This is a genomic window from Caviibacterium pharyngocola (assembly GCF_002795405.1).
GTDB classification, from domain to species: domain Bacteria; phylum Pseudomonadota; class Gammaproteobacteria; order Enterobacterales; family Pasteurellaceae; genus Caviibacterium; species Caviibacterium pharyngocola.
Genome location: NZ_PHGZ01000013.1, coordinates 346,030 through 398,859, shown reverse-complemented (window position 1 = coordinate 398,859; position 52,830 = coordinate 346,030). Strand labels below are relative to the sequence as shown.

Here is a 52,830-nt window from a genome sequence, read left to right as displayed (position 1 = left end):
GTAGAACCGTCAGAGAAAGTCACTACGGTATTACCGTCAGTATCTTTTTCTTCTTTCGTGATAGTGATTGATTTACCGTCTGCTCCAGTATCACCTTTTGCACCTGTCGCACCAGTGTCACCTTTCGCGCCGGTTGCTCCAGTGTCACCTTTTGCACCTGCTGCACCGGTATCGCCTTTTTCGCCTTGGGCGCCTTTTTCAACCACAAAAGATTGACCGTCAGTAAAGGTGATTGTGGTATTACCATTTTTGTCGGTGACGATTGATTTAATGGTTACGCCGTCTTTACCATTTTCGCCATCTAAACCGGCTTTGGTGGAAATCGTAATATCGTTACCATTTTGATCAATGATGACGTTTTCACCGGCAATAAATTTCACTTTATAGCCCGGTTTGATTAATTCTTCCGAACTATTATTCGCCGTACCCTTACCGGATTCGGTTGTTAACCACCAGCCGCTTTGATTAATTGCTGTAACCAAATCACCCGCAGTAACGAATTTTGCGCTGTCCGCCGCGGAAGGATTTGCCAATTTACCGCCTGTGACGGAAAGCGTGGTATTAGCTACGTTATAAGCGATATTACCGCTTTCATCGACGCTCACTTTTGTATTTGTGCCATCAACAAAATTCACTTTACCCTTACTATTTGTCGCCGGTTTGCCGTTTACATTGACATAGTTATAAAGCTGATCGCCTGTTACGGCGTCGGAAGATCCCGCTACCACATTGCCGTTTTTAATATTAGTGACGGTTTGCGGATCAGAATCTTTCGGTTTAATAACTACTTCACCGCTATAAGGCGTTGCGTCATCTTTCAGTTTACCGTTCTCATCAAACTGATCTTTCGTATAATAATTATCGCCGACCTTCACCAAGGTTTCTTTATCCTTCGTTGCATATTCGAACGGCGAGTTGCTTAAATCCGTGCTATAAGTTACCGTGGTCACATTACCTACATTTTTAACGGACACATTGGTATTTTCGCCGGCGGCGAATACCACGTTATCGCTCGGTTTCACGGTAGATTTACGATTTCCGTCCATAGCGTCTTTTTCATAAATATTCCAACCGGATTGATTAATCGCCTTCGCTACATCGCCGACCGTCGCGATATTGCCGTTTGTCGTGCTGTTTGCAGAGGAAACGGAGCCGTTTGCGTTTTGCGTTAAGGAGCCCGTATCGATATCAAAAGTCACATTCGCACCGGCTCCCGCTTCGCTGATTTTTGCCAACGTGCCTTTACCGTTAACGAAATTCACTTGTTCGTTCGGTGAAATACGCGCCACTTTCGCCGCGTCATTATTTCCGACAATCCAACCCGCATTCACATAGTTATTTAATTGAGTAAGGGCTTCCGTCACGTTTGTCGCTGCTGTAGCAGGCGCAGTATAATTTGCCGAATTTGCTAAACCAGTCGTATTAACCGGTTGGCTGAAATCTTGAATATTTCCTGTCGCACCGTCTAATGTCGTCGTGCCGCCTAATGCATTTTTAATGCTGTTTGCCACATTATTTAACACTTGATTGGTGGCATATAATTGCGAACCGTTGATCGCGTCGGTAGAATTTACAGAAATCAAACCTGCAGCTACGCTTTGTAAACGACGTTCCTTCCCATCATCACCAATAGATACAATAGAAAACGGAGTACTTCCCGCAAAACCACTATAGGTTATATTACCAACGGTAGCATTATTAATCTCACTTGTTCCACCCGTTATATTACTACCCGTACCAGTAATTTTTGAAAACGCCCCCAAAGCCACAGAATTATCAATATTTGCGTTACTCTCTGTGCCCAAAGCCAAGGCATGATTCTTTGTTGCATTAGCGTCCATACCAACAGCAATGCTATTCGCTGCTGTTGCATTAGTATATAATCCTATACCAATGCTATGCGTCCCCGAAGCGCTAGATTGGCGACCTAATGCAAGCGCATTTTCTCCACTTGCATTCGCACTTTCACCCAATGCAGTGGAAAATGAACCTATTGCTTTAGAATCAAGACCGACTGCAGTTGATCCATTTGCAGTAGCTTTCGATTGAGATCCCACAGCAGTGGCACCAACTCCTGTTGCATTAGATTCGCTACCAAAAGCTTGAGCATTTTGTTGCGTAGCTTTGGAGTATGTACCAACAGCTGTTGAGTAAATACCAGTTGCTTCAGCATGTGAACCAAATGCTTGCGAACGGTGAGCAGTAGCTAGCGCGCTTTCACCGACTGCATGAGCAGACTGACCAACAGCACTAGACATATAGCCAATTGCCATTGCATCCATCTTATCTGTAGTATCCCCATAAGAAGCAGATGCCTTCTCACCTATAGAAATACCACGATTTGCTGTTGAATTAGCTTGTTTACCAATTGCAATCATACCTCCATTTTCGGAAGCACTATTTCCTGCAACTGCATCCAAACCAATAACCACGTGTCCTGTTGTTGTAGAAGCATTTAATCCCAAATTAGAGCTCAGCCCACTGACAATTTTAGCATTTGTACCGATAACGACAGAACCTACCAGACCAACAGCTTTTTTACCTATTACAATACTTCCTTCTCCTTTTGCCGTGGCAGTGTTACCAATCGCAATTGAATCGGCCAATGTTGTGTTTGCACGTGTTCCTATGGCGATAGAGTCATTACCACCTGAATAAGCATTATTACCAAATGCAATAGACCAATCACCAGCGCCATTGGCGGTACCGCTCCCACCACTAGCGGCCATAGAGCCAGAACCTCCTATACCGACAGTAACAGTAAAAGCAGCTTTAGAAAAGGGCGAACTTGCTAAAGTTGAACTTACTATAATAACTGACATAACCCTTCTGAGATTACGACCAACAGTCCTAGTTTTGGATTTTCCTCGCGCTTTACCTATTTCAGAAACAACTTGAAATATACCTAACGAGTGATTAAAAATAACCTTATAAATTTGATTCATGAACAAGTCACCTTACTAATTATTGAAGTTAATAGAATAATAAGCTAATTTGGGGTAGAAAAATGAGCTTATTACAAAATAAATCACTTTAATGAATTACCCAAGCCTGAAAATATATGACGCTTCAACTTAATTGATAAAATATAGATATACTAGACAAAAATATTTCATACTTAACTACAGCACTGCATTATTGTAATTTTTGATCTATATCTATATTCATCATGAGTAATTATATTCAAAGTAGAAAAAATCTAGCGGATTTTATATACATACAATAGAGATTACAATACATCAACAATATCTTTACATTTTTTTACTTTCTATATCAAATTTTACTCTCTATGAAATGTATACATTACTTATTAAACTAGGGCATGTTGACTTTTGAAATGAAGAAATAAGCAATATAGCATTCTGCTATACATAGTTGTAATAGTTCCGCATCTTTCATCGGCGTGAAGATTACCTTTCAGATTATTCAGATCCAACGTAGACAACTTAATCTGCGGCGAATCGTTTAACATTGTATTCAGCGCGCCGTCGCCCGCTTTCAACCAATCCGTTTCAGCCTTTTTGCGTATATCTTCCAACAGATCATGTAACGCTTTTGCATTTAAGTGATTGAATTGCAAGGCAAGATTACCGTTTCCGAAAGATACGCCTTGGTGAATCCAGTCACCGAATCCATATGCCACGGCAATATCCGCAAGACCCTGATCTTCTTTTTGCGATAAAGTTAAATCCATTTTTTTAATTTCGTTTTGCACTTTACCTTTGTCATCTTCGCCTTTAAACCTCAGGCTGTCGGCAATAAAATGTGTCCGTCCGTTGATTAAATGTTGAAATTCGCCCGACGGCATAATGTCCCAACTCACTTTTGCGTTATTGAGTAAAACTTCGCTATTTTTCACCGCACTTTTCGGTTCGGTATTCTGATCTTCGCCAGAAATATCGCGCAACATCGCCGTAGGAATGGCAACTTCCGCTTTACCATAGCCTTTTTCATCGGCTTCAAATCGACCGTTTAATATCCATTCGAACTTGTTATGTTCCGTTTGATGCGTTAAATCGGAACGAAAATCGCCTTTAAGACGTTGATCATAACCCATTGTTACCACGGCATTTAACAGATTGGATTTATCGTCTTTAAACCAATTTTGCGTTTGTGCGTTTTTTTTCCACGGACATTTCGGCGCTAAATAAAGCGAAAGAAAAATTATTGACAGTCAACGGGCCGTGATAAAGTTTGCCGACGAAAGACACCGTATAACGAACATTGTCCGGCGCGTGCGTCATCACTACGTCGTAGCGCACGTCAGAGCTGAAAATGCCGCGCGAAAAATTGACGTTTTCGATTTGCCCTTGTAATTTTCCGTCCGCACTTTGTAAAGTTAATTTTTGGTTGATGCGGTCGATTTTTTCATAAGTCGTCCTTAGTTAAATCCGATTAAATGATAAGAATATAAATAAGCCGCTAAATTAGCACAAATAGCGAACAATGCAAAAAGTTAAATTTTTTCTTTACTCCCTTGAATTTTAATTTTCCGTTCGCATTTATTGTGGCAAGAGAGAACGGCGGCAAAACTTCGCGGATTTTCACCGCACTTTTCAAGCAAATCGAACTTGAAATTCATCGAGGCAGCCCAATCTTAAACATACAAAACGAATTTAATGAGGAGAAAACATATTATGGGAAAAATTATCGGTATTGACTTAGGTACGACAAACTCTTGCGTAGCCGTAATGGACGGTGACAAACCGCGCGTAATCGAAAACGCGGAAGGCGATCGCACCACTCCGTCGATCATTGCTTATACTAATGACAATGAAACCCTAGTGGGTCAACCGGCAAAACGTCAAGCGGTGACCAATCCGAAAAATACTTTATTTGCAATCAAACGTTTAATCGGTCGTCGTTTTGAAGATCAAGAAGTACAACGCGACGTCAGCATTATGCCGTTCGAAATTACCAAAGCGGACAACGGCGATGCGTGGGTTTCCGTCAAAGGTGAAAAAATGGCACCGCCGCAAATTTCTGCCGAAGTGTTGAAAAAAATGAAAAAAACCGCGGAAGATTTCTTGGGCGAAACCGTGACCGAAGCGGTTATCACCGTGCCGGCATATTTTAACGATGCACAACGTCAAGCTACTAAAGACGCGGGTCGTATCGCGGGTCTTGAAGTTAAACGTATTATCAACGAACCGACTGCGGCGGCATTGGCTTACGGTTTGGATAAAGGCAAAGGCAACCACACCATCGCGGTTTACGACTTGGGCGGCGGTACGTTCGACTTGTCTATCATCGAAATCGACGAAGTGGGCGGCGAAAAAACCTTCGAAGTATTATCCACCAACGGGGATACCCATTTGGGCGGAGAAGACTTCGACAACCGTGTGATTAACTATTTGGTTGACGAGTTCAAGAAAGAACAAGGCGTGGATTTGCGCAACGATCCGTTAGCAATGCAACGTTTGAAAGAAGCGGGCGAAAAAGCAAAAATCGAACTTTCTTCCGCACAACAAACCGACGTGAATCTTCCGTATATTACGGCGGATGCAACCGGCCCGAAACACTTAAACATTAAGTTAACTCGTGCGAAATTAGAAGCTTTAGTGGAAGATTTGGTCGCACGTTCTATCGAACCGGTGAAAGTGGCATTGGCAGATGCGGGATTAAGCGTATCGCAAATCGACGATGTGATTTTAGTCGGCGGTCAAACGCGTATGCCGTTGGTACAACAAAAAGTGGCGGAATTCTTCGGTAAAGAACCGCGTAAAGACGTGAACCCTGACGAAGCCGTGGCAATCGGTGCGGCGGTACAAGGCGGTGTATTAGCCGGTGATGTGACCGACGTATTATTGTTAGACGTGACTCCGCTTTCATTGGGTATCGAAACAATGGGTGGCGTGATGACTACCTTGATTGAGAAAAACACCACGATTCCGACTAAGAAATCGCAAGTGTTCTCCACTGCGGAAGATAACCAAAGTGCGGTGACGATTCACGTTCTTCAAGGCGAACGTAAACAAGCGTCGGCGAATAAATCTTTAGGTCAATTCAACCTTGAAGGTATTAATCCGGCACCGCGCGGTATGCCGCAAATCGAAGTGACTTTCGACATTGATGCAGACGGTATTATCCACGTTTCGGCGAAAGATAAAGGCACGGGTAAAGAACAACAAATTACCATTAAAGCGTCTTCCGGTTTAAGCGATGAAGAAATTCAACAAATGGTACGCGACGCGGAAGCCAATGCGGAAGCGGATCGTAAGTTTGAAGAATTAGTTCAAGCGCGCAACCAAGCGGATCATTTGGTACACAGCACGCGTAAACAATTAAGCGAAGCGGGCGACAAATTATCTGCGGAAGATAAAGCACCGATCGAAGCGGCGGTGAATGAGCTTGAAACGGCGGCGAAAGGCGAAGATAAAGCGGCGATTGACGCGAAAGTTCAAGCCTTGATTCAAGTTTCCGAAAAATTGATTCAAGCCGGTCAACAACAAGCACAAGCCGACGCGGCAGCCCAACAAGGCGGCAAAGCGGGCGACGATGTTGTAGATGCCGAATTTGAAGAAGTGAAGGATAAATAATCCGTAGGGACACCGAGCGTGTTTCCTTGGACGCAAGCCACCGCGTCCTAACATCAAGGGCGTAGCGATACGCCCTTTTGGTGTATCTAATCGAATAAAACCGTGAGGACAGATCAACCGTTCTGTCTGAAAAAGTAGTAATAACATCAATATATTATGAGATTTAACAACGGATGGTTCTATCGTTCCATCCGGCATTGCGATCACATTATTTGAAAATAGCAAAACATTATGGCAAAACGAGACTACTATGAAGTCCTAGGCGTGCAAAAAGGTGCGGATGAAAAAGAAATCAAACGCGCCTATAAGCGCTTGGCGATGAAATATCATCCGGATAGAACCAAGGGTGATAAAGAAAGCGAAGAAAAATTCAAAGAAGTCAATGAAGCGTATGAAATTCTCGCCGACAAAGAAAAACGCGCCGCTTACGATCAATACGGTCATCAAGCCTTCGAACAAGGCGGCTTCGGCGGTGCGGGCGGATTTGGCGGCGGTTTCGGCGGCGCGGATTTCGGAGATATTTTCGGCGATATGTTCGGGGATATTTTCGGCGGCGGTCGCGGTCGTCAACGTGTCGTGCGCGGCGAAGATTTACGCTACGACATTGAAATTTCATTGGAAGAAGCCGTTCGCGGAACGAAAAAAGATATTCAAATCAACACATTAGTCGAATGTGATCATTGCCACGGATCTGGTGCGGAAAAAGATTCCAAAGTGGAAATTTGTCCGACTTGTCAAGGCGCGGGGCGCGTTCGCCGTCAACAAGGGTTCTTCGTCACCGAGCAAGTTTGTCCGACTTGTCACGGCAGCGGTAAAAAAATCGAAAAACCTTGTAAAAAATGTCACGGCGACGGTCGCGTGCAAAAACGCAAAAATCTTTCCGTCACCATTCCGGCGGGCGTGGACACCGGCAACCAATTACGCTTGGCGGGTGAAGGCGCCGCGGGCGAAAACGGCGCGCCGGCAGGCGATTTATATGTAGTGATTCACGTTAAAGATCACCATATTTTCGAACGTGACGGCAATAACCTATATTGCGAAGTGCCGATTAGCTTCACAATGGCGGCATTAGGCGGTGAAATCGAAGTGCCGACATTAGACGGTCGTTTGAAAGTGAAAATACCAGAAGAAACCCAAACCGGCAAATTATTACGCTTACGCGGCAAAGGCGTGACCTCCGCCAGAAGCGGCTATGCGGGCGATTTAATTTGTAAGATCGTGGTGGAAACGCCGGTGAAATTGAACGACGAACAAAAAGACTTATTAAGAAAATTGGAAGAAAGCTTGGAAGGCGGCAGCAAACGCCATAATCCGAAATCTTCCGGTTTCCTTGACGGGGTTAAAAAATTCTTCGACAATTTGGGTAAATAAGCAAAAATCCAAGTAAATACCGGAAAAGTGCGGTAAAATTGACCGCACTTTTTTCTTTCTTAGGTCGGCTCAATGTTTTCTCTTATCAAAAAAGCGCTGAATATTTTTCTTCGTCGCGGTATTAACGCACAAAATCAACGAAATTTGCAAAATCATTCGATGTCGGTGCTCGCCAGTAATTGCAACGGCGCCTTTATTTTGCACGATTTGCAAAGCCGATTTAATTCGCCCTTTGTGAATTTATATCTTACGCCGCAAGATTTTATTCGTTATTTACAGCAATTCGATTATTACCGCACGCATCCGTTACGTTTTGCCGAACAAGCGAGCAATTACCCTATCGGTTATTTAGACGACTTAACCGTTCATTTTATGCACTATCATTCTGCGCAAGAAGCGGAAGAAAAATGGCAAAGCCGTAGCGCAAGAATCGATCCCGATAATCTGTTTATCATAATGACGGATCGCGACGGTTGCACTTATCAGGATTTATTGGCATTTGATCAGCTGCCGTTTAAACATAAAGTGGTGTTCACTCATAAACCTTATCCGGAAATTGCGTCGGCATTTTATATTCAAGGTTTTGAAGATCAGGATTGTGTCGGGGATTTATTTGAATTTTCCGGTTGGTCGGGCAAAAAATATTATGATCAATTCGATTATGTCGGCTGGTTTAATCAAGGGCCGCATTAGAAAGACAGCATTATGCAAAAGTGCGGTGAAAAAATAAAAAGATTTTTCACCGCACTTTTTACTATTTCATTGATTTACAAAGTAATTTCATCAATCGGACGACCGAAACTCGGTACGAAAACGCGAATAAAATACGCCATTTCTTCGCTTTGCCATTCATCCATTAATGCTTGCAACCGCGCTTTCGCTTGGGCGAATTCTTGATTGCCGTTTTCCAATTCGAATTGCGCTTTAATATAAGCGCAAATTAAATCCGCTTGTTTCACGATATGTTTTTCTTGTGCGGAAAAATTTTCGCTGTCTAAATAAGGCAAAAAATCCGCCTGCAATTCGGTTGGCAATAAACTCACCAAATGCAATTCCGCCGCACTTTCGATTTGTTTATAAGCCTGAGTGATTTGCGGATTAAAATATTTAATCGGTGTCGGCAAATCGCCGGTAAAAATTTCTGAAGTATCGTGATACATCGCCATTACCGCAATGCGCTCCGGATTCACCGTACCGCCATAAAATTTATTCCGAATCAACGCCAAGGCGTGTGCAACGAATGCTACTTGCAGGCTATGTTCAGCAAGATTTTCTTTTTCAAGATTGCGCATTAGCGACCAGCGTTGAATCAATTTTAAACGATCCAAACAAGCGAAAAAATGGCTGGTTTTAATGATATTTTGCTGGCTCATCGTTAATTTACCGAATATTCTTCAATCGTCACCGGCAATACCAAGGTTTTACCCAAACGAGAAACCACTACGTTCATCACCGTATTCGGCTTGGTGTTACTGATTAAATTCATCATTTGCGCCGGCGAAACAGCTTCGGTTTCACCGAATTTTAGGATCACATCACCGGGCTGAATACCCGCTTTCGCCGCCGGACTGTTTTCCATTACGCTGGTAATGACAATACCTTTATCTGCGCTGTTATTTCCGTTATTAAACAACATATCGCTTTGCACACCGAAAAAGCCGCGGATTACGCGTCCGTCGCGAATAATTTTTTGCATTACATCACCGGCTAATTCGATCGGAATAGCAAAATTCAACCCTTCGGCGATTTCATTGGCGCTTTTACCGATGCTTAACGTGCTGATTCCGATAAGTTCACCGACGGAATTGATCAACGCACCGCCGGAATTGCCACGATTAATGGAAGCGTCGGTTTGAATAAAATTCTGCCGCCCGATAAAATCCCCCACGGCATTACGTCCTAAGGCGCTGATAATGCCTTGCGACACGCTTTGTCCTAAATTATACGGATTGCCGATAGCCAGCACGACATCGCCGACGTGCGCTTTGCGCGCGGGATTTTGCGGAATAGTGGATAGATTATCCGCTTTAATTTTAAGCACGGCGAGATCCGTTAAATTGTCGGATCCCACTAAACTCGCTTCAAAAATTTTGCCATTTTGTAAGGCAACCACGATTTGCTCGGCATTTTGAATAACGTGTTTATTGGTTAAAATATAGCCGTCTTTTGACATAATCACGCCGGAACCCAAATTGTTCACTTGGGATTGATAGTTGTTATTCGCCGAGGCAAAGGATTGATTATACACATTCACCACTGCCGGCGACGCGACGCGCACGGCATCTTTAAACGAAGCGACTCCTTGTTGACCGAGGGAGAATCCGTTGCGAAATAACGGCGCGGCAAAAAGAATAAGTGCGGCGGCGATAAGACCGGTAATCACCGCTTGAATAATTTTTTTTAACATTGCGACTCCATTACTGATTATGTTTAAGCGGGTGGTAAATCATTTTTATATCCGTATCAATTTGGCAAAAACGGTGAAATTTCCATAACGGCGCGTCGGCTAAACGAGTTAAATGCGGTAAATCGCACAAACCGCGCGCTTTATCACCCAATAATTTCGGCGCGATATAAAGAATAAGTTCGTCCGCCAACCCTTCTTCGATCAAGGCACCGGCAAGATTTTTTCCCGCTTCGACCCAAATCGAATTAATTTGACGCTTCGCCAATTCCGCCATCATCGATTGCAAATAGGTTTTGCCCGCCTCGGTTTGCACGCAAATCGCGCGACAAAACGCTGGAAATGCCGACAGATCCCGCTCGCGATCACCGACTAGCCACACTTCCGACGATTCTTGAAATAATTTATGTTCGGGACGAACAAGCTGACGGCGATCCAAAATAATGCGTATTGGCCGGCGCAAATTTTCAAGCGGATAATTTTGTTGAACCGACGCCGGAAGTTGCGTCCAGCGCACGGTTAACAAAGGATCATCGGCTAATACGGTTTGTGCCGTGGATAAAATTGCCGAGGCTTTGGCGCGCTCGCCTTGCACGTCACGGCGCGCCGCTTCGCCGGTAATCCATTGGCTTTCGCCGTTTTCCATTGCGGTTTTGCCGTCGAGACTCATCGCCATTTTCAAGCGAACGAAAGGCAACCCGCAGCGCATTCGTTTTAAAAAGCCTTGATTAAGTGACTCCGCTTTTTCTTGCAATAAACCGACCGCACTTTCCACGCCCGCCTCGGCGAGCATTTTCAATCCGTTACCTGCGACGGCGGGATTCGGATCTTGCATTGCGGCAATCACCTTCGTCACCCCCGCTGCAATCAATCCTTTAGCACAAGGCGGCGTTCTGCCGTAGTGCGAACAGGGTTCCAGAGTCACATAAGCCGTCGCACCGCGCGCATTTTCACCCGCCTCGCGCAACGCCATTACTTCCGCATGCAGCTCGCCGGCTTTAAAATGAAACCCGCGCCCGACAATCTGCCCGTTTTTCACCAACACACAGCCCACCGACGGATTCGGCGTTGTGGTAAACCGCCCTTTCTCCGCGAGGTCTAGCGCCGTTTGCATAAAATAATGATCTTGCTCGGAAAATTGCGACGACATAGTAATCCTTAAAGCGTGAATTCGATTGACTGAAAGTATATCGGATTTGCTTTGGTTAAACAAATAAAGGCAAAGCTCTATAACATATAAGTGCCATAGGATTCGAATAAAAATAGAAAATCCACGCGTTAGCAAATAACAATTTTAATTTGTCAACGCACGGATTCTTTTATAGTTAGTTATTTTGAACCGATTTCAAATACCGTTGAACTTAATTGAGAATGTACGGGAATAACACTTAAATTTATTTTCTGCTGAGCTTGCCACAAATCATAATCCGCTTGTTGATGCAGCCAACTTTCCGGACTTGGACTATTCTCCCCCAACCAAGTATGTAAACGAATAGCCATATCCGCACTAATTGCCGATTTACCGTTCAATAAACGCGATAATGTCACGCGATTAACACCTAACTGCTTTGCAGCTTCCGTTACACTTAAACCTAATTCGGGCAAAATATCTTCTCTAATAATCTCTGCTGGGTGCGGTTGGTTAAACATAAGCATTTTATCCTCCCTTAATGCTTCAACGTATCAAAAATCGTTTCCGCTAAGGCTTTGGAAATGCCCGGTACGGAGGCGATTTCATCCAAAGTGGCGTTTTTGACGCCTTGCATTCCCCCCAGATATTTTAGTAATGCTTGGCGGCGTTTGGCACCGACACCAACGATGGTTTCCAATCCGCTTTGAGTGAATGCTTTTTGGCGTTTTTTACGGTGTCCGCCGATTGCGTGATTGTGGCTTTCGTCGCGGATATGTTGAATTAAATGCAACGCTAAACTATCCGGCGGCAAGTGCAATTCTCTACCCTGCTTGCTGATAATTAAGGTTTCCAAACCTGCTTTGCGATCCACGCCTTTTGCCACGCCGATTAACAACGGTTTATTTTTATCCCAATTCACATTTAATTGCCGAAAAACCTGCAACGCGCGATTAAGCTGTCCTTTTCCGCCGTCGATAAAAATAATATCGGGAATTTTATCTTGCTCCAATGAGCGATCGTAACGTTTTAACAAGGCTTGTTCCATTGCCGCATAATCGTCACCGCCCGTAATGCCGCTGATATTAAAGCGGCGGTAATCGGATTTTAGCGGACCTTCGCGATTAAATACCACGCAAGAAGCAATCGTTTGTTCGCCCATTGTGTGGCTAATATCAAAACATTCCATTCTCTGAATCGGATTGACACCGAGCAGTTCTTCCAACTCGCGATAACGTTCGCGAATCAGTGCGGATTGTTTCAATTCCGTCACCACGGCGGCTTCGGCGTTCATTTGCGCAAGGCGTAAGTATTTGCTTTTATTGCCTTTTGCGTTGTCTTGAATAGAAACTTTGCGACCAGCTTGCTGCGCCAATAAAATTTCCAATTCGTTTTTTTCGTTAAGTTTGTGATCGACAATAATACTGTCGGGAATACTACGCCCTTGGCTGCCTTGCAAATAAAATTGCCCGACGAAAGTGGCGGTTAATTCGGATAAATCCGTATCCGATGGTACTTTCGGGAAATAGCTGCGGTTACCCAAAATTTTGCCTTGACGAATAAACAGCACTTGCACGCAAGCAATACCCGAACGATAAGCGATCGCAATAATATCGATATCGTCAAGGCGATCATTGGACACGAATTGTTTTTCCGTCACGGCGCGCACCGCTTGAATTTGATCGCGAAAACGCGCCGCCAGCTCAAAATTTAATTCTCGACTGGCTTGTTCCATTTTGGCGATCAAATGATCGAGCACTTGCTGATCTTTTCCTTGCAAAAACAAACGCGCAAACGCTACTTGCTGCGCATAATCTTCATCCGACACATAACCCGCCACGCAAGGCGCGGCGCAACGTCCGATTTGATATTGCAAACAAGGGCGCGAACGATTGGCGTAAACGGAATTTTCGCATTGGCGAATCGGAAATAATTTTTGCAGCAACGACAAAGTTTCACGCACGGCGCCGGCGTGAGGATAAGGCCCGAAATATTCACCTTGGATTTTTTTGCTACCGCGATAAGCGGTAATACGCGGATGTCTTTCCTGCGTTAATAAAATATAAGGATAGGATTTATCGTCGCGCAATAATACGTTATAGCGCGGTTGGAAGGTTTTGATGTAATTATGTTCCAGCAATAAAGCCTCTGTTTCCGACGAAGTAATAGTCGTTTCGATACGATAAATCGAGGCAACCAAGGCTTCGGTTTTTTTACTGCTTAAATTCGAACGGAAATAGCTGGATAAACGCTTTTTCAGATCTTTAGCTTTGCCCACATAGATCACCGTGTCTTTATCGTCATACATACGATAAACGCCCGGCTCGTGCGTTACATTTGCAAGAAAAGTTTTGGCATCAAACATAATTATCCTGAATTGATAAAACAAAAAGGCGCAAAAACGCCTTCTTAAATTATCCGTTTCAACCTACTTTATTTAAAGAAATTATTTAAAATCGCACCAATATCCTTTGCCAATTCGTCATTATTGCTCGGTGCGGCGGTTTGTGAGGTTTTTGTCGGTGTATTTAGCATTTGATTAAATATTTCACCGAACGGGTTATCTTGCGTTTGTTGGGCAGAAGAAGATGCTTTTTGCTCGGCAAAAATATTGCCCAATACGCCGCCGAGTAAATCGCCCAACCCGCCGGATTGTTGTGCCGATTGAGTCAGGCTGTCCGCCGATACGCCGCCCTCGCGTCCTTTCGGCGTAAGCATATCGATTAAATTCGGCAACACTTGCGAAATAATATCTTCCGTTTGATTCGTACTGATTTCCGTTTGTTGTGCGATATTATCAATGGTATCACGCCCGAAGGTTTCGCTGACTTGGCTGCGATCCAGTTGCTGATTTTTGCCCGTGCCAATCCAAGAATCCAAAATGCCGTCCAACCCGCCTTGTTGCAATTTACCGAAAATGCCTTCCACACCGCCTTGCGAACGCAATAATTCGCTTAATACTTGACCGGCGACGGAACCTTGCCCGCCCGCAGAATTCGCTCCGCCGTTTAAAACGGAATTTAATACCGAACCTAACACTTTATCTAACATAAACGTTCCTACATTTAAAAAATTAATAATGGCCTAAAATCGACCGCACTTTTTCCAGATCTTCCGGCGTATCGACACCGACCGCCGGCACTTCTTTCGCCAATTCGACGTGGATTTTCTCGCCGTTCCACAACACGCGTAATTGCTCCAAACTTTCGATTTGTTCAAGTGCGGTCGGTTTCCAACGAACATATTGTTTAATAAAACCGGCGCGATAGGCGTAAATGCCGATATGACGCAAATAACCTTCCGCCAAGCGCAAATCTTGCAAAGAAAATTCACCTTGTCGCCATTGCGCGAATTGATCGCGATCCCAAGGAATCACCGCACGCGAAAAATACAGCACATAGCCGTCTTTATCGGTCAAGACTTTCACTGCATTCGGATTAAATAATTCTTCGGCATCTTCGATCCGTACCGCAAGACTTGCCATATTAACGCGATATTTGGATAAATTTTCCGCTACTTGAGAAACGATTACCGGCGGAATCAGCGGTTCGTCGCCTTGAATATTAACAATAATTTCATCATCGGGAATCGCCAATTTTTCCACCACTTCCGCCAAACGTTCCGTACCTGAATTATGGCGTTCGTCAGTCATACAAACTTCCGCACCGAAGGCTTTCGCCGCGTTGGCGACCTCCGCGTTATCCGTCGCAACAATCACGCGATCCGCGCCGGACAATTTGGCTTTTTCCCAAACGTGGGCGATCATCGGTTTGCCCGCAATATCGGCAAGCGGCTTACCGGGTAAACGGCTGGAGGCATAACGCGCCGGAATAATCACGGTAAATTTAGTCATTTTTAGGCTCCTTTTCTTCTTCCGACAGCGCAACGGCCTGATCCGATAATAATACGGGAATCCCTTGATTAATCGGATAAGCCACCTGATCAAAGGTGCAAATCAAACGAGCTTGCGCCTTGTCATATTTCAATTTTCCCTGACAAATCGGGCAAGCCACAATTTCTAATAATTTAGCGTTCACCTTTTACCCCTTTTACAATTTTTCTGATTAATTCTTCGGCGGACTGCCCGCTAATTTCTGCATCCACCGGCACATACCACCAATTTCTTTGCGCAAACTCACCGCACTTTACTGCGTCTTTTTCGGTCATAAAGAGCGGTCGATTTTGCGTAAATTTTGCAAAAGACGCCGCATCAAAATGCTGATGATCCGAAAAGGCGTGCGTTTCTTGCGGATCAATATTTAAATCGCGCAACATTGTAAAAAATCGTTGCGGATTGCCGATTCCCGCCACCGCCGTCACCGCTTGACCGCGAAATTCGCTGAGTAAACGTTTTTCTCCGCTCAATAAATTAATCGCGTATTGCGGAATTAAGCGCATTACCGCCGAGGCATAGGGATGTTCTCGACCGTTGGCGATAATCAAATCGACGCAAGCCAAGCGCGATTTACCTTCGCGCAACGGGCCGGCAGGCAAAACAAAACCGTTACCTAAGCCGCGTTCCGCATCCATTACCACAATTTCCACATCGCGCTGTAGTTTGTAATGTTGCAAGCCGTCGTCGCTAATAATCACATCGCACGGATGGTGCGATAACAGGCATTCGACGGCTTCTCGACGATTCGGCGAAATACAAACGGGCGCGCCGGTTCGTTTTGCGATTAACAAAGGTTCGTCGCCCGATTGAATCGGATCATCTTGCGCCGAAACCAAACGCGGATAAACCTCGGAACGGCTGCCGTAGCCACGGGAAATTACGCCGACGTTTAATCCTTGTTGTTGTAATTGCCGAACCAACCAAACGACGACCGGCGTTTTGCCGTTGCCGCCGACGGATAAATTACCGACAATAACGACGGGAACCGGCGCACGATAGGAAGAAATGACGCCTTTTTGCAATAGCTGTCGGCGCAAAGCGGCAATCAAATAAAATAACAATGAAAAAGGCGATAATAACCATTTTAATAGAGTCGAAAATCCGTCCGACGAATACCAAAATTTCATTTCGCCTCCGTTGATTAATAGCTGAATTGCATTGTGTGCAGTTGTTTATAAGCGCCGTTTAACGCCAATAAACTTTGATGATCGCCGCGTTCTTTGATTTCACCGTGTTCAATCACCAAAATTTCATCCGCTTTTTCGATGGTGGATAAACGATGGGCAATCACTAAAACCGTGCGATCTTTTTGTAATTCTTCCAACGCCGCTTGAATGGCGCGTTCCGATTCCGTATCCAAGGCGGACGTCGCTTCGTCTAAAATCAAAACCGGCGAATCGCGTAGTAACGCGCGCGCAATGGCTAAGCGTTGACGTTGACCGCCGGATAAACTCGCTCCGTTTTCGCCGATCACCGTATCCAAGCCGTTTTCCAAATTTTCGATAAACTCCATTGCGTGCGCCGCCGTTGCCGCTTTAATAATCTCTTCGCGGCTGTATTTGTCCGCTGCGGCATACGCGATATTATTGGCGATCGTATCGTTAAACAAATGCACTTGTTGCGACACCACCGCGCAATTATCGCGCAAATTTTTCAAGGTATAATTCTGAATGTTGATGCCGTCTAGGGTGATTTCGCCTTGTTCGATGTCATAAAAACGCGTGACCAAATTGGCGATTGTGGATTTGCCGGAGCCGGAACGCCCCACCAACGCCACGGTTTTGCCCTGTGGAATGGTAAAAGACAAATGATTAAGCGCCACGGTATCTTTGCCTTCATAGCTGAAAGAAACGTCGTTAAAACGGATTTCGCCTTTTGCCCGCGGTGTTTCGTAAGTGCCTTTATCCTTTTCGGTTTCCAAATCCAAAATGGCGAATAAGGTTTGGCACGCCGCCATTCCTCGTTGGAATTGCGCATTAACGTTCGTCAAAGATTTCAACGGGCGCATCATCGCCAACATAGAAGAAAACACCACGGTAAATGAACCCGCCGTGAGGTTTTGGCTCATAATTTCCGGCAAGGTCGCCAGATACAGCACCGCAGCTAGCGCAAAAGAAGCGATGATTTGCACAATCGGATCGGAAATGGCATCCGCCGTCATCACTTTCATTCCTTTGCGGCGCATATCGTTGCTGACGTGATTGAAACGTTCTTCCTCTAATTTTTGCCCGCCGAAAGACAGCACCACTTTGTGCCCTTTGAGCATTTGTTCCGCGCTGGACGTAAGTTCGCCCATTGAGTTTTGCATATTTTTACCCAAGCGACGGAAAATTTTCGATACGATGCGAATTAACACCGCAATAATCGGCCCGATGATAAATAACACTAAGGAAAGTTGCCAACTAGTGTAAATCATCACGCCCAGTAAAGAAAAAATATAAGCGCCTTCGCGGACGATGGTCACTAACGAACCGGAGGAAGAATTGGCGACTTGTTCGCTGTCGTAAGTAATGCGCGACAATAATTTGCCCGCGGAATTATTATCGAAAAACGTCACCGGCATATACATCAAATGTTTAAACAAACGGCGGCGAATGGTCATCACCACTTTGCCGGAAACCCAAGCCAAGCAATAAGTGGACACGAAACTGGTGACGCCGCGCAAGATAATCAGCAAGACCACCACCACAGACATCATCCGTAAAAAAGAAACGTCGGCTTTGCCGAAACCGTCGTCCAATAAAGGTTTGAGCATTTGAATTAACGCCGCGTCGGTCAACGCGTTGAACACTAAGGTGACGCCGGCGACGATTAAACCGAGTTTAAACGGCGCGATAATCGGCCATAAGCGCTTAAAAGTTTGCGCGGTGGAAAGATCTTTATCTTGCATAAGTTATCTGATTGAAATTAAAAATATGCGTCATTGTACCTTTATTTTCACTTCAAGCCAATGTTTCGACACGTTGTGTGCCACCCGCCGTTGGCGAAATCAAATTCCGATAACGCCGCGATACCAAGGCGCGAAATCCGAACGAACGAATTTCACTTCCATTTTATCCGTATAAAAAATCACGTTAATTTGCCCGAAAACCGCCGTATTATACACCGCACTTTGCTGCGCTTTGAGTCGATTCACCACCTCGGAATGCGGAAAACGCCACGGATTCCAACGTCCGCTTGAAATCACGGCGATTTCCGGTTCGGTTTTCGTCACCAATCGACTGCCCGTGGAGGATTTACTACCGTGATGACCCACTTGTAACACGTCGATTTTATTCAATTCGGCGACAAATTGATTTTCCGTCATTACATCCGCATCGCCGGTCAGCAAAACCCGCCGCTTTCCGTCATCAATCAGTAACACGCAAGAATGCGGATTATCCGCGCGATCAACAATATTTTGCGGCGACAACACACGCATATGCAAATCGCCCCATTGCCATTGTTGCCCTTTATAACAAAAAGTGCGGTGACTTTCGCCGTAGTTTCGACGCGACGACGTAATCAACTCAACCTTCGAATAAGCACCCAAGATCTCGCGCGCACCGCCCGAATGATCATTATCGTCGTGGCTTAAAATCAATTTTTCCAAAGTCAATCCACGGCGACGTAAATACGGCAAAATCTCACTTTTCGCCATACTGCCGTTTTGCCAGCCCGCACCCGTGTCATATAAAATCGCGCGCTTGCCTTGCACAATCAAGGTTGCCAATCCTTGCCCGACATCCAAGGTTTCCATTCGCCAACGGACGGTATCAAAACTTTCGTTCGCCCAAGCGATAAAGCACACCGTCCCACCTGACAATGCGAAAATTCTGACTTTTTTCAACCAATTTTGTGCAGGTAAGGCTTGTGGATTTAACGACAGAAACGGCGGTTTGCTCAGTACGGATTGAAATTTCGACGAATCGGCGTGTTTACGCAATAATCCTTGCGCATAACCGGCTAATAACAGTAGGCAAAGTGCGGTGAATAAAAAACTTTGTTGCCAAGATAAATCCGTCCAATAACCTTGTAACCTCGCCAACAATGCATTAATAAAGCGCGCAAAATAATCCGCCGCCGTCCAAGAATAACAGGCACCGTCGGTTATCACAGCGAACAAAATCACCGGCACGAGCAAAAAGCTAAAAAACGGCACGGCAAGTAAATTGGCGATAAACCCGTTCAAAGACGTACCGTTAAAGAAAAACAGCTGAGCGGGAGTAAATAATAAAATTAAGCCGAATTGCAAATGAAACAAGCCGAAAACATACCGCACTTTTGCTTGAAAGCGTTGTTCCAACGACTTGCCACGCCATAGAAACAGCGATAAGGGCATTAATCGATACCATAAAATTAAACAGGCTACCGCACCGACCGATAACCAAAAACTAGCGGACAGCAACATCATCGGATCGAGAATTAATAATAGCGTCACTACATAACACAACAGACGCCAAACGGAATAATAACGTCGGTTGAAACGAAAAAACGCCACCATTATCAGCGCAGTGATCGCGCGAAACGTCGGGATACTAAAACCGGCTAACAACGCATAAAACCAAGCAAAAAACACTGCGCCGCAAAGAGGCAATAACGGCGAAATCAGGCGGGTCGGTAATAAAAATTGCACCATTCGACATAACCCGAAACCGATCAACATTGCCAAACCGATATGCAAACCGGAAATCGCGATTAAATGGGCGGTATTGGTTTGCCGGTAGCCTTCCCATATATCGTTATCCAGCCACGCACGTTCGCCGAAACCCAGCGCGAGCAACAACCCGCGCGACGCCAAATGTTCAGTATCTTTTAACGCACGGTTCAATTTGCTTTGCCGAAAAGAAAAATCTTGCTTAATTTTCACCGCACTTTTTATATTGGCATAGGCTGTAATATGTTTAGCAAAATACCATTTTTGCCGATCAAAACCGCCTTCGTTTAACAAAGAAGAAATCGATCGCAACTGCAATTCGCCACGCCAATATTCGCCTGCTTTCACCGGCTCGGCGGACGTCCAACGGGCATAGGCTCGCTGCGCGGTAAAGTGCGGTGCGAATTTTGCCGAAATCACTAAGGTTTGATAATCGGCTTGGCGCAAAATTTCTTCAATATAAAATTCCGTCGTGACCTTTTTCGGTAGCGCAGACACTTGTTCCGCTTGCTGCAATAAAGATAATGCCTGAGAATGAAAATAAGCCGACCAACCGATCGTCCAAATTATTATGAACATTCCGTTCACCGTGCGATAACGCCCGAAGGCAAATGCCGCGATGCCGATAACGCCGCAAACGCCCGCCGCTGCAAAAGCATACCGCCATTCCAATAAGCCCGCTTTCGGCACCCACAATAAACTTAATGCAGAAAAAATCACCGACGCAATTAGGCAATCTCGGTTCGCTTCAATTCTTTTCATCGTTCGTATTCTTTTTTTATCGCAATGATGAAAAGATTCGTCGCACAATGCCAAATATTTCGCCATTTTTTGCGATCCGGTACGCAAAAAAGAAATTTATATCGGCAAAAATCTCTATATATCTGCTGAATTAATTAGGCTTTTTGTCCGACAGCGACCATAGGTCGCAATCGGTTAATTATAAGTTGGTGGCTTTGCCAGCATAAAATAAGCGGCAAAGCCGCTTACTTATGATTAACCTAGTACGACTTTGTCGTGCTAGGATAAAAAAGTAGCGTTTTTGATTAAATATCAAACTCATAAGCTCAACAAGTTCTTTACGCAGACAAACAGTTTTTTATTTCGATTCGCGCTATAAATCATCGGCGAAATAACCGTAAAATATTTCAATTTTGCCAAGCGGATCGCAAAATTAAGATTTATTTTTGTAAAAACTGTCATCTTAAGTAAATTCATTTGCTAATTATATCAACTTCTGCTATTTATAACGCCTTTAAAAAAGCCCTGTCCGTTTAATGGGATTTTCGTGTCGGCAACCGGTTTGCTTACCGCTAAAAATAGGGTTTGGAACCAGTTAAATGGATGAATTTTTATTAGGAGATACAAATGACCAACGCTTCTTTAAGTTTATTAGCCTTAGCGGGTGTAGAGCCGTACCAACCGAAAGAAGGCGAAGAATATATGAATGAAGAACAAGTGCTTCATTTCAGAAAAATCCTGCAAGCTTGGCACGATCAAATTCGTGAAGAAACATCACGAACTGTCGCACATATGCAAGACGAGGCTTCAAACTTTCCGGATCCCGCTGATCGTGCGACGCAAGAGGAAGAATTCAGCTTGGAATTACGCACTCGTGATCGCGAACGTAAATTAATGAAAAAAATCGAGCATACCTTGAAAAAATTAGACACGGAAGATTTCGGTTACTGCGAATCTTGCGGTGTGGAAATCGGTATTCGCCGCTTAGAAGCGCGTCCGACCGCCGATTTATGTATCGATTGCAAAACCTTAGCCGAAATTCGCGAAAAACAAATGGTCGGCTAATCCGGCGATTCGATTATCGTTTGATCGGTTCTGCGAACTTATTTTATAATAAGTCGTATCCATTGTTTATTTTAAAAAAGTGCGGTCATTTTTACCGCACTTTTAACTTACATAAGCATTAAATTTTTAGAGGTTCACCATTTTAAAATTAATCACGAATCTGTTTAAAAAGAAAACCTCCGCCGCAGCGGAAGAAAAAAAACATAAAACGGATTTTAGCAAAACACAGCTCTCTCATCCGATGCCGGAACGTAACGAACCGACATTCGTTCAGCCGTCCGCCACAACAAAACCCGCCGCACCGCTCCGTTTCGATAAACATTGCATTAAAGCTTCGCAATACGGCATTAGTGCACGAATGTTCAGCAAAAACGCTTTAAGCGTGGTGGAAAAACTGCACCGCCAAGGATTTGAAGCCTATATCGTCGGCGGCTGTTTGCGCGATTTATTATTAGGCAAACATCCGAAAGATTTCGATGTGGCAACCAACGCCCGTCCGGAACAAATTCAAGGGATTTTTCAACGCCAATGCCGTCTGGTGGGGCGGCGTTTTCGTTTGGCGCACGTTATGTTCGGACGCGATATTATTGAAGTGGCGACCTTTCGCGCCAATCACAGCGATATGCACAATGAAAAACAAGCGAAACAAAGCGAAGAAGGAATGTTGCTGCGCGATAATGTGTACGGTACGTTGGAACAAGATGCGGCGCGGCGCGATTTTACCGTTAATGCACTTTATTACAATCCGCAAGACAACACCTTGCGCGATTATTTCAACGGTTTAGAAGATCTGAAAAACGGCAAACTTCGTTTGATCGGCGATCCGGTGACGCGTTATCAGGAAGATCCTGTGCGAATGTTGCGTTCCGTTCGTTTTATGGCGAAATTGGATATGTTTTTGGATAAACCGAGCGAAACGCCGATTAAACAGTTGGCACATTTACTGAAAAATATTCCGCCGGCACGTTTGTTTGACGAAAGTTTAAAATTATTACAAGCCGGATACGGCGTAAAAACCTATCGATTATTGCGCGATTACGGCTTGTTCGAACAGCTGTTTCCCGCATTAATGCCTTATTTCACCGAAAAAGCCGACAGCTTTGCCGAGCGAATGATTATCGCCGCGTTAACTTCCACGGACGAACGTGTTGCCGATAAATTGCGTATTAATCCGGCATTTTTATTCGCCGCCTTTTTCTGGTATCCGCTACGCGAAAAAGTAGAGATTCTTAAAAATGAAGGCGGACTCAATAATCACGATGCACACGCCCTAGCCGGCAACGATATTTTGGACGCATTTTGCACCGCACTTGCTGCACCGCGTCGACATACCGCAACCATTCGGGATATTTGGTTTTTGCAGTTGCAATTATTAAAACGCACGGGCAATGCGCCGTTAAGAACAATGGGACATCCGAAATTCCGCGCAGCGTTCGATTTATTGGTAATGCGCGCGCAAATCGAGGGCGGCGATTGCATTGAACTTGCCGCGTGGTGGCACGAATATCAATTAAGCAACGGCGACCAACGTTCCGATTTAATCAAAGAACAACAGCGTTTACATCCGAAACCGAAGAAAAAATTCTATCGTTCGAGAAAACGCACCAAACCGAAACCGATACAACAATGAAAACCGTTTATATCGCCCTAGGCAGCAATTTAAATACGCCGATCGAGCAGTTGAACCAAGCGCTTGTCGCACTGACGCAACTGCCCGATTCAACGCTAAGTGCGGTCAGTTCTTTTTATCAAAGCCGCCCGTTAGGCCCGCAAGATCAACCGGATTATGTGAATGCGGTCGCCTGTTTGCAAACCGAATTAGCACCTTTGGCGCTACTGGATGCGCTACAGCACATTGAAAACACGCAAGGGCGCGTTCGCCTACGCCGTTGGGGCGAACGCACTTTAGATTTGGATATTTTGCTGTATGATGAATTGATATTACAAAGCGAGCGCTTAACCCTGCCGCATTATGATATGAAAAATCGCGAATTCGTGATCGTGCCGTTATATGAAATTGCGCCGCAACTTGTTTTACCCGACGGCGAAAAATTAACGGATTTAGCCGCTCGCTTTGCCGATCATCAAATGAAAATCCTGAAAAAATAACCGCACTTTTGCGGTTATTTACTATCATATTCCAAACCGGAACGAATACGCGGTTCGAAGAAATCGTAGTCCACCAAAAACGCATCGTGTCCGTAATCGGACGGAAATTCGTGGTAATTTAAATTGACGCTGTGCTGTTCTAGCAATTCTTTGCTTTTGCGCACGTCAATGATTTTAAATAGTTGATCGTTCGTTACGCCGACCAAAGTATAACGTGCTTTAATGCGCGATAAGGCGCTTTTTAAATTCTCATAGCCAAGCGCGGGATCATACAAATCTAATGCACGCAGCAAATGAAGGTAGGTATTGGCGTCAAAACGATCCAGAAACTTCTTGCCTTGATAACTTAAATAAGATTCCACCTGAAAATAATCGCCCCAGAACTGCCCTTCCGCCTTTGTCGCCCGTCCGAAAGCTTTTGCCAGTTGTAAATCCGTGCGATAAGTCAGCATTCCGAGCATCCGCGCTATAGACAATCCTTTTAACGGCGGTTCGCCGTCATAATAATCGCCGTTATTGAAATTCGGATCGTTGATCACCGCTTGACGCATAACGTGATTAAATCCGATGGCTTCCGCGCTGAAATATAAAGAAGAACAAAGATTAATGACGTTTTCCACTGCGTCGGGATAATCAATCGCCCATTGAGTTGCCTGCATTCCGCCGAAAGATCCGCCGATCACCGCATATAAACGGTCAATTTGCAAAAAATCCAATAGTGCTTTTTGTACTTTAACCAAATCTTGCACCACGATATGCGGAAACTGACTGCCGTAAGGCGCACCGGTTTTAGGATTAAGCGAAGAAGGCCCAGTCGTGCCTTTACAACCGCCCAGAACGTTGGAACAAATGAAAAAATAGCGCGAGGTATCCAAGGCTAAGCCGTCGCCCATAAAACTTTGCCACCAACCGCTTTGCGATTTGTCCTCAAAATACGGTTCGGCATCGCCGGTTAAGGCGTGGCAAATCAAAACGGCGTTGCTTTTTTCTGCATTTAATTTGCCATAGGTTTGATAAGCAATGTCAATTTGCTCAAGTTCTCCGCCCAATGCTAACTTTAAAGGGGATTGGGTAAAAAGTGTGACTTTTTGTACTGCCATTGCCTATTCCATAACCAATTACACGCGACAGATCGAGCTGTCGATTCCTGTTGCATAAACTACCGCTACCGCTATTTATTGTCAAGAAATTTTAGACGTCTAAACTTCCAGACGTTTCATTTGACAAATTAAACTTGAATTTGCCGGCGTTTTTCATTATGTTGACGGGTAAGAAGCCTGTTTTATCCTAAGGTCGGAGCGACGTGAACATAAAGATTTTACATAACGAATTACTCAAAAGCTTTGTCCGAAAGCTGTTGCGTTATTGCGTCTATGCGGTTTTTTTGTGTGTATTTTTACTGATTTTTATCGATCAGGCGATTGGCTTTTATGTTCGCCAAGGTATTTATACGAATGTCGATACGATTCCGAATCGCCCTTACGGCGTAGTGTTAGGTACATCGAAATATTTTGCCAAAAATACGCCGAATTTGTTTTATTCCAATCGATTGAGCGCGGCGAACGAACTGTTTAAAAACCGAAAAGTAGATTATTTATTACTCAGCGGCGATAATCGCACGGTGGAATATAACGAGCCGCGCACAATGTTCAAAGATTTGCGTAAAATGGGCGTACCGGAAGCCTTTATGTATATGGATTTCGCCGGTTTTCGTACGTTGGATTCCGTGATTCGGGCGGATCAAGTGTTTAAAGCCCATTCCATTACCATTATCACGCAAAAATTTCACTGCGAACGCGCTTTATTTATCGCGAAATATCATAACATTGACGCCATTTGCTTTGCCGCCGATTATCCGGAAGGTTATACTTTCGTGCGTTTTCGCGAATTTTTCGCCCGCTTGCAAGCGGTTTGGGATCTTTTAGTGGAAAAAGAACCGCACTTTTTAGGCAATCCGGAACCTTTACCGCCGCCCGTCACTCTGCCGGTTAATCAATAACCGAATAAAAAGGGCGTCCGCCGATAAATGCAAACGCCCGATAGATTGACGATTTTCTAGCGATAATGATGAAATTTAATATCACGCAAAATCGGACTTTGCTCCGTCGCTTTTTTCTTATTATTCAGCTTATTGATAACCAAATTTAATAAGGACTGCACGATTTTCGGATGATTTTGCACCGCGCAAACAATTTCATTGCCCAGCACTTCCAACATTTCGTGATCCCCGAAGGTGGCGATAATCAGATCCTTCGGAATGCGTTTTTGTTGCCGTAATAAAATTTGAAACACCCCTTGCAGCAAAGTCAAGGAGGTGACAAAAATACGCTGCGGTAACGGATTTTCCGTCAACCATTGTTCGAAGATTTCCGCCGCTTCTTCTTTGTGGAATCGTGAAGCGTAGAGGTAATCAATCTCCGTTTTTTTATCGTCCGAAAACGCGCGGCGAAATCCGCGTTCACGTTCGCGACTAATCGGCAGATCAGGCAACGCGCCGAAAAATAGAATCGATTTGCCTTTCTTTTTTTTGCGTAAATTCATTGCCAAACGATATGCGTCATCTTCATCATCCGTGAGAACATTGATCACATCGTCGGAAATAATACGGCGGTCAAAACCGAATACGGGCACGTTACTTTCCTGATAAAACGGTGTATCCGCAGGCAACGCGGTAGAAACGATAAGCGCGTCGATTTGGCGTCGAAATAAATGCTTGGCGCATTCGATTTCGTTTTCCGGATTATCGTTGGTGCAGGCAATCAGTAATTGATAACCGCATTGACGAAATCGGTTTTCCAGCTGGTTGGCGATTTTTGCATAACTGACGTTTTCAAAATCGGGAATAATCAAACCGATGGTATTGGATTTTCCCGCACGCAAACCCGCCGCCATCGCGTTCGGTTTGAAATCGTGTTCTTCAATTAAGGCTTGCACGCGTTCGATGGTTTTATCACTTACGCGATATTGCTTCGCTTTGCCGTTCACTACATAACTGACCGTGGTACGCGAAACCCCGGCAAGTTTGGCTATCTCGTCTAATTTCACATTAACTCCTTTCAAATGTCGGAAATTTGCTAAAACGATTATAGCATTGCCGGTTTTATCTGTTCAAATTTTAACAGCTTAGAATTTGATCTTCGACACAAAAAAGTGCGGTCAATTTAAATTTTATTTTAAATCGACCGCACTTTTTTCGCATTTGTTCAAATTTATAACAATTTTTTCAAGGCTGAACCGATATCCGCCAAACTTCGGATTGTGGTGACTCCCGCCGCATTTAAGGCTGCGATTTTTTCATCCGCCGTGCCTTTTCCGCCGCTAATAATCGCGCCGGCGTGTCCCATTCGTTTTCCTTTCGGCGCGGTCATTCCGGCAATATAGCCGACAACAGGTTTCGTCACGTTTTCACGAATAAACGCCGCCGCTTCTTCTTCCGCCGTGCCGCCGATTTCACCGATCATCACGATCGCATCGGTTTCCGGATCCGCTTGGAACAATTTCAGGATGTCAATAAAATGCGCCCCCGGAATCGGATCGCCGCCGATCCCGACGCAAGTAGATTGCCCGAAACCTTCATCTGTAGTTTGTTTCACCGCTTCATAAGTCAGCGTGCCGGAACGAGAAACGATACCGATACGACCTTTTTTATGAATGCTGCCCGGCATAATGCCGATTTTACATTCTTCCGGCGTAATCACGCCCGGACAATTCGGCCCGATCATTACCACGCCGCTTTCGTTTAATTTTTGCTTAATCGCCAACATATCCAAGGTCGGCACGCCTTCGGTGATACAAACAATCAGCCGAATGCCCGCGCTAATGGCTTCTAATACGGCGTCTTTACAAAAGGGTGCGGGTACATAAATCACGCTTGCCGTAGCGCCGGTTTGTTCCACCGCTTCGCGCACGGTGTTAAAAACCGGCAAACCCAAATGCACGCTACCGCCTTTGCCGGGCGAGACGCCGCCGACTAATTGCGTACCGTATTCCAACGCTTGTTGCGAATGAAACGTGCCTTGTCCGCCGGTGAATCCCTGACAGATGACTTTCATGTCTTTATTAATTAAAATCGCCATTATTTTCCCTCCGCCGCATTCACCGCCTGTTGTGCCGCTTCGGTCAAACTTTCCGCCGCAATCACATTTAATCCGCTATTTGCTAAAATCGCTCGCCCTAATTCTGCGTTGGTGCCTTCCAAACGCACCACCACCGGCACGCTGACGCCCACTTCGTTCACCGCTGCCACCACGCCTTCGGCAATTAAGTCGCAACGAACGATACCGCCGAAAATATTCACCAAAATGGCTTTGACCGCCTTATCGGTTAAAATAATTTTGAAGGCTTCGGCAACTCGTTCTTTCGTTGCGCCGCCGCCCACGTCCAAAAAGTTCGCCGGTTGACCGCCGTGCAATTTCACAATATCCATCGTTCCCATTGCCAAGCCGGCGCCATTGACCATACAGCCGATATTACCGTCTAAGGCGACGTAGTTCAGATTCCATTTTTCCGCTTCCGCCTCGCGCGGATCTTCTTGGCTTAAATCGCGCATCGCCAATAAATCGGGATGACGGAACAAGGCATTGCCGTCGGCGACGATTTTGGCATCGAGGCAATGTAAATCGCCGTTTTCCAAAATCACTAACGGATTAATCTCCAATAACGCCAGATCTTTTTCCGTAAACAATTTGGCAAGACGGCAAAAAATTTGGGTAAACTGCTGAATTTGTTTGCCGCTTAATCCGAGTTTGAAAGCCAGTTCGCGACCTTGATAAGGCATTGCACCGACAATCGGATCAATCACCGCTTTGTGCAATAAGTGCGGTGTTTTTTCCGCGACTTCTTCAATATTTACGCCGCCTACCGCGGATGCCATAAACACAATGCGTTGCGCGCTGCGATCAATCACTGCGCTTAAATACAATTCTTTTTGCACGGAAACGCAAGGTTCCAGATAAATGCGGTTGACCGGTTGTCCTTGCGCATCCGTTTGGAAGGTGACTAAGCGTTGACCTAAAAACTTTTCGAAAAACGACCGCACTTCCGCTGTGGATTTCACCACTTGCACGCCACCGGCTTTTCCCCGTCCGCCCGCGTGTACTTGACATTTCGCCACCCATTGCGAACCGCCTAATTTTTCTATCGCCGCGAACGCTTGTTCCGTGGTTTCGCAAACGTAACCTTCGCTGACCGGTAATCCGTAATCGGCAAAAATGCGTTTACTTTGGTATTCGTGTAGGTTCATAGTTGTCCTTTTATTTTTGATGTGTTTGCCTATTCGCTCTAGGGCTTGCTGTTTTTGTTTATTTTTGGAGTAGTTAGTTTAACTTTTTTATTTTTTCTGTCTATAGCCAAATACAAACAATATGCCGAAATGACGGGATAACATTGATTCGCACATAAAAAATCGCGGGCAAATGCCCGCGCGAAGATTAGATTTCCAATAATAAACGTGTCGGATCTTCGAGTAATTCTTTCACCGTCACGAGGAAGCCGACGCTTTCGCGTCCGTCGATCAAGCGATGATCATAAGACAGCGCCAAATACATCATCGGGCGAATTTCCACTTGACCTTTGATCGCCACCGGACGATCTTTGATCGCGTGCATTCCCAAAATCGCACTTTGCGGCGGGTTGATGATCGGCGTGGACATTAACGAACCGAACACGCCGCCGTTGGTAATGGTGAAATTGCCGCCGGTGAGATCTTCCACGGTTAATTTGCCGTCGCGTCCTTTTTCCGCTAAGGCTTTGATTTCCTTCTCGATTTGCGCCATACTCAATTTATCGCAATGGCGTAACACCGGTGTCACCAAGCCGCGCGGCGTGGAAACCGCAATGCTAATATCAAAATAATTGTGATAAACAATGTCGTCGCCGTCGATAGAGGCATTAATTTCCGGATAACGTTTCAGCGCTTCGACCACCGCTTTAATATAAAAAGACATAAAACCTAAGCGCGCGCCGTGGCGTTTTTCAAAGATTTCGCCATATTGTTTGCGCAAGTTCATAATCGGTTGCATATCCACTTCGTTGAAAGTCGTCAACATTGCCGTGGTATTTTTGGCTTCCAACAAACGCTCGGCGATACGTTTGCGTAAACGGGTCATCGGCACGCGTTTTTCTTCGCGATCGGCGAGGTTGAATGCGGAAAACGGTGTTTTTTCGTGTTGTTCGACCGCGCTTTGTTGCGCATTTTTCTGTGCGGCGACGCGTTCGATGTCTTCGCGCGTAATGCGCCCGCCGACGCCGGTGCCTTGAATGTCTTCCGCGTTTAACTCGCGCTCCGCCAATAAACGACGTACCGCAGGGCTTAGGGCGTCACTGTTGGTCGGTTCGGCGGTTAATTTGGCAAAGTGACGATCCGCCGGTGTATGTTCCATTGTTTGCACCGTGGCTTTGGTGACGCCGCCGGCAACCGCAAGTGCGGTCACTTTTCCTAATAATTGTTTGCTGACAACGGTCGATCCTTCCGGCTGTAAAATGCTTTCTAATACGCCGTCACCGATTGCCGGCACTTCCAATACCACTTTATCCGTTTCAATTTCAACCAGAATTTCATCACGTTTAATCGTCTCGCCGACTTGTTTATGCCAGGTCACCACGGTAGCATCCGCAACGGACTCCGGCAGATCGGGGGTAATAATATCAAAATCGCTCATTGTTATTTCCTTAGTTAAATTGATGAGGTAATAAAGTGCGGTCGAAAATCACCGCACTTTTATTATTCGTTATGCCAGCGCTTCCGCCACCAACGCTTGTTGTTGCTCGTTATGCAACGCCATATAACCCACTGCCGGCGACGCGGAAGCCGGACGTCCCACATAGCGCAACTTGCCCGCCGGCGGTAACGAGGTGACAAAATTATGCTGGCTGCAATACCACGCACCTTGATTTAGCGGTTCTTCCTGACACCACACATAATCCGTGACGTGCTCATAAGGCGCTAATGCCGCTTTCATTTCTTCGTGCGGATACGGATACAGCTGCTCGACGCGAATAATCGCCACGTCCGTTTGGTTCTTTTTGCGTCGTTGTTCTAATAAATCATAATATACTTTACCGGCGCACAAGACGACGCGTTTGACCTGTTTCGGCTCTAAATCATCCATTTCGCCGATAACGTTTTGGTATTTTCCGCTGATCAATTCCTCTTTGCTTGAAACCGCAAGCGGATGACGCAGCAAGGATTTCGGTGTGATCACCACCAACGGGCGACGCACTTTGCGCAGCATTTGACGACGCAATAAATGATAAATTTGCGCCGGCGTGGAAGGTACGCAAACTTGCATATTTTGTTGGGCGCAAAGTTGCAGATAGCGTTCCAAACGAGCGGAAGAATGTTCCGGCCCTTGTCCTTCATAACCGTGCGGCAATAACATTACCAAGCCGCACATTCTGCCCCATTTTTGTTCGCCCGAACTGATGAATTGGTCAATCACCACTTGTGCTACATTGGCGAAATCACCGAACTGTGCCTCCCAAAGGGTTAAGGTTCTCGGTGTAGCGGTGGCATAACCGTATTCATATGCTAGCACTGCTTCTTCCGATAATACGGAATCCCACACTTCGAAATGCCCTTGTTGGGCGTGTAGCTGCGTCAACGGAATATAAATCGTGGCGTCTTTTTGATTGTGCAATACGGAATGACGGTGGAAGAAAGTACCGCGTCCGGCGTCCTCACCCGACAAACGGATGTCGTAACCCTCGTCCAACAAGGTGGCGTATGCCATTGTTTCCGCCATTCCCCAGTCGAATAACTTTTCGCCCTCCGCCATTAAACGGCGATCTTCATAGATTTTCTTCACGCGCGGATGCAGCGGATGTTCGGCGGGATATTCGCAGACTTTTTTAGCTAAATCGGTGAAACGCTGCGGCTCGAATCCGCTTTCGTATTCCGTCCATTCTTGCGATAAAAATTTCGTCCAATCCGTCGCTTCCGGATCCGGTTTGCGCCATTCCGGTACAACGCAATCACCGTTATCCAACGCATCGCGATATTGATTGATCAACCCTGTCGCGTATTCTTCATCAATCACGCCTGCGGCAATTAGTCGATCTGCATAAACTTTACGCGGCGTCGGATGTCGTTTAATTCGATCATACATTAACGGCTGTGTCACCGCCGGTTCGTCGGCTTCGTTGTGTCCGTGGCGACGATAAGAAACCAAATCGATGAAAATATCTCGCTTAAATTTGGTGCGGAATTCAACCGCCATTCTCGCCGCATAAGCCACTGCTTCCGGATCGTCGCCGTTAACGTGAATTACCGGTGCTTCGATCATTTTCGCGATGTCGGTGCTGTATTCCGTCGAGCGCGTGTCGTGCGGGTTCGAGGTGGTAAAACCGATTTGGTTATTGATCACAATGCGAATCGTACCGCCGACGGAATAACCGCGCGTCGCCGACATATTCAAGGTTTCTTGCACCACGCCTTGCCCTGCGACGGCGGAATCGCCGTGCACCGTAATCGGCAACACTTTCGTGCGTTCAGTATCGTTAATACGCGTTTGGCGCGCCCGCACGGAGCCCAACACCACCGGATTGACGATTTCCAAATGCGACGGGTTAAACGCCAAAGCCAAATGCACAATGCCGTTGTCGGTCATAAAATCGGAGGAAAATCCTTGATGATATTTCACATCGCCGGTGCCGTTTCCTTGATGCTTGCCGGCAAATTCATCGAACAATTCCGCCGGTTCTTTCCCTAATACGTTGACCAGCATATTTAAGCGCCCGCGGTGCGCCATTCCCATTACGATTTCGTTAATGCCGTTGCGTCCGCCGTGGCGAATAATTTCTTTCATTAACAAAATAAAGGCGTCGCTACCTTCCAAAGAAAAGCGCTTCGCACCGGGGAATTTCGCGCCGAGATAACGTTCCAAGCCGTCCGCCGCAGTTAATTCTTCTAAAAATTTCAGTTGTTCTTGCCGATTAAATAAGGGTTTGTTCAACAAATTTTCCACTTTTCCCTGCAACCAAGTACGCGCGTCCAAATCATTGACGTGCATAAATTCCAGCCCGATGGTACTGCAATAGGTATTTTTCAGCGCATAAGCCAAATCGCATAAAGTAATTTTGTCTTTGTTATATACATAACCGCCGATGTCGAACACTTCATCCAAATCATCATCGGTGAAACCGTAAAATTTATAATCCAACGTCGGCGCATCCATTCGTTGCCAGAGTTTCAGCGGATCCAAATCGGCGTGCAAATGCCCGCGATTGCGGTGTCCGTTCACCCATTGCAACACTTTCACTAATCGCGCACTGACATTCGGATCAATCACCGTGGCGCCTTTATGCGTGGTTTCGCGCGCCAAACGTTTAAAATAATCGCGAACTTGGGAATGCGGTTGTTCAAGTGCGGTCGGTTTCGGGAGAGAATTGAAAATTTGCCGCCAACTTTCATCTACCGAGGCGGGATCTTGGAGGTAATCTTCATAAAGATCTTCAATATAAGATTGGTTTGCGCCGCCTAATGCGCTGGAAGCTAGCCATTCGCCGATAGGGCTGTTTTGTTTCATTGCGACCACCTGATTTGATATTTGATTGGTATAAAAAGTGCCTAACCTAATACGATTCTATTATACATAGGATTGCGTAATTCACACGTTCTGTTTTTCATTCAATAGTCACTCGAATAATTAAAGAACAAATGCGCACAAGAATCAATACAATTAATTAACAAACAATTAACAATTTTCTTGTTTTTTGATCTGCCTCGCATTTTTAAAAAATAACATTTTTTTAACAAAATTTTTTGCAAATTTATAAAGACAGCAAAGAAATAACAGGTTATATTGACAGCACTATAAAAAATAAACCGAATACAAACACAATATTTAAAACTCAGAAGGACTATCTCTATGACTGAATTAACCGCAAAACTCTCGTTAAGCGACGGTCGTGAACTCGAACTCCCTGTTCGTCAGGGAACCTTGGGTTATGACGCGGTCGATGTACAACCTTTGGTAAAAAATAAACTTTTTACCTTCGATCCCGGTTTTATGTCCACGGCGTCTTGCGTCTCGGAAATTACCTATATTGACGGCGACGAAGGCATTTTATTGCATCGCGGCTACCCGATTGCCGATTTAGCGCAAAATGCCGACTATTTGGAAGTCGCGCATTTATTGTTGTTCGGCGAACGCCCGACACAGCAGGAATACAAAGAATTTATTCAACTTGTTCGCAAACACACCTTAGTGCACGAACAAATCTCGCGTTTCTTCCACGGTTTCCGTCGAGACTCTCACCCGATGGCGATTATGTGCGGGGTAAGCGGTGCGCTGGCGGCGTTCTATCACGATTCTTTAGACATTAATAACATTCAACACCGCGAATTAACCGCGATTCGTCTGTTGGCGAAAATGCCGACTTTGGCGGCGATGTGTTATAAATATTCTATCGGTCAGCCGTTTATGTTCCCGCTCAACAAATTGTCTTATTCCGGCAATTTCTTGCATATGATGTTTGCAACACCTTGCGAACCTTATGAAGTGAATCCGGTATTGGAACGCGCGATGGATAGAATTTTTATTCTGCACGCCGATCACGAACAAAACGCATCCACTTCAACGGTACGAACTGCGGCGTCCTCCGGCGCGAATCCGTTTGCTTGTATCGCAGCGGGTATCGCTTCCCTTTGGGGGCCGGCGCACGGCGGGGCGAACGAAGCCTGTATTAATATGTTGGAAGAAATCGGCACTGTCGATCGTATTCCGGAATATATTGCGCGCGCGAAAGATAAAAATGATCCGTTCCGTTTAATGGGATTCGGTCATCGCGTGTATAAAAATTACGATCCGCGTGCGAAAGTAATGCGCAAAACTTGCCACGAAGTGTTAAAAGAATTGAATATCGACAATCCGTTGTTCGATGTGGCGATGGAATTGGAGCGCATTGCCTTAAGCGATCCGTACTTTATCGAACACAAACTTTATCCGAACGTCGATTTCTATTCCGGTATTATCTTGAAAGCTATCGGTATTCCGAAATCAATGTTTACGGTAATTTTCGCAATGGCGCGTACCGTCGGTTGGATCGCCCATTGGAAAGAAATGTTCAAACCGGGCAATATGAAGATCGTGCGTCCGCGTCAGCTTTACACCGGTCATACGGAACGTCCGTTCGAGCCGATGGATAAAGATTAAAAAATATAAAAAAACGACCGCACTTTTTTCCGACGGATTCAAGTGCGGTCGTTTTTCTTTTTAAATTTTCAGCCCGAATTAAAAGCTCAAATAAGGCGCGATTTTTTCAATCGTGCTTTCGCCGATACCGGAAATATTCAATAATTCCGCCGCAGATTTGATTTTGCCCACTTTGTTACGGTAATCGATAATCGCTTTGGCTTTCGCCTCACCGATGCCGGACAAACTTTGCAAGGTTGTCGCGTCCGCTTTGTTAATATTCACTTTTTGCGAATTTGCCACGGATTTCACGGAATCCTTCATCGAATCGACTTTATCCGTCGCCGCTTTTTTCGCGCTTGTCGCGCTGTCTTTCATTGATGTGACCTTCTCTTTTGCCGCGGTTTTCGCCGTCGTCGCCTGATCTTTTGCCGACGTCATTTTTTCCGTCACGGATTTTGTTGCGCTGTCTTTTACGGAAGTCGCTTTATCCGTTGCCGCTTTTTTCACGCTGGTTGCGCTATCTTTCGCAGAGATCATTTTATCCGTTGCGGTTGTTTTTGCCGTAGTCGCTTTTTCGCTTAACACGCTTTTCGCGCCGCTTACGGTTTCTTGTTTCATTGTTTGTGCGCTTGTTTTTACGCTGTCTTTAATGCCGGTTAACGGATTTTCCGCCGCCAATGCGCCGCCGGAAATTGCAACTGCCATACTTAAGGCTAGAATTGATTTTAAAAATTTCATATAAGCTCCTTAGTCGTTTAAAATTAAGTTAAAACCGAAGCATAAGACTCTCGGAATAATAATTAGTTCCGCACATTCCATAAAAAAGGTACCAATAATGAAACATATTTATCTTATTCGTCACGCAGAAAGTTTCGCCAATGCGGGCGGTCAAGCGCTCGCGGATTCGGCGATTCCGCTAAGCGAAAAAGGGCAACGACAGGCGCAAGAACTTGTCGCCCGACTGCCGCCGTCCGCTAAAGTTTACACCTCCGAATTTCTCAGAACTCAACAAACCGCACAACCTTATTGCGCCCATTGGCAGGTGAATACGGAAGTTTTACCCTGCTTGAACGAGTTTTCATATTTACCGCTGGCAATGATCGAAGGCTTAACAGGACAACAACGTCAACCTTTGGTGCAATCCTTTTGGTCGCAAGCCAATCCCGATTTGCGTCTTGCCGAAGAGACGGATTCATTTGCGCAATTTAATCGCCGAATCGATCAATTTCTTGCGGCGGCGCCCGATTTTGCTGCTGATACGTTGTGCTTCGGTCACGGTATTTGGATTGCCTTATTGGTTTGGCGTTTATTGGGTTTTTCCGCCGAATCCGGCGAAGATATGCAAAAATTCCGTCAATTTCAACCGAACTTACCGATGAAAAATACGGCGATTTGGCAACTGAAATTAATAAACGACAAAATCGACGGGATTTATTGCCTGAATCCTTAATGTATTGAAAAGAATGTGAGGTTTTGGTTAAAAATAGATTGCAAGGAAAACTTTTCTACTGTATATCTTTACTTCGTTCGTAAAGAATTTTTGACGACACAACATCCTTATACAATCCCCTATTCAAGAGGAGTAATAATATGAAAAAACTACTAAAACTCTCAATGATTGCCGGTATCGCAGCGGCTTCTTTTTCCGTTCAAGCGGAAGATAAATTCGTCACTATCGGCACCGGCGGTCAAACCGGCGTTTACTATGTGGTGGGTCAATCCATTTGCCAATTAGTGAATCGCGACACCGCAAAAACGCAAATTAAATGTAACGCACCTTCAACCGGAGCTTCCGTCGCCAACTTAAATGCGATTGCGGCAAATCAAATGGAAATGGGTATCGCGCAATCGGACTGGCAATATCACGCTTATAACGGCACCAGTTCTTTCGAAGGTAAGAAAAACGACAAATTACGCGCCGTATTCTCTATTCATCCGGAACCTTTCACTTTAATGGCGCGCGATGATTCCGGCATTAAAACCTTCGACGACTTGAAAGGCAAACGCGTAAACGTGGGCGATCCGGGTTCCGGCACGCGTGCGACAATGAACGTGATTTTAGCGGCAAAAGGCTGGACGGATAAAGAATTTAAAGTCGCTTCCGAACTTAAACCGGCGGAAATGGCGTCCGTAATGTGCGATAACAACTTAGACGCCATTACTTATAACGTCGGTCACCCGAACGGTGCGTTAAAAGAAGCGGCAGCGGCCTGTGCGGCTCATCTTGTTCCGATCACTGGACCTGAAATCGATAAATTAGTGGCGGATAATCCGTATTATGCCAAAGCGCAAATTCCGGGCGGATTATATACAGGTACGGATAATCCGGTGGATACCTTCGGTGTGTATGCCACATTGGTCACTTCCGCCGATGTTGACGATGATCGCGTTTATGCCGTAGTAAAAGCCGTATTTGACAATTTCGAACGCTTCAAAAAATTGCATCCGGCATTTAATAATTTGAAAGAAGAAGAAATGATCAAAAACGCGCTTTCCGCGCCATTGCACGACGGTGCGGTGCGCTATTATAAAGAACGCGGTTGGATTCAATAATTCGTCATCCGTTTAGGGCAGGGTTTCCCTGCCTTTTTCCGTTTTTAATCGTTCACGATTTTATTGCTATTATTTTTCGGGAGAACTTATGTCCGACAAATCCAAACCGCTCGATTATGATGATTTACAGGATATGGTCGCCTCAAATGATTCGGGCGGACGTAATCCTAGCGGTTTTACCAAAAAATTAATTATTGTGACCGCCATTTTTTGGTCGATTTTCCAACTTTACTACACCTCGCCTTTTCCGTTTTGGCTGCAAGAAGTATTAAGAAGCTGGGACTGGGAGTTAAATGTGGTGGTTGACGACACTAAAGCGCGTTCCATTCATTTGGCGTTCGCATTGTTTTTAGCCTATCTCGCTTTTCCTGCATTTGCGACCTCTCCGAAACATCGCGTGCCTTATCACGACTGGGTTTTCGCTATTCTGGGTGCATTTTTAGGCGCGTACTATATCTTTTTCTACCAAGGTTTGGTGACACGTTTCGGCGCACCGAATATGCAGGATATTATTGCCGGTTGCTTGGGCGTATTATTATTGCTTGAAGCCTGCCGCCGCAGTTTGGGTTTGCCTTTGGTCATTATCGCCTCCGTATTTTTGTTGTATAACTATTTCGGTCAATATTTGCCGACGAATTGGATTATCAGCCACCGTTCCGGATCTCTTTCACAAATTATCAACCAACAATGGGTGACTACCGAAGGTGTATTTGGCGTAGCGCTGGGCGTTTCGACAAAATACGTTTTCCTCTTTGTGTTATTCGGCGCTTTATTAGACAAAGCCGGTGCGGGCAACTATTTCATTAAAACCGCTTTCGCTTATTTGGGTCATTTACGCGGCGGTCCGGCGAAAGCCGCGGTAGTTTCTTCCGGCTTAACCGGTTTGATTTCCGGCTCCTCCATCGCTAACGTGGTGACGACCGGAACCTTTACGATCCCGATGATGAAACGTGTCGGTTTTTCGGCGGAAAAAGCCGGTGCCGTTGAAGTGGCATCGTCGGTCAACGGTCAAATTATGCCGCCGGTGATGGGGGCTGCTGCATTCTTGATGATCGAATATATCAATATGCCGTATAGCCAATTAATCACCCACGCGGCATTACCGGCGTTAATTTCTTATATCGCGTTGGTCTATATCGTACATTTGGAAGCGTTGAAACTCGATCTTCAAGGCTTGCCGCGCACCGATCCGCCGAGTCCGTTATTGATATTCCTGTTAAAAATCGTGACCTCGATTTTGGTGATTATCGGTTTGGTCGCCGTCGTGCATATTTCCCTCGGTTGGATTAAAACCGTCGCGCCGAACCACGCCTTCGCCATTGTTTGTGCGATTCTCGCCGTAATTTATTTATTGCTGATTCGCCGTGTCGCAAAATTTCCGGATTTAGAAGTGGATGATCCGAATGCACCGGTGGTGAAATTGCCTTCGGCAAAACCGACCGTCAACGCCGGTTTGCATTTCTTAATTCCGGTGGTGATCTTGATCTGGTGTTTGATGGTGGAAATGCTTTCACCGGGACTTTCCGCCTTCTGGGGAACCGTCGCATTAGCCGTGATTTTGATCACACAACGTCCGTTATTAAGCTATTTCCGCAAAGAATCGGTCACCAAACAGCAATTTACCGAGGGCGTTCACGCGCTTATCGACGGGTTGGAAACCGGCGCGAGAAATATGATCGGTATCGGTATCGCTACGGCAACTGCGGGCATTATCGTCGGCGTTGTTTCATTAACCGGTTTCGGCGTGCAACTTTCCGGCATTATCGAAGTGCTTTCGATGGGTAACATTGTGTTAATGTTAATCCTTGTCGCCATTTTCAGTTTGATTCTCGGAATGGGATTACCGACTACCGCAAACTATATTGTCGTGTCATCATTAATGGCGTTGGTGATTGTGGAGGTCGGTAAACAAAACGGCTTAATCGTACCGCTTGTCGCCGTGCATTTATTTGTATTCTATTTCGGTATTATGGCGGACGTTACACCGCCGGTGGGTCTCGCTTCTTTCGCCGCCGCTGCGGTGTCTGGCGGAAATCCGATCAAAACCGGTATCGTCGCCTTCTTTTATAGCTTAAGAACCGCGATTTTGCCATTCTTGTTTATCTTCAATACTGATTTATTACTAATTGATGTCGGCTGGGCAAAAGGCATTCTTGTCGCCGTTGCCTCGACGATCGCCATATTGGCGTTTACCGCGGCGACAATGAATCATTTCTTCGTCAAAAATAAGTGGTGGGAAACCATTGCCTTAATTTTTGCCGCCTTTATGATTTTCCGTCCGGGATTCTTTATGGAATACGTTTCACCGACTTCTCACCATATCGAACCGATGTATTTGGTGCAAGAATTGGAAAAAACCGAACCGGGAAAAAATATTACCCTGAAAGTTTCCGGCATTAATCCTTACGGTAAAGAAATCGAATTTTATTCGCAACTTAGCGTACCGGAAGGCGCCGACGGCGAAGAACGTTTAAAAGCTTTAGGCTTAACACTATTGGATACGCAAGAGAAAATCGAACTTAACGGCGTTCAAACCAATAAAGTGATCATCGATATGGTCGAGGTGGATTCTCCGGCGGCAAAAGCCGGCTTGAACTGGGATCAAACCGTTTTAGACGTGTCGTTACCGTTAGTTTCTATCCCGAAAGAATGGATGTTCGTTCCCGGCTTGCTGATGATTTTCGCACTCGGCTGGAATCAACGTCGTCGGGCAAAAAAACTATAAAAAAACGCACCGCGCTTTTAAACGAAAGTGCGGTGAATATTCTGCCAAAAGGATAACTTATGTATAACAAACTACTTATCGCTATTGACCTAAGCAATTTGGACAGCGCGCAGTATGTCGTGGATACGGCATTAAAACTGACCAATCATAATCCTGACGCCATTTACCGCGTCGTGACGATTATCGAACCCATTGACGACAGTTTCGTTTCGGCGTTTTTACCGAAAAATTTCGATAAATCCGTGATTGTCGAAGCGAATAAAGCCTTGCACGATTTCACCCAACGCGCCTTTCCCGAAGGTTCGAAAGTTCAACATATCGTTGCGCACGGCACGATTTATGAAGAAATCAATCGTATTGCGGAAGAAAAAGCAGTGGATCTTATCGTAATGTTGGCAAGCAGCCAACCGAATTCCAAAGGCTTAAGCAGCAACACGGTGAAAGTCGCGCGCTACGGCAATAAGCCGATTTTAGTATTGAAATAGCGGCTGTTGATTATGCCGATAAAGGTAAATATTGACAAAAGTGCGGTTTTATTTCCGCACTTTTTTTATAAAAACGGGTTATGTTGCTTTTCGCGACCGATTGTGGTGTAAGCGCCGTGTCCGGCAACAATAATGGTTTCATCATCCAACACATATAACTTTTCGCGAATGGAGCGCAACAAGGTTTGATGATCACCACCCGGAAAATCCGTGCGCCCGATACTATTTTGAAACAGCACATCACCGGTAAACGCCACTTTTTTACTTCGTTCTAAAAAGCCGATGTGACCGGGCGTATGTCCGGGAAGTTGCAACACTTCAAGGCGAAGATCGCCGATAGCAATCATTTCGCCTTCTTCATTCAACCAGCGATCCGGCGTAAACGCCGAGGCTTCGAATAATAAACCGAATTTTTCCGATTGCTGCGGCAAGCCTTGAAACCAATAATCGTCCGCCGAATTAGAGCCCCAAATTTCCGCCTTAAAATGTGCTTTTAATTTCGGCGCGGCTCCGACGTGATCTAAATGCCCGTGCGTTAATAAAATACGTTGCAAATTCAATCCTAGTTCTTCAATACGACGAATTAATTTTTCCGCTTCACCACCCGGATCAATGATCGCCGCATTTTTTTCATCATCCCAAATTAGCGAACAATTTTGCTGAAACGCCGTAACCGGTATAATATCAATATTCATTTAATGTCCTTTTACTGATTCAATTAAGCGTTAATGATAAACAAAACCGCACAAAAGTGCGGTTCCATTTCGAATTATTTTATCTTTGATTGGCAATCAACTGCCGCGCCAAGTGCGTACCGGACCGGTATCAATATGTACGAAATTACTGTACGGATAATAACCGACACCGCCGTTATTTAAATTTTCGGCGGCTTGTCTTACGCTTGCCAAAGAAACACCGTCGATACGAAAATCAATCGCTTGTCCGCGCATATGATAGCTGTTGCTCGCCACGCCGCGGCTATTGCGACGCATAGAGGCATTACTTGCCGGTGAGCGATATCCGCAAATAATCTGAATTTCCGTATTGCGCAAACCTAGCAGAGACTGAATTTTATAAAACTTGGAAAACAAATTCGAATCCATACGATGTACTTGATTCGTGCGTTTATCGCGCAATAAATAGTCCAATTTTCTTAGATTTTCCGCAGAGAATCCTACTCCGCCGGCAAATTCCGCACTTAACCTATCCCCAGTATTGATATTTCTGAAACTTAGAATACGCGGTTTCGGGGTGGAAACGGCTGCCAACACTGAATTAGGTAATAGCGAGGCGCCTAAAATAATGCCACCTAAAGATAGCCATTTACGACGATTTCGATTAATTTCATTCATAATGTTTTTGACTCTAAATTTACAATTCTTTACATTGGACAGAAACAGGTCGGATAAGTTCATAAAAATGTAAATTTTTTTCAACTTATCCGAAAAAATGACTACATTAAGTATTTCTTGACCGTATTCCAGTTAACGTAAGTTAAATTCGACGCACTGTCATAGCCGTAAATATCCGGCAAGGTATTGATTTTTCCTTGATCAACCCAAGCCGTGACATAGTATAAATACACCGGATTATCCGAACGCACGTTCGCCGAAGTGGTTTGACGACTTTTTAACACACGCTGTTTTCGCTCCTCGCTCCAGCCGCTTTCTTTTAACAAAATCGTGGCTAACTGATCGGATTTTTCCACACGAATACAACCGGAACTCAAAGCGCGATCTTTTTTGCCGAACAATGTATGATTCGGCGTATCGTGTAAATAAATCGCATCGGAACTCGGCATATTGAATTTGTAGTTACCCAATGCACTGTCGCCCGGCGCTTGACGCAAGCGATAAGGGAATTTGCTGCCGATTGCGCTCCAATTAATCGAATACGGATCAATCGAACGTCCGTTTCCGTCTAAAATTGTATAACCGTGACGCGCGACATAGCTCGGATCGCGCTTAATTTTCGGCACGAGATCTTCATTAATCAAACGTGTTGTCGGGTTCCAAGGCGGATTTACCACCACATTGCTTAATTTGCTGTACATCACCGGCGTTTTGCGTTCTTGTTTGCCGACAATCACTCTGGAATTTAACACCAATTTTCCGTCGCGATAATAATTCAGCTGATAACTCGGAATATTTACAAAAATACCGTTCTCAAAGCTCGGAATCAAACGTAAGCGTTGAGCATTAATCGCCAATTTATGCAATTTCGCGCCGTCTTGCTGATTTTTTGTCGCTGAAATCGCCGATTCCAAATAACGCACGGTTTGTTTATACAAGGAATTTTGTCCGGACAAGCGTGAAACGAACGCCGAATTTTCATTATTTTTGACCGCACTTAGCCAAGCCTGAATATCTTGTTCTTGCGGCAACTCCGCTTTATAGCCGTTTACCGTGTAAAGCCATTTTTGCGCCGATTTCATCGCATTTTTCGAATAATACATATAGTCTAAAAATGCGTCGGTCAACAAAATATCATAAACCAACCCGCCGGTTGCAGAGGCTTTTTCAATATTTTCCAATGCTTCGGCGGATTTTCTGGAAATTCCGCTAGCGACGATCGCCGCATATTCGCGTAAAAATTGTTTTTCCGCCGCTTTATCTTCCCAAAGCAACACGTAATCGTTTTGCGAATAAATGCGTGCGATTTCCGATTTAAACAATAATTGTTGCGGCCCGATTACATCGGACAAACGCTGTTCGGAAATTTGTTGTTGCTCGGCAAATAAACGTTCGTCCTCGGCTTTGCGTTCCGCCGCAAGCTGTTCCTCAATCGCCTTTTGCTCCGCAATTAATTGTTCGTCGGTTAGGGTAATTTGGGTCTGCCCCGCTTCAACCGCCGTTTGCACTGCATTATCGGCAACGCCGTTTCCCACATAAGCGCAAGACGTCAATAAAGCCGCAATTTTCGCGAGCTTAAACGAAGTCGTTTTTAACATTATCAAGTTCCTTAAAAGTTAAGAAAAAATGACCGCACTTAAACAAAAGTGCGGTAAAAAATAAATTATTTTTTCGCTTCCGCCGACACATTTTGTTGTTTTGCCGACTCGAATTTAACTAAATCCGCCGCCATTTTCTGCGCTTCTTTTAAATAAAAATCAGGCGCTTCATAATCTTTCGGCAGATTATCGATATCTTTCAATAACGGTTTACCTTCGCGTTTAAAGCGTGCGTTAATGTCTTTCAAGCGTTTCGCATCGTCTTTATCGTTTTCCGCTTTGCGCACTGCGAAATTGAGTGACAAGAATTTACGCTCCCGACGTTCGTCACGAATTTTCAAATCTTCGTTCAAGGCGATAAATTCCGGATCTTTCGCCATTCGAGCGATATGTTTTTCGCTCAATTCGCTCACGGCGGCACGCGCTTTATTGCTTTCCGAATAAGACGCTGCAGGAACTTTATCCCAAGGTAAGGCATTGCCTTCTTTTTCTTCGCCGTATTCTTTCGCATCAATCACTTCAGGGAAAGTAATATCCGGCGCTACGCCTTTTAACTGCGTACTGCCGCCGTTAATGCGATAGAATTTTTGAATGGTATATTGAATCAAGCCCAACGGCGTTTGATCCAAATCATACACGAAATTCAACGAACGACTTTGTTGCACCGTACCTTTACCGAAGGTATTTTGTCCGATAATAATCGCACGATCGTAATCTTGCATTGCCGCGGCAAAAATTTCCGACGCCGAAGCGCTAAAACGGTTAATCATCACTAATAACGGCCCGGCATACACTTGGGCATTATCCGGATCTTCGTGAATACGAATACGCTGATAAGCGTCGCGAACTTGTACAATCGGACCGTCGCTAATAAATAATCCGCTTAAACTCACCGCTTCGGTCAAAGCACCGCCGCCGTTTTCACGCAAGTCAACAATCAACGCTTTGGCTTTTTTCGTTTGCATTTCCGCAAGCAATTTTTTTACATCTTCGGTTAAGCCCAAATAAAACCCCGGAATTTTAATTACGGCAATGTTTTCGCCGTCAACTTTTTCTACGGTCAATTTCGCCGCTTGATCTTCCAAACGCACTTTATCGCGCACAAGGGTAACAATACGGGATTTTCCGCCTTTCGCCGATTCGATTTCCAAACGTACTTTGGTACCTTTTTTGCCTTTGATCTTATCAACGATGTCTTCCAAGCGCCAACCGACGACATCTTCAATTTCACCGGTCGCTTGACCGACACCGATAATTTTATCGCCTGCTTTAATTTTTTTGCTGCGTTCCGCCGGTGCGCCCGGCACGAGCGATTTAATGGAGGTTTCGTCGTCTTCCGATTGCAAAGTTGCACCGATGCCTTCCAAAGACAAATTCATACTTTCGTTAAAACTTTTTGCCGTGCGTGGCGCTAAATAGCTGGTATGCGGATCAATTTCACGCGCAAAAGCGTTTAAATATACCTGAACGATATCGTCGGCTTTGGTTTGAGTTAAACGACGAATCGCCAAATCATAGCGTTTAATTAATTTCGCTTTGATTTCCGGCCATTTTTTATCTTTCAATTTCAAATTGATAATATCGTTTTTAACGCGTTCTTCCCATAATTTATCCGCTTCGCTTTCGTTTTTCGCCCAAGCCGCTTTTTCGCGATCAATTTCGATTTGATCGTCCGTGTTTAAATTCGGCTCTTTATCCAATAACGACAAGGCGTATTTATAACGTTCGTAACGACGCTGCATCATTAATTCGTACATTTTGAACGCAATGGTCAGTTTGCCTTCATTTAATTCGTTATCGATTTTATCGGCGTATTCCGCTCTCATTCGGTCGATATCCGCTTGTAAGAACGTGTTACGGCTAAAATCCAAACTTTTTAAATAACGATCAAAAATCTTTTCGGAAAACGCATCGTCCAGCTGAAATTTACGATAATGGGATTGCGTTAAACGCGTCGCGGCACGTTTAGTTGCCAACATATTTTCTTCCGTCGGTTGCGGAATCACAATATCGGTCGCCTTTAATTTAGGCGCCACCGCAACGGCTGGCGTCATATTAATAACTAAAGCGCCTAGCGCCAACGCCGCTAAACAGCTTTTGGTTTTATTAAATTTCATTGAAATTTTCCCGGTTAAAAAATACGCCACGCAATGAATGGCATAATCGTCGCCCGCATAAACAACGGGCGGCACAAAATACGATTAGGCGAATAAACGGTCGGCACTTACGGTAATCACCAAGCCGTTATCCAACTCGACGCGCGCACTGTCTTTCGTATTTTCCAATACGACGGCGTTTTTCGCTTTATCGCCGACTTTCACTTTAACTTTGCTGCCTTTCGCTAAGCTTTCCATATCGACGGCGACAAAATCCGCTTTAGGTTTGCGTTGTTGTTTACCGGCAAAAGCTTTTTTCTTGCCTTCGGTTTTATTTTCCGCAGCAGGACGCGCCGGACGTTTTTTATTAGCGTTCGGATTCGCCGCTTTTTCAGCCGCTCTTTTTTCCGCCACTTTCGCTTTCGCTTCGGCTAATTGTTTTGCCGCGTGATCGGCGTGTTCCTGCTCCAACGCGCCGCAAGGATTGCCCGCCAAATCTACGCGCTGCGCACCGACTTTGCAGCCGTGTAAATAGCGCCAATTCGAGGTATATTGTCTTAATGCTTGACGTAATTGGGTTTTACTGACTTTTTCGTCATCTGCCAAAGCTTCTGCCAAATCTTGGAATAAACCGATTTTCAACGGTTTCGCTTCACCTTCCAAAGAAAAGCAAAGCGGAAATTTTTCCGCCAAGTACGCGATAATTTCTTTATTGTTCGTTAATTTTTGAACTTCTGTCTGGACTTCTGTCATTGTTACATTCCTGCATACAGCTATTTTTAAATAGAAAAACGTACAATATTTTATCTTAAATTAATTAAAAATGACAATTCTTTGATCATCTTTCATCGGCTTTTATCCGAAATTTCGCAAGACTTTATTTAAAAAAACCGTCGCTCGGTATAAAATACAGGGCTTATTTTAGTTTTTTGACCGATAAAACGGAACGCCAGTGACTCGAACGACAAATTTATCTTCGACAACATACCGTATCGCCTGCTGCTCGGATTGCGCGGCGGTGGTTTCCGTGCATCCGTTAAATCCCGATCAGCAAGCGCAATGCCCGCGTTGTCATAATGTTTTGCTATCGGGCAGCCGTTGGGGGCTACACCGCTGCTCGATGATCGCGTGGTCGATTCTGATTTTAATGCCTTTTGCCCTGAATTATCCGTTGTTGAGCATTGATCTGCTCGGCACGCGCGTTGATGCCTCGGTGTGGCAAGGCGTGTGGAAAATGGCGACACAAGGTTATCCTTACACCGCATTTTTAATTTTTATCTGTGCCGTTTTTATGCCGATTAGTTTTGCGATTTTAGTGATTTTATTGCGATTTTCTCAGCTGCTCGGGGTTAAACCGCGCAACGTCTTGTTGGCATTGGGTTATATTAAACCTTGGGTAATGTTCGACGTTTATTTGGTCGCACTCGGTGTAACGATGTTTAAAGTGCGCGAATACGCCTCGTTGCATATCGATATTTATTTAATTGCATTTATTTTCACCGCACTTTTAACCACATTATTATTCATTAAATTGAATTTAAACGCCTTGTGGAACGATTTTTATCCGTTACGCAAGCCGTTAAACGCCGTTTCGATCGGTAAGCCGTATTTGTGTACCGAATGTCAATACACCTTTCCGCTACCGTTTATCGGGAAACGCGGCGAAGCGCGTTGTCCGCGTTGTTATTCCGCGTTGGAAACCTCGGATTCGGTGAAATTACAACGCACTTGGGCGACATTAATCGCCGGCATTATTATGATTATTCCGGCGAATTTATTGCCGATGTCCATCGTTTACGTTAACGGCGCGCCCACCGCCGACACATTAATGTCGGGTGTGATCACCTTTATGGATATGGGCAGTTATTTCGTCGCCTTTGTGGTGTTTATGGCAAGTATTTTCATCCCGATCAGCAAAATTTTGATTATGCTATATCTATTGATCTGCGTGCATTTTAAACTTCATCATTCCATCAAGCACCAAATGAAATTATTACATATCGTGCATTTCGTCGGGCGCTGGTCAATGCTGGATTTATTCGTTTTAGCGTTGATGATGTCGTTGGTGACGCGCGGACAAATTATCGATTTTTCCGTCGGACCCGCCGCCTTTTATTTCGGCGCCGCCGTTTTTTTAACAATGATTTCGACTTCACAGTTCGACAGCCGTTTACTTTGGAAAATTTATGACAGACAACAATCAAATCACGCCTAAAACCGATGAACACGTCCGCGCGACGATTCGGAAGAATAAACGTATTTCGCCTTTTTGGTTATTGCCCTTTATCGCGCTATGTATCGGTGCGATTTTGTTTTTTCAAATCGTAAAAGAACAAGGGGTCGGGATTAAAATCACTTTTGACAACGGCGACGGCTTAGTAGCGGGGAAAACCCAAATCCGCTATCAAGGCTTGCAAATCGGTGTGGTGAAAAAGGTGAATTTCACCGACGATTTAAAGAAAGTGGAAGTGACCGCCAATATTTATCCGGAAGCGCGTAGCGTTTTACGCGAGCAAACGAAGTTTTGGCTCGTGCGTCCGAGCGCTTCTCTAGCGGGAATTTCAGGCATTGACGCCTTGGTTTCGGGCAACTATATCACGTTGCAACCGGGTGACGGCGACAGCGAAGACGAATTCGTCGCCGAATCGGAAGGCCCGATTGCTCAAGTAGGCGAAGGCGATTTGCTTATTCATTTGCTTGCCGATGATCTCGGTTCCATTTCTATCGGCGCCTCGGTGTATTTCAAAAAAATGCCGGTGGGTAAAATTTACGATTACCGTTTTACCAAAGATCAAAAGAAAATCGAAATCGATGTGGTGATCGAAAAAGCCTATACCCAATTCGTTAAACAAGACAGCCATTTCTGGAACATCAGCGGCATTAACGCCAATGTCGGTTTGTCCGGCATAAATGTCAGTGTGGATAGTCTTAATGCCGTGGTGCAAGGTGCGGTAGCGTTCGATTCACCGTCGGACAGTCCTGCGGCGGAAAACAACGCGCGCTATACGCTTTATGCAAATTTGCAGGCGGCGAAACGCGGCGTGGAAATCGATATTAGCTTACCGAAAACCGGCGGATTACAAACGGGACAAACCTTGGTTTATGCGCAAAACAACCAAATCGGCGTGTTGTCCGAATTAAGTGCGGTGGAAAATAACGACGAAATGTTAAAAGGCAAATTGCTGATCGATCCGAATATGACCGCATTATTTAAAACCGGTTCGCATATCGTTTTGCGCAATAAAAAGCCAAGCTTGGCGGATTTCACCGATATTAGTTCCCTATTGCGCGGTGAATATTTCGAAGTTATTCCGGGGTCGGGCGAAAGCAGCGCAAGCTATAATGTCATCAAAGAAAACGAATTATTGCTAAAACAGCCGAACACTTTAGTCTTTCGTTTAACCGCGCCGGAAACTTATGGCATCGTTGAAGGACAAAAACTGTTCTACAATAATATCGCTATCGGCGAAATCGTCAGTCAAAAAATCAATACGGATAACGTGACTTTTGAAGCGGCAGTGGCGGCGGAATATCGCCATTTAATTCATTCGGATACCCTTTTCGTCGCGGCTTCAAATTTCGAAGTGAATTTAGGCGTGGACGGTTTGCGAATGGAAGCCGCCACACCGGAAAAATGGCTGCAAGGCGGTATTCGCGTCATTGCGGGTAAAAAACAAGACGCCGCACAAGCCACCTACCCGCTTTACAGCAATTTAACCAATGCGCAAGCGGGCATTACAACGGATCGCCTGTCGCCGACCATTACTCTCACAACCGCCAATTTACCGAGTATCGACAAAGGTTCGTTAGTGCTTTATCGACAATATGAGGTAGGGAAAATTCTTGATATTCGCCCGAAAGCCAATCATTTTGAGGTGGATGTGTTTATTTACCCGAAATATCAAGAATTATTGACGGCAAAAAGTCTTTTCTGGGTGGAAAGTGCGGCGCAAATCGACATCACACCGAAAGGTATTAGCATTCAAGCCACGCCGATTGCGCGTTCCTTAAAAGGCGCAATCAGTTTTGACAACAGCGGTTCGGGCAATAACAAAACCCTTTATCCGAACGAAATGCGCGCGAAATCCGCCGGTCAAATTCTTCGTTTCAGCGCGGAAGACGCGACGAATCTAACCAAAGGAATGAGTTTGCGCTATATGGGATTAACGGTCGGCGAGATCGAACAGGTCGGTTTGTCGAAAGATAATAAAATCAGCGCAACGGCGTTAATTAATCCGAATTATATGCCGATTATCGCCAAAGAAGGCAGCAAGTTTAAGATTATTTCGCCGCAAATTTCTGCCGGCGGCATCGAAAATCTCGACAGTTTGTTGCAACCTTATATCGACATTGAAGTCGGCGGCGGCAAAGCCAAAACCGACTTTAAACTGGCGCAATCCGTCCCGACCGCCACCAAATACGGCAACGGTTTCCCACTTATTTTGGAAACCTCGGACGCCACCAATATCACCGCCGGTGCGCCGGTTATTTATCGTGGTGTCGAAGTGGGCACGGTGCGCAGTTTGGAATTGAACAAATTGGGCGATCGCGTCTTGGTGAATATTTTAATCGCCGACAAACATCAAAATCTGGTGCGACAAAATTCCGAATTCTGGATTTCCGCCGGATACGGAATGGAATTAGGTTTCGGCGGCTTATCCATTAACACCGGATCAATGCAACAATTACTTAAAGGCGGCATCGCGTTCTCCACGCCATCAGGCACGGTGTTGCAACCGCAAGCCAAAGCCAACCAGCGTTTTTTATTGCAAATTAAACGTCCGCAAGATGCGCAAAATTGGAATCAAGGCGTATTAGGCGGCGAGGCGCAAAAACCATAGAAAAATCACCGCACTTTACGCAACAAACCGCCCGAATATGCAAATAAGGGCGGTTTATGTTTTTCCTACCGACGAATTTTTCGCCTGTAAATGCGCCTTTGCACTGCGTGCAACAGATTGTTTTTTTTGCTAAACTGCTTTTCTCATTTGACTTTAACTGATTGACAACATTATGACTGATAATTATTCCGCCAATGAAATAACGGTATTAAAAGATCTTGAGCCGGTTCAATTACGACCGGGAATGTACACGGACACCAGCCGCCCGAATCACCTCGGACAAGAAGTCATCGACAACAGCGTCGATGAAGCGCTCGCCGGTCACGCCGACAAAATCGAAGTGATTTTACACAAAGATCAATCCTTAGAAGTTATCGACAACGGACGCGGAATGCCGGTGGATATTCACCCGACGGAAAAAGTCTCCGGCGTGGAAGTAATTTTGACCAAATTGCACGCGGGCGGAAAATTCTCCAATAAAAACTATGAATTTTCCGGCGGTTTGCACGGCGTCGGAATTTCCGTGGTCAACGCCCTTTCCTCACGCGTTGACGTCACCGTAAAACGCAACGGACAAATTTATAAAATCGCCTTTGAAAACGGCGTAAAAACGGAAGAATTGGAAGTCATCGGTACCTGCGGACGCCGCAACACCGGCACCACGGTGCATTTTAAACCGAATCCGAAATATTTCGACAGCAGCAATTTTTCCGTCACTCGCTTACGCCATTTATTACGCGCGAAAGCCGTACTTTGTTCCGGTTTGGAAATTCGTTTTATTGATAAAGTCAACGACACCGAAGAAGTTTGGCTATATCAAGACGGCTTGGCGGATTATTTAAGCGAAGCCGTGCAACAACACATTACTTTGCCCGCCACACCTTTCGTCGGTGACTTCAGCAGCGAAAAAGAAACCGCCGCGTGGGCGTTGGTTTGGTTGCCTGAAGGCGGCGAATTATTAGCCGAAAGCTATGTCAACTTAATTCCGACCATTCAAGGCGGCACGCACGTCAACGGTTTGCGTCAAGGATTGTTAGACGCAATGCGCGAATTTTGCGAATTTCGCAATCTGCTTCCGCGCGGCGTGAAACTCACCGCCGATGATATTTGGGATCGTTGCGCCTATGTGTTATCTATCAAAATGCAAGATCCGCAATTTGCCGGTCAAACCAAAGAGCGCCTTTCCTCGCGCCAAAGTGCAGTGTTTGTCGGCGGCGTTGTTAAAGACGCGTTCAGTTTATGGTTAAACCAAAACGTGCAAGAAGCGGAAGAACTGGCGCGTTTGGCGATTAGCTCCGCTGAACGCCGTTTACGCGCGGCGAAAAAAGTCGTGCGCAAAAAATTGGTCAGCGGCCCGGCATTACCGGGAAAACTCGCCGATTGTAGCCAACAAGATCTCGCCCGTACGGAGCTGTTTTTAGTGGAAGGCGATTCCGCCGGCGGCTCGGCGAAACAAGCGCGCGATCGCGAATATCAAGCCATTTTGCCGTTACGCGGAAAAATTCTGAATACTTGGGAGGTATCCGCCGATCAAGTGCTCGGTTCGCAAGAAGTGCACGACATCGCCGTGGCGCTAGGTATTGATCCGGACAGCGACGATTTATCGCAATTACGTTACGGAAAAGTATGTATTCTCGCCGATGCAGACTCCGACGGTTTGCACATTGCGACTTTGCTTTGCGCATTATTTTTACGCCATTTCCCCAAATTGGTGCAAGAAGGTCACGTTTATGTGGCAATGCCGCCGTTATATCGTATCGATCTCGGTAACGACGTATTCTATGCCTTGGACGAAGGCGAAAAAGAAGGCATTTTGGATCGTTTGAAAAATAAAAAAGGCAAACTCAACGTGCAACGCTTTAAGGGGCTGGGCGAAATGAATCCGAGCCAGTTGCGCGAAACCACAATGGATCCGAACACGCGTCGCTTGGTGCAACTCACTTTTGAAAGCGAAGAACAGCAACGTAGCGAAACCTTTGAATTAATGGATATGCTGTTAGCCAAAAAACGCTCGGAAGATCGCAAAAATTGGCTGCAAACCCAAGGCGATCGCGCCGAACTTGCGGTATAAAGTGCGGTGAAAAAAGAGAGAAAATAAATGGAACATTTTTTATACGGATTTTGGGTGACCGCCGGCTTAATTATCGCTATCGGCG

Annotated in this window: 41 protein-coding genes and 2 pseudogenes (1 of these 43 only partly in view); 16 read left to right on the top strand and 27 right to left on the bottom strand. The window is 45.3% G+C overall.

Annotation, left to right across the window (positions count from 1 at the left end; translation table 11 throughout):
• The 4 genes and pseudogenes from CVP04_RS12150 to CVP04_RS12430 form a co-directional block, all read right to left on the bottom strand.
• A pseudogene (locus CVP04_RS12150) lies at nucleotides 1-2,378 on the bottom strand (hypothetical protein); the annotation flags it as partial.
• Nucleotides 2,379-2,537: 159 nt separating this feature from the next.
• Nucleotides 2,538-2,945: pseudogene (locus CVP04_RS12485) on the bottom strand (ESPR-type extended signal peptide-containing protein); the annotation flags it as partial.
• Between the two features lie 365 nt (nucleotides 2,946-3,310).
• Entirely contained in the window at nucleotides 3,311-4,078 is a 768-nt protein-coding gene (locus tag CVP04_RS07250) for a DUF945 family protein (RefSeq protein ID WP_423738300.1), read from the bottom strand.
• 16 nt (nucleotides 4,079-4,094) lie between these two features.
• Nucleotides 4,095-4,355 carry a DUF945 family protein gene (locus CVP04_RS12430; RefSeq protein ID WP_279324766.1) on the bottom strand — a complete coding sequence of 87 codons (261 nt, stop codon included), beginning with the start codon at nucleotides 4,353-4,355 and terminating at the stop codon, nucleotides 4,095-4,097.
• A 282-nt stretch (nucleotides 4,356-4,637) separates the two neighbouring features.
• Here CVP04_RS12430 and dnaK point away from each other — a divergent pair, with 282 nt between their 5' ends.
• The 3 genes from dnaK (at nucleotide 4,638) to CVP04_RS07230 (ending at nucleotide 8,603) form a co-directional block, all read left to right on the top strand.
• Nucleotides 4,638-6,539: a molecular chaperone DnaK gene (dnaK, locus tag CVP04_RS07240; RefSeq protein ID WP_100296829.1), complete on the top strand. Its 1,902-nt coding sequence runs from the start codon at nucleotides 4,638-4,640 to the stop codon at nucleotides 6,537-6,539.
• A 231-nt stretch (nucleotides 6,540-6,770) separates the two neighbouring features.
• Nucleotides 6,771-7,910, top strand: a complete 1,140-nt coding sequence (gene dnaJ, locus CVP04_RS07235; RefSeq protein WP_100296828.1) for a molecular chaperone DnaJ — start codon at nucleotides 6,771-6,773, stop codon at nucleotides 7,908-7,910.
• Nucleotides 7,911-7,982: 72 nt separating this feature from the next.
• Complete coding sequence (locus CVP04_RS07230; protein WP_100296827.1) at nucleotides 7,983-8,603, top strand: DUF1919 domain-containing protein; 621 nt, start codon at nucleotides 7,983-7,985, stop codon at nucleotides 8,601-8,603.
• Between the two features lie 74 nt (nucleotides 8,604-8,677).
• Here CVP04_RS07230 and yfbR read toward each other — a convergent pair whose 3' ends face one another.
• The 11 genes from yfbR to CVP04_RS07175 form a co-directional block, all read right to left on the bottom strand.
• The gene (yfbR, locus tag CVP04_RS07225; protein ID WP_100296826.1) at nucleotides 8,678-9,283 is read right to left on the bottom strand and encodes a 5'-deoxynucleotidase; all 606 of its coding nucleotides are present in this window, start codon (nucleotides 9,281-9,283) and stop codon (nucleotides 8,678-8,680) included.
• Between the two features lie 2 nt (nucleotides 9,284-9,285).
• Nucleotides 9,286-10,317 (bottom strand): outer membrane-stress sensor serine endopeptidase DegS, encoded by a 1,032-nt coding sequence (gene degS, locus CVP04_RS07220; RefSeq protein ID WP_100296825.1) that lies wholly within the window; start codon nucleotides 10,315-10,317, stop codon nucleotides 9,286-9,288.
• A 10-nt stretch (nucleotides 10,318-10,327) separates the two neighbouring features.
• A complete protein-coding gene (gene ribD, locus CVP04_RS07215) occupies nucleotides 10,328-11,464 on the bottom strand; it encodes a bifunctional diaminohydroxyphosphoribosylaminopyrimidine deaminase/5-amino-6-(5-phosphoribosylamino)uracil reductase RibD (RefSeq protein ID WP_100296824.1) in 1,137 nt (378 codons plus the stop codon).
• 179 nt (nucleotides 11,465-11,643) lie between these two features.
• Nucleotides 11,644-11,970 (bottom strand): HigA family addiction module antitoxin, encoded by a 327-nt coding sequence (locus CVP04_RS07210; protein ID WP_100296823.1) that lies wholly within the window; start codon nucleotides 11,968-11,970, stop codon nucleotides 11,644-11,646.
• 11 nt (nucleotides 11,971-11,981) lie between these two features.
• Complete coding sequence (gene uvrC, locus CVP04_RS07205; protein ID WP_100296822.1) at nucleotides 11,982-13,808, bottom strand: excinuclease ABC subunit UvrC; 1,827 nt, start codon at nucleotides 13,806-13,808, stop codon at nucleotides 11,982-11,984.
• 68 nt (nucleotides 13,809-13,876) lie between these two features.
• A complete protein-coding gene (locus CVP04_RS07200; RefSeq protein ID WP_100296821.1) occupies nucleotides 13,877-14,494 on the bottom strand; it encodes a YidB family protein in 618 nt (205 codons plus the stop codon).
• 22 nt (nucleotides 14,495-14,516) lie between these two features.
• Nucleotides 14,517-15,296 carry a 3-deoxy-manno-octulosonate cytidylyltransferase gene (kdsB, locus tag CVP04_RS07195; protein WP_100296820.1) on the bottom strand — a complete coding sequence of 260 codons (780 nt, stop codon included), beginning with the start codon at nucleotides 15,294-15,296 and terminating at the stop codon, nucleotides 14,517-14,519.
• Complete coding sequence (locus CVP04_RS07190) at nucleotides 15,289-15,480, bottom strand: Trm112 family protein (RefSeq protein ID WP_100296819.1); 192 nt, start codon at nucleotides 15,478-15,480, stop codon at nucleotides 15,289-15,291. Before CVP04_RS07190 ends, kdsB begins: the two co-directional genes overlap by 8 nt.
• On the bottom strand, nucleotides 15,470-16,465 hold the full coding sequence (gene lpxK / locus CVP04_RS07185) for a tetraacyldisaccharide 4'-kinase (RefSeq protein ID WP_100296818.1): 996 nt from the start codon (nucleotides 16,463-16,465) through the stop codon (nucleotides 15,470-15,472). The genes CVP04_RS07190 and lpxK overlap by 11 nt, the downstream gene beginning before the upstream one ends.
• A 14-nt stretch (nucleotides 16,466-16,479) precedes the next feature.
• Nucleotides 16,480-18,228 carry a lipid A ABC transporter ATP-binding protein/permease MsbA gene (gene msbA / locus CVP04_RS07180; RefSeq protein ID WP_100296817.1) on the bottom strand — a complete coding sequence of 583 codons (1,749 nt, stop codon included), beginning with the start codon at nucleotides 18,226-18,228 and terminating at the stop codon, nucleotides 16,480-16,482.
• 99 nt (nucleotides 18,229-18,327) lie between these two features.
• Nucleotides 18,328-20,727 carry a DNA internalization-related competence protein ComEC/Rec2 gene (locus CVP04_RS07175; protein WP_423738299.1) on the bottom strand — a complete coding sequence of 800 codons (2,400 nt, stop codon included), beginning with the start codon at nucleotides 20,725-20,727 and terminating at the stop codon, nucleotides 18,328-18,330.
• 615 nt (nucleotides 20,728-21,342) lie between these two features.
• On the opposite strand from CVP04_RS07175, the gene dksA reads away from it, so the two are divergent.
• The 3 genes from dksA to folK all read left to right on the top strand — a co-directional run bounded on the left by dksA (nucleotide 21,343) and on the right by folK (nucleotide 23,889).
• A complete protein-coding gene (dksA, locus tag CVP04_RS07170; RefSeq protein ID WP_100296816.1) occupies nucleotides 21,343-21,780 on the top strand; it encodes an RNA polymerase-binding protein DksA in 438 nt (145 codons plus the stop codon).
• A 241-nt stretch (nucleotides 21,781-22,021) separates the two neighbouring features.
• A complete protein-coding gene (gene pcnB / locus CVP04_RS07165; RefSeq protein WP_100296815.1) occupies nucleotides 22,022-23,410 on the top strand; it encodes a polynucleotide adenylyltransferase PcnB in 1,389 nt (462 codons plus the stop codon).
• Complete coding sequence (folK, locus tag CVP04_RS07160) at nucleotides 23,407-23,889, top strand: 2-amino-4-hydroxy-6-hydroxymethyldihydropteridine diphosphokinase (protein ID WP_100296814.1); 483 nt, start codon at nucleotides 23,407-23,409, stop codon at nucleotides 23,887-23,889. Before pcnB ends, folK begins: the two co-directional genes overlap by 4 nt.
• Nucleotides 23,890-23,903: 14 nt before the next feature.
• On the opposite strand, the gene metX is transcribed toward folK, so the two are convergent.
• Nucleotides 23,904-24,989, bottom strand: coding sequence for a homoserine O-acetyltransferase MetX (gene metX / locus CVP04_RS07155; RefSeq protein WP_100296813.1), 1,086 nt, complete (start codon nucleotides 24,987-24,989; stop codon nucleotides 23,904-23,906).
• A 254-nt stretch (nucleotides 24,990-25,243) separates the two neighbouring features.
• On the opposite strand from metX, the gene CVP04_RS07150 reads away from it, so the two are divergent.
• The gene (locus CVP04_RS07150; protein ID WP_423738298.1) at nucleotides 25,244-25,888 is read left to right on the top strand and encodes a SanA/YdcF family protein; all 645 of its coding nucleotides are present in this window, start codon (nucleotides 25,244-25,246) and stop codon (nucleotides 25,886-25,888) included.
• 56 nt (nucleotides 25,889-25,944) lie between these two features.
• On the opposite strand, the gene cra is transcribed toward CVP04_RS07150, so the two are convergent.
• From cra to sucA, 5 genes are all read right to left on the bottom strand, one after another.
• Nucleotides 25,945-26,934, bottom strand: coding sequence for a catabolite repressor/activator (gene cra / locus CVP04_RS07145; RefSeq protein ID WP_100296812.1), 990 nt, complete (start codon nucleotides 26,932-26,934; stop codon nucleotides 25,945-25,947).
• A gap of 164 nt (nucleotides 26,935-27,098) precedes the next feature.
• Nucleotides 27,099-27,965, bottom strand: a complete 867-nt coding sequence (gene sucD, locus CVP04_RS07140) for a succinate--CoA ligase subunit alpha (RefSeq protein ID WP_100296811.1) — start codon at nucleotides 27,963-27,965, stop codon at nucleotides 27,099-27,101.
• Nucleotides 27,965-29,131 carry an ADP-forming succinate--CoA ligase subunit beta gene (gene sucC / locus CVP04_RS07135; protein WP_100296810.1) on the bottom strand — a complete coding sequence of 389 codons (1,167 nt, stop codon included), beginning with the start codon at nucleotides 29,129-29,131 and terminating at the stop codon, nucleotides 27,965-27,967. Before sucC ends, sucD begins: the two co-directional genes overlap by 1 nt.
• A 187-nt stretch (nucleotides 29,132-29,318) precedes the next feature.
• On the bottom strand, nucleotides 29,319-30,548 hold the full coding sequence (odhB, locus tag CVP04_RS07130; protein ID WP_100296809.1) for a 2-oxoglutarate dehydrogenase complex dihydrolipoyllysine-residue succinyltransferase: 1,230 nt from the start codon (nucleotides 30,546-30,548) through the stop codon (nucleotides 29,319-29,321).
• A 69-nt stretch (nucleotides 30,549-30,617) separates the two neighbouring features.
• Nucleotides 30,618-33,413 carry a 2-oxoglutarate dehydrogenase E1 component gene (sucA, locus tag CVP04_RS07125; RefSeq protein WP_100296808.1) on the bottom strand — a complete coding sequence of 932 codons (2,796 nt, stop codon included), beginning with the start codon at nucleotides 33,411-33,413 and terminating at the stop codon, nucleotides 30,618-30,620.
• A 342-nt stretch (nucleotides 33,414-33,755) separates the two neighbouring features.
• Here sucA and CVP04_RS07120 point away from each other — a divergent pair, with 342 nt between their 5' ends.
• Nucleotides 33,756-35,042, top strand: a complete 1,287-nt coding sequence (locus CVP04_RS07120; protein WP_100296807.1) for a citrate synthase — start codon at nucleotides 33,756-33,758, stop codon at nucleotides 35,040-35,042.
• A 78-nt stretch (nucleotides 35,043-35,120) separates the two neighbouring features.
• Here the strand turns inward: CVP04_RS07120 and CVP04_RS07115 are convergent, their stop codons facing one another.
• Nucleotides 35,121-35,762 (bottom strand): ComEA family DNA-binding protein, encoded by a 642-nt coding sequence (locus CVP04_RS07115; RefSeq protein WP_100296806.1) that lies wholly within the window; start codon nucleotides 35,760-35,762, stop codon nucleotides 35,121-35,123.
• Nucleotides 35,763-35,859: 97 nt separating this feature from the next.
• Between CVP04_RS07115 and CVP04_RS07110 the strand changes: the two genes are divergently transcribed.
• From CVP04_RS07110 to CVP04_RS07095, 4 genes are all read left to right on the top strand, one after another.
• Complete coding sequence (locus tag CVP04_RS07110) at nucleotides 35,860-36,474, top strand: histidine phosphatase family protein (protein ID WP_100296805.1); 615 nt, start codon at nucleotides 35,860-35,862, stop codon at nucleotides 36,472-36,474.
• A 140-nt stretch (nucleotides 36,475-36,614) separates the two neighbouring features.
• Complete coding sequence (locus CVP04_RS07105) at nucleotides 36,615-37,577, top strand: TAXI family TRAP transporter solute-binding subunit (RefSeq protein ID WP_100296804.1); 963 nt, start codon at nucleotides 36,615-36,617, stop codon at nucleotides 37,575-37,577.
• A gap of 88 nt (nucleotides 37,578-37,665) precedes the next feature.
• Nucleotides 37,666-40,302 carry a TRAP transporter permease gene (locus tag CVP04_RS07100; RefSeq protein WP_100296803.1) on the top strand — a complete coding sequence of 879 codons (2,637 nt, stop codon included), beginning with the start codon at nucleotides 37,666-37,668 and terminating at the stop codon, nucleotides 40,300-40,302.
• Between the two features lie 59 nt (nucleotides 40,303-40,361).
• The gene (locus tag CVP04_RS07095) at nucleotides 40,362-40,787 is read left to right on the top strand and encodes a universal stress protein (RefSeq protein ID WP_100296802.1); all 426 of its coding nucleotides are present in this window, start codon (nucleotides 40,362-40,364) and stop codon (nucleotides 40,785-40,787) included.
• Nucleotides 40,788-40,852: 65 nt separating this feature from the next.
• On the opposite strand, the gene CVP04_RS07090 is transcribed toward CVP04_RS07095, so the two are convergent.
• The 5 genes from CVP04_RS07090 to proQ form a co-directional block, all read right to left on the bottom strand.
• Nucleotides 40,853-41,482: an MBL fold metallo-hydrolase gene (locus tag CVP04_RS07090; protein ID WP_100296801.1), complete on the bottom strand. Its 630-nt coding sequence runs from the start codon at nucleotides 41,480-41,482 to the stop codon at nucleotides 40,853-40,855.
• Nucleotides 41,483-41,578: 96 nt separating this feature from the next.
• Complete coding sequence (gene mepK, locus CVP04_RS07085; protein ID WP_100296800.1) at nucleotides 41,579-42,139, bottom strand: peptidoglycan L,D-endopeptidase MepK; 561 nt, start codon at nucleotides 42,137-42,139, stop codon at nucleotides 41,579-41,581.
• Between the two features lie 101 nt (nucleotides 42,140-42,240).
• Nucleotides 42,241-43,737, bottom strand: coding sequence for a L,D-transpeptidase family protein (locus CVP04_RS07080; protein ID WP_100296799.1), 1,497 nt, complete (start codon nucleotides 43,735-43,737; stop codon nucleotides 42,241-42,243).
• 65 nt (nucleotides 43,738-43,802) lie between these two features.
• Complete coding sequence (gene prc / locus CVP04_RS07075) at nucleotides 43,803-45,854, bottom strand: carboxy terminal-processing peptidase (protein ID WP_100296855.1); 2,052 nt, start codon at nucleotides 45,852-45,854, stop codon at nucleotides 43,803-43,805.
• A gap of 84 nt (nucleotides 45,855-45,938) precedes the next feature.
• A complete protein-coding gene (proQ, locus tag CVP04_RS07070; RefSeq protein WP_100296798.1) occupies nucleotides 45,939-46,586 on the bottom strand; it encodes an RNA chaperone ProQ in 648 nt (215 codons plus the stop codon).
• Between the two features lie 199 nt (nucleotides 46,587-46,785).
• On the opposite strand from proQ, the gene CVP04_RS07065 reads away from it, so the two are divergent.
• The 4 genes from CVP04_RS07065 to CVP04_RS07050 all read left to right on the top strand — a co-directional run.
• Nucleotides 46,786-48,048, top strand: a complete 1,263-nt coding sequence (locus tag CVP04_RS07065) for a paraquat-inducible protein A (protein ID WP_100296797.1) — start codon at nucleotides 46,786-46,788, stop codon at nucleotides 48,046-48,048.
• Nucleotides 48,020-50,674, top strand: coding sequence for a PqiB family protein (locus CVP04_RS07060; protein WP_100296796.1), 2,655 nt, complete (start codon nucleotides 48,020-48,022; stop codon nucleotides 50,672-50,674). The genes CVP04_RS07065 and CVP04_RS07060 overlap by 29 nt, the downstream gene beginning before the upstream one ends.
• A gap of 172 nt (nucleotides 50,675-50,846) precedes the next feature.
• Complete coding sequence (parE, locus tag CVP04_RS07055; RefSeq protein WP_100296795.1) at nucleotides 50,847-52,745, top strand: DNA topoisomerase IV subunit B; 1,899 nt, start codon at nucleotides 50,847-50,849, stop codon at nucleotides 52,743-52,745.
• Nucleotides 52,746-52,772: 27 nt separating this feature from the next.
• Nucleotides 52,773-52,830 carry the beginning of a LysE/ArgO family amino acid transporter gene (locus CVP04_RS07050; protein ID WP_100296794.1) on the top strand. 566 nt of this gene lie beyond the right edge of the window, so the window shows 58 of its 624 coding nt (coding positions 1-58); its start codon is at nucleotides 52,773-52,775; the stop codon falls past the right edge of the window.

Coding starts and splice junctions, on each gene's coding strand:
- msbA (WP_100296817.1), bottom strand. CDS start 18,228: ATGCAAGATAAAGATCTTTCCACCGCGCAAACTTTTAAGCGCTTATGG.
- CVP04_RS07115 (WP_100296806.1), bottom strand. CDS start 35,762: ATGAAATTTTTAAAATCAATTCTAGCCTTAAGTATGGCAGTTGCAATT.
- yfbR (WP_100296826.1), bottom strand. CDS start 9,283: ATGAGCCAGCAAAATATCATTAAAACCAGCCATTTTTTCGCTTGTTTG.
- pcnB (WP_100296815.1), top strand. CDS start 22,022: ATGCCGGAACGTAACGAACCGACATTCGTTCAGCCGTCCGCCACAACA.
- degS (WP_100296825.1), bottom strand. CDS start 10,317: ATGTTAAAAAAAATTATTCAAGCGGTGATTACCGGTCTTATCGCCGCC.
- metX (WP_100296813.1), bottom strand. CDS start 24,989: ATGGCAGTACAAAAAGTCACACTTTTTACCCAATCCCCTTTAAAGTTA.
- CVP04_RS07090 (WP_100296801.1), bottom strand. CDS start 41,482: ATGAATATTGATATTATACCGGTTACGGCGTTTCAGCAAAATTGTTCG.
- parE (WP_100296795.1), top strand. CDS start 50,847: ATGACTGATAATTATTCCGCCAATGAAATAACGGTATTAAAAGATCTT.
- proQ (WP_100296798.1), bottom strand. CDS start 46,586: ATGACAGAAGTCCAGACAGAAGTTCAAAAATTAACGAACAATAAAGAA.
- CVP04_RS07095 (WP_100296802.1), top strand. CDS start 40,362: ATGTATAACAAACTACTTATCGCTATTGACCTAAGCAATTTGGACAGC.
- sucD (WP_100296811.1), bottom strand. CDS start 27,965: ATGGCGATTTTAATTAATAAAGACATGAAAGTCATCTGTCAGGGATTC.
- sucC (WP_100296810.1), bottom strand. CDS start 29,131: ATGAACCTACACGAATACCAAAGTAAACGCATTTTTGCCGATTACGGA.
- CVP04_RS07120 (WP_100296807.1), top strand. CDS start 33,756: ATGACTGAATTAACCGCAAAACTCTCGTTAAGCGACGGTCGTGAACTC.
- kdsB (WP_100296820.1), bottom strand. CDS start 15,296: ATGACTAAATTTACCGTGATTATTCCGGCGCGTTATGCCTCCAGCCGT.
- dnaJ (WP_100296828.1), top strand. CDS start 6,771: ATGGCAAAACGAGACTACTATGAAGTCCTAGGCGTGCAAAAAGGTGCG.
- odhB (WP_100296809.1), bottom strand. CDS start 30,548: ATGAGCGATTTTGATATTATTACCCCCGATCTGCCGGAGTCCGTTGCG.
- uvrC (WP_100296822.1), bottom strand. CDS start 13,808: ATGTTTGATGCCAAAACTTTTCTTGCAAATGTAACGCACGAGCCGGGC.
- CVP04_RS07060 (WP_100296796.1), top strand. CDS start 48,020: ATGACAGACAACAATCAAATCACGCCTAAAACCGATGAACACGTCCGC.
- CVP04_RS07080 (WP_100296799.1), bottom strand. CDS start 43,737: ATGTTAAAAACGACTTCGTTTAAGCTCGCGAAAATTGCGGCTTTATTG.
- CVP04_RS07230 (WP_100296827.1), top strand. CDS start 7,983: ATGTTTTCTCTTATCAAAAAAGCGCTGAATATTTTTCTTCGTCGCGGT.
- CVP04_RS07210 (WP_100296823.1), bottom strand. CDS start 11,970: ATGCTTATGTTTAACCAACCGCACCCAGCAGAGATTATTAGAGAAGAT.
- prc (WP_100296855.1), bottom strand. CDS start 45,854: ATGAAATTTAATAAAACCAAAAGCTGTTTAGCGGCGTTGGCGCTAGGC.
- ribD (WP_100296824.1), bottom strand. CDS start 11,464: ATGTCGTCGCAATTTTCCGAGCAAGATCATTATTTTATGCAAACGGCG.
- CVP04_RS07110 (WP_100296805.1), top strand. CDS start 35,860: ATGAAACATATTTATCTTATTCGTCACGCAGAAAGTTTCGCCAATGCG.
- sucA (WP_100296808.1), bottom strand. CDS start 33,413: ATGAAACAAAACAGCCCTATCGGCGAATGGCTAGCTTCCAGCGCATTA.
- CVP04_RS07200 (WP_100296821.1), bottom strand. CDS start 14,494: ATGTTAGATAAAGTGTTAGGTTCGGTATTAAATTCCGTTTTAAACGGC.
- dksA (WP_100296816.1), top strand. CDS start 21,343: ATGACCAACGCTTCTTTAAGTTTATTAGCCTTAGCGGGTGTAGAGCCG.
- CVP04_RS07105 (WP_100296804.1), top strand. CDS start 36,615: ATGAAAAAACTACTAAAACTCTCAATGATTGCCGGTATCGCAGCGGCT.
- CVP04_RS07100 (WP_100296803.1), top strand. CDS start 37,666: ATGTCCGACAAATCCAAACCGCTCGATTATGATGATTTACAGGATATG.
- folK (WP_100296814.1), top strand. CDS start 23,407: ATGAAAACCGTTTATATCGCCCTAGGCAGCAATTTAAATACGCCGATC.
- dnaK (WP_100296829.1), top strand. CDS start 4,638: ATGGGAAAAATTATCGGTATTGACTTAGGTACGACAAACTCTTGCGTA.
- lpxK (WP_100296818.1), bottom strand. CDS start 16,465: ATGAAATTTTGGTATTCGTCGGACGGATTTTCGACTCTATTAAAATGG.
- mepK (WP_100296800.1), bottom strand. CDS start 42,139: ATGAATGAAATTAATCGAAATCGTCGTAAATGGCTATCTTTAGGTGGC.